The sequence below is a fragment of the Cupriavidus sp. SS-3 genome (assembly GCF_035818815.1).
In the GTDB taxonomy this organism is placed as follows: Bacteria; Pseudomonadota; Gammaproteobacteria; order Burkholderiales; family Burkholderiaceae; genus Cupriavidus; species Cupriavidus taiwanensis_C.
Map to the genome: position 1 here is coordinate 113496 of NZ_JAYLVT010000019.1, position 41387 is coordinate 154882.

Annotated in this window: 31 protein-coding genes and 1 pseudogene (1 of these 32 only partly in view); 8 read left to right on the forward strand and 24 right to left on the reverse strand. The window is 67.9% G+C overall.

The annotated features are described in order from the left end of the window. The 3 genes from ctaD to U9J39_RS24065 form a co-directional block, all read right to left on the reverse strand. On the reverse strand, positions 1 to 362 hold the 5' end (the start) of the coding sequence (gene ctaD, locus U9J39_RS24055) for a cytochrome c oxidase subunit I (protein ID WP_115713729.1). It extends 1396 nt beyond the left edge of the window; only the first 362 of its 1758 coding nucleotides appear in the window; its start codon is at positions 360 to 362; its stop codon lies off the left edge, out of view. A 10-nt stretch (positions 363 to 372) separates the two neighbouring features. After that, positions 373 to 1731, reverse strand: a complete 1359-nt coding sequence (locus tag U9J39_RS24060) for a cytochrome c oxidase subunit II (protein ID WP_115713730.1) — start codon at positions 1729 to 1731, stop codon at positions 373 to 375. A gap of 215 nt (positions 1732 to 1946) precedes the next feature. Continuing rightward, a complete protein-coding gene (locus tag U9J39_RS24065) occupies positions 1947 to 2450 on the reverse strand; it encodes a hypothetical protein (protein ID WP_111516864.1) in 504 nt (167 codons plus the stop codon). 281 nt (positions 2451 to 2731) lie between these two features. Here U9J39_RS24065 and U9J39_RS24070 point away from each other — a divergent pair, with 281 nt between their 5' ends. Next, positions 2732 to 2911 (forward strand): hypothetical protein, encoded by a 180-nt coding sequence (locus U9J39_RS24070; protein ID WP_041228702.1) that lies wholly within the window; start codon positions 2732 to 2734, stop codon positions 2909 to 2911. A 44-nt stretch (positions 2912 to 2955) separates the two neighbouring features. Continuing rightward, the gene (locus U9J39_RS24075; RefSeq protein WP_326348270.1) at positions 2956 to 3120 is read left to right on the forward strand and encodes a hypothetical protein; all 165 of its coding nucleotides are present in this window, start codon (positions 2956 to 2958) and stop codon (positions 3118 to 3120) included. A gap of 228 nt (positions 3121 to 3348) precedes the next feature. Here U9J39_RS24075 and U9J39_RS24080 read toward each other — a convergent pair whose 3' ends face one another. After that, a complete protein-coding gene (locus tag U9J39_RS24080) occupies positions 3349 to 3546 on the reverse strand; it encodes a rubredoxin (RefSeq protein WP_115713732.1) in 198 nt (65 codons plus the stop codon). A gap of 107 nt (positions 3547 to 3653) precedes the next feature. Next, positions 3654 to 7622 carry a DUF748 domain-containing protein gene (locus U9J39_RS24085; RefSeq protein ID WP_326348271.1) on the reverse strand — a complete coding sequence of 1323 codons (3969 nt, stop codon included), beginning with the start codon at positions 7620 to 7622 and terminating at the stop codon, positions 3654 to 3656. Positions 7623 to 7965: 343 nt separating this feature from the next. On the opposite strand from U9J39_RS24085, the gene U9J39_RS24090 reads away from it, so the two are divergent. Further along, the gene (locus U9J39_RS24090) at positions 7966 to 9276 is read left to right on the forward strand and encodes an MFS transporter (RefSeq protein ID WP_326348272.1); all 1311 of its coding nucleotides are present in this window, start codon (positions 7966 to 7968) and stop codon (positions 9274 to 9276) included. A gap of 58 nt (positions 9277 to 9334) precedes the next feature. Here U9J39_RS24090 and aac(3) read toward each other — a convergent pair whose 3' ends face one another. From aac(3) to U9J39_RS24120, 6 genes are all read right to left on the reverse strand, one after another. Then, a complete protein-coding gene (aac(3), locus tag U9J39_RS24095; RefSeq protein WP_326348273.1) occupies positions 9335 to 10189 on the reverse strand; it encodes an aminoglycoside 3-N-acetyltransferase in 855 nt (284 codons plus the stop codon). Between the two features lie 73 nt (positions 10190 to 10262). Then, positions 10263 to 11351 (reverse strand): extracellular catalytic domain type 1 short-chain-length polyhydroxyalkanoate depolymerase, encoded by a 1089-nt coding sequence (locus tag U9J39_RS24100; protein ID WP_115713736.1) that lies wholly within the window; start codon positions 11349 to 11351, stop codon positions 10263 to 10265. Between the two features lie 177 nt (positions 11352 to 11528). Next, complete coding sequence (locus tag U9J39_RS24105; protein WP_373429573.1) at positions 11529 to 12404, reverse strand: DUF2950 domain-containing protein; 876 nt, start codon at positions 12402 to 12404, stop codon at positions 11529 to 11531. A 5-nt stretch (positions 12405 to 12409) separates the two neighbouring features. Then, complete coding sequence (locus U9J39_RS24110; RefSeq protein ID WP_326348274.1) at positions 12410 to 13756, reverse strand: DUF3300 domain-containing protein; 1347 nt, start codon at positions 13754 to 13756, stop codon at positions 12410 to 12412. A gap of 50 nt (positions 13757 to 13806) precedes the next feature. Continuing rightward, the gene (locus U9J39_RS24115) at positions 13807 to 14199 is read right to left on the reverse strand and encodes a hypothetical protein (RefSeq protein WP_240987793.1); all 393 of its coding nucleotides are present in this window, start codon (positions 14197 to 14199) and stop codon (positions 13807 to 13809) included. Positions 14200 to 14266: 67 nt separating this feature from the next. Continuing rightward, positions 14267 to 14557, reverse strand: coding sequence for a transposase (locus U9J39_RS24120; RefSeq protein WP_172581848.1), 291 nt, complete (start codon positions 14555 to 14557; stop codon positions 14267 to 14269). A 780-nt stretch (positions 14558 to 15337) separates the two neighbouring features. On the opposite strand from U9J39_RS24120, the gene U9J39_RS24125 reads away from it, so the two are divergent. After that, positions 15338 to 16297, forward strand: coding sequence for a LysR family transcriptional regulator (locus U9J39_RS24125; RefSeq protein WP_115713739.1), 960 nt, complete (start codon positions 15338 to 15340; stop codon positions 16295 to 16297). Positions 16298 to 16713: 416 nt separating this feature from the next. Continuing rightward, positions 16714 to 17379, forward strand: a complete 666-nt coding sequence (locus U9J39_RS24130) for a response regulator (protein WP_115683468.1) — start codon at positions 16714 to 16716, stop codon at positions 17377 to 17379. Between the two features lie 35 nt (positions 17380 to 17414). Here U9J39_RS24130 and U9J39_RS24135 read toward each other — a convergent pair whose 3' ends face one another. Both U9J39_RS24135 and U9J39_RS24140 read right to left on the reverse strand, forming a co-directional pair. Next, positions 17415 to 17876: a MarR family winged helix-turn-helix transcriptional regulator gene (locus U9J39_RS24135; RefSeq protein WP_115713740.1), complete on the reverse strand. Its 462-nt coding sequence runs from the start codon at positions 17874 to 17876 to the stop codon at positions 17415 to 17417. A 32-nt stretch (positions 17877 to 17908) separates the two neighbouring features. After that, positions 17909 to 19504, reverse strand: a complete 1596-nt coding sequence (locus U9J39_RS24140; protein WP_115713741.1) for an MFS transporter — start codon at positions 19502 to 19504, stop codon at positions 17909 to 17911. Positions 19505 to 19754: 250 nt separating this feature from the next. Between U9J39_RS24140 and U9J39_RS24145 the strand changes: the two genes are divergently transcribed. Further along, the gene (locus tag U9J39_RS24145) at positions 19755 to 20045 is read left to right on the forward strand and encodes a hypothetical protein (protein WP_147299348.1); all 291 of its coding nucleotides are present in this window, start codon (positions 19755 to 19757) and stop codon (positions 20043 to 20045) included. 158 nt (positions 20046 to 20203) lie between these two features. On the opposite strand, the gene U9J39_RS24150 is transcribed toward U9J39_RS24145, so the two are convergent. Continuing rightward, positions 20204 to 21172 (reverse strand): tripartite tricarboxylate transporter substrate binding protein, encoded by a 969-nt coding sequence (locus tag U9J39_RS24150; protein ID WP_326348275.1) that lies wholly within the window; start codon positions 21170 to 21172, stop codon positions 20204 to 20206. 25 nt (positions 21173 to 21197) lie between these two features. Further along, the gene (locus tag U9J39_RS24155) at positions 21198 to 22364 is read right to left on the reverse strand and encodes a pyridoxal-phosphate dependent enzyme (RefSeq protein ID WP_326348276.1); all 1167 of its coding nucleotides are present in this window, start codon (positions 22362 to 22364) and stop codon (positions 21198 to 21200) included. 107 nt (positions 22365 to 22471) lie between these two features. Between U9J39_RS24155 and U9J39_RS24160 the strand changes: the two genes are divergently transcribed. Next, on the forward strand, positions 22472 to 23383 hold the full coding sequence (locus U9J39_RS24160) for a LysR family transcriptional regulator (protein ID WP_116314092.1): 912 nt from the start codon (positions 22472 to 22474) through the stop codon (positions 23381 to 23383). Positions 23384 to 23408: 25 nt separating this feature from the next. On the opposite strand, the gene U9J39_RS24165 is transcribed toward U9J39_RS24160, so the two are convergent. The 9 genes and pseudogenes from U9J39_RS24165 to U9J39_RS24205 all read right to left on the reverse strand — a co-directional run bounded on the left by U9J39_RS24165 (position 23409) and on the right by U9J39_RS24205 (position 38617). Continuing rightward, positions 23409 to 26717 (reverse strand): hybrid sensor histidine kinase/response regulator, encoded by a 3309-nt coding sequence (locus U9J39_RS24165; RefSeq protein ID WP_326348277.1) that lies wholly within the window; start codon positions 26715 to 26717, stop codon positions 23409 to 23411. Between the two features lie 53 nt (positions 26718 to 26770). Beyond that, on the reverse strand, positions 26771 to 27472 hold the full coding sequence (locus U9J39_RS24170; protein ID WP_326348278.1) for a response regulator transcription factor: 702 nt from the start codon (positions 27470 to 27472) through the stop codon (positions 26771 to 26773). A 196-nt stretch (positions 27473 to 27668) separates the two neighbouring features. Further along, entirely contained in the window at positions 27669 to 28313 is a 645-nt protein-coding gene (locus tag U9J39_RS24175; RefSeq protein ID WP_062803507.1) for a response regulator transcription factor, read from the reverse strand. 133 nt (positions 28314 to 28446) lie between these two features. Further along, positions 28447 to 31851, reverse strand: a complete 3405-nt coding sequence (locus U9J39_RS24180) for an ATP-binding protein (RefSeq protein WP_326348279.1) — start codon at positions 31849 to 31851, stop codon at positions 28447 to 28449. Positions 31852 to 32023: 172 nt separating this feature from the next. After that, entirely contained in the window at positions 32024 to 34609 is a 2586-nt protein-coding gene (locus U9J39_RS24185) for a fimbria/pilus outer membrane usher protein (RefSeq protein ID WP_326348280.1), read from the reverse strand. A gap of 145 nt (positions 34610 to 34754) precedes the next feature. After that, a complete protein-coding gene (locus tag U9J39_RS24190; protein WP_115713750.1) occupies positions 34755 to 35513 on the reverse strand; it encodes a fimbria/pilus periplasmic chaperone in 759 nt (252 codons plus the stop codon). A 135-nt stretch (positions 35514 to 35648) separates the two neighbouring features. Then, a complete protein-coding gene (locus U9J39_RS24195) occupies positions 35649 to 36197 on the reverse strand; it encodes a fimbrial protein (RefSeq protein WP_115713751.1) in 549 nt (182 codons plus the stop codon). A 295-nt stretch (positions 36198 to 36492) separates the two neighbouring features. Then, positions 36493 to 37901 (reverse strand): annotated as a pseudogene (locus U9J39_RS24200) (HAMP domain-containing sensor histidine kinase). Continuing rightward, positions 37898 to 38617 carry a response regulator transcription factor gene (locus U9J39_RS24205; RefSeq protein ID WP_326348281.1) on the reverse strand — a complete coding sequence of 240 codons (720 nt, stop codon included), beginning with the start codon at positions 38615 to 38617 and terminating at the stop codon, positions 37898 to 37900. The pseudogene U9J39_RS24200 and the gene U9J39_RS24205 overlap by 4 nt, the downstream one beginning before the upstream one ends. Before the next feature lie 245 nt (positions 38618 to 38862). Here U9J39_RS24205 and U9J39_RS24210 point away from each other — a divergent pair, with 245 nt between their 5' ends. Next, positions 38863 to 40851: a ligand-gated channel protein gene (locus U9J39_RS24210; protein WP_442784924.1), complete on the forward strand. Its 1989-nt coding sequence runs from the start codon at positions 38863 to 38865 to the stop codon at positions 40849 to 40851. The last annotated feature ends 536 nt before the right edge of the window (positions 40852 to 41387 follow it).

A 41387-nucleotide genomic window follows, 5' to 3' on the forward strand; every position in this document is an offset into this window, starting at 1 on the left:
AGCAGGTAGACCCAGAAGCTGAGCATGTTGAGGAAGGGGAACACCATGTCGCGCGCCCCCACCATCAGCGGGATCAGGTAGTTGCCGAAGCCGCCCAGGAACAGCGCGGTCAGCAGGTAGATCACCATGATCATGCCGTGCATGGTGACGAACTGGTAGTAGCGGTTGGCGTCGATGAACTCGAAGCGGCCGGGGAAGCCCAGCTGCATGCGCATCAGGTTGGACAGCGCCACGCCCACCAGGCCGACCACGATCGCCACGATGGTGTATTGCACGGCGATGACCTTGTGGTCCTGGCTCCAGACATAGCGCGTCCAGAAGCTCTGCGGCGCGTGATGGGCGGCGTCATCGGCGTAGGCCATGCAGGTCTCCTTACTGGCGCGGCGGCGCGGGCGCGGCCGTGGGCGGCACCGCGACGGCCGTCGAAGTCGTATAGCTGCCGGACGCTGCGCCGGCCGTGGCCGCGGGCGCTGCCGAACCGGCCGCCGCCGTGGTCGCGGCGCTGGTGGTGGCGGCCGCGCCGGGCGGGACGTCGGCCGGCGCCACCGGCGCCACCATGCCGGCGTCCGCCGCGCCGCTGCCGACCGACTTGATATACGCGGTCAGCGCCGCGACCTCGTCGTCGCTGACCGGCACCTTTGGCATCACCGGGCCATAGCCCTTGACCAGCCGCGCATGCGGGTCCGCAATCTCCTTGTGCAGGAAGGCATCGTCCACCCTGGCGCTGCTGCCGTCGGCAAAAGTCTCGGTCTTGCCGTACAGGCCCTTCCAGGTCGGCCCCACGCCCGGATTGCCATCGATGCTGTGGCAGCCGACGCAGCCCTTGCTCTGCGCCAGCGCGCGGCCCTTCTCGATGGTGCCGGCCGCACCCGCCGCACCGGGCGCGGCCGCGGCCATCGCAGCAGGCGGCGCCGCGGCCTTCGCCAGCGTCATGGCAAAGGTCTGCTGCTTCGCCAGCCACGCCTCGAACGCGGCCGGCTCTTCCACCACCACCGTGCCGCGCATGTTGTAATGCCCCACGCCGCACAGCTGCGCGCACAGGATGTCGAAGCGTCCCGCCTGCGTCGGCGTGAACCAGAACGATGTCACCATGCCCGGCACCATGTTCATGCGCGCGCGGAACGGCGGCACGTAGAAGTCATGCAGCACGTCCTTGGAACGCAGCAGCACCTTGACCGGCTGGTTCAGCGGCAGGTGCACCTCAGGGCCGACGATGACGACGTTGTCGAGCCCGCGCGGATCGTCCGGGTCCAGCCCGAGCGGATTGGCGCCGGTGACGAAGCGCGCGTCCGACGCGCCCAGCTGCCCGCTCTTGCCGGGAAAGCGGAACGCCCACGACCATTGCTGCCCGACCACTTCCATCACCATCGCCTCGCGCGGCGGGCGCACGTAGTCGGCGTAGACGAACAAACCCGGCGCCAGCAGCAGGATCACGCCCAGCGTGGTGCCGCCGATCAGCCACAGTTCAAGCCTGCTGTTTTCGGGGTGGTAGGACGCGCGGTGGCCGCTGCCGCCGTTGGGATGCGGCGCATCATGGCGAAAGCGCCAGACGATGTAGCCAACGAACAGGTTGATGCCGATAAAGAAGATGCCGGTGATGACCAGGGTAATGGTCAGCGTGTCGTCCATCTGTTTCCAGTTGGACGCCAGCGGCGTTGCCCACCACGGGCTCAGGAAATGAAAGAGCACCGATGCGGCAACCATGACGACGAGTGCGATGGCCATCGCCATATCCACCCTCCTCCTCGCGCGCGGCGAGGGATGCGCAAGTCACGCAGGTAGAGATAAGACTAGTGCATGCCGTCAGGTCACTGCAAGGCGACACGCCGGGGCATTGGTGTCGCAATGCACAAGTGCGCCGCACAAGGAAAAAGCGGCGGCGGGAACCCGTGGCTCCCGCCGCCGCAGCTGCTGTGTGCCGGTCCAGCGTGCTGGCCGGCTCGCGCTCAGTGCGAGACGTCCTTGCTTTCCAGCTTCCAGTAGCACGCCGCCGCCGCGATGCCGAAGATCAGGTGCCCGACGAAGGTGTGCCAGCCGCGCACCTCGACAAACCACGGGAACGCCCGCGTCATCACATAGAAGTTGAAGACGTAGACCAGCACCCCGAACACCGCGCCCGCCAGCATGGCCAGGCCCAGGCTGGAATCGAGCGTGAACGGTGCCAGGATCGCCGCGAGGATCATGCCCAGCACCGCGCCCAGCACGAAGTGGATCACCAGTGCCGCGGCCACCGTACCGACGCTGAACAGCGAGGTCTGCAGCACCTCCGGCCCCATCACGATCGCCGCGATCATGCGCGTGGCCACCCAGGGGTTGACGCCCGACACCATCGACGACCAGAACAGTTCCAGCACCAGCAGCAACGCGCCCGCCGCCAGCCCGGACACCGCTGCCGCGGTCCAGTCCGGCAGTCGTCGCACGTAGTGGTGCGATTGCATGTGAAGTTCCATAGCCACCTCCGTCTCTCTCGTCGGCGGGGCATCGCACGAAAGGGGAAACACGCCCCGCGTCTCTGCTCAGCATAGGACAAGCGTTCAGCGCTTCGAGAGCGGCCAGCCGAAAAAAGGCTCGGATTGCGTACGTCGCGCAACGACCGCCTAAGGCAAGTGCGGCCGCCGATACCTGCGCGCGCCGGCACAAGCGCCGCATCGGGGACAATCCCGATGCGCACACCGTCCATACGGCACACACTGCCTATACTGGAATCACAAAAGAGAGACAGGAGACCGCCATGCACTTCACCGCGCATGATCTTGTATTCCTGATTCCGATGGCGCTGGTAGGCGTGATCGCCATGGGCTCGATCCCGGTAACCGCGAAGTTCCTGCGCATCAGTTGCCGCACCATGGGCGCGCTGATCGGCGCACTGGTCGCGGTGCTGGTGCTCGAGGCATTACCGCTGCTGATCTGACTCCCGCGGGAGTCGGTTCACACGTAGTGGGAGGAGGTCCCGCTATGTCGATCGGCCTGCTTGCCGCCATCATGGTGGCGCTGCTGTGCATTACCGTGTGGCGGGCGCTGTGGCGCTGCAGTCATCCGTACCGGATGCGGTACCGGAGGTGCGCGGTGCAGCGGCAGCGCGCGGGGCTGTGCCGGCACGCGCCGCGCAGGCAGGGTTGACTGCCACGCACGTATCCCTTGAATCGCTTGGTTGACATAACTGCGCCATATTTGGCGCAGTTTGTGGCGCAGTTCATTAAAACTGCGCCACAATCCCGCCACCGTTCGGAGCTCCGGCGGTTGCATGAGGGCGTGCTGGCCCGCTATGGATTGCGCCCCTCGGAACTCGCAGCGTGGAAGGCAAACCAGGTGGCTGCGCCTTCCAGCTCTTGAGAAGTGCCTGCAGCGTTACAGCTCGATCATCGCGAATTCGCCCTTGCCGACGTCGCATTCCGGGCAGCGCCAGTCATCGGGGATATCCTCCCAGCGCGTGCCGGCGGCAATGCCGTCTTCCGGCCAGCCCTGCTCTTCGTCGTACACCCAGCCGCAGATCACGCACACCCACGTCTTGTAGGCGACGGCGGCTTCCATTGGCTCCTGCTGCAAAATTCACTCCTGATTCGGCGATGGAACGGATTGTCCGGGCCGAATCATACCGGTTTTCGAAGCAGGGCTTATGGCGGCGCCGCGCGGTGCCGGCGCCGCCACCCGCGCTAGCCGCGGATGGAAAAGTCCACGCGGTTGGGGGTGCCCTTGTCCTTGATGCCCTCGGCGCTGAGCTTGGGCGCGGTCAGGAACAGCCGGCTCTCGGGCACCTTGCCTTCGCGTTCGAGCGACTGCTTGACCACCAGCGCGCGCTGCTCGGCCAGGCGCTTGAGGTCGGCCTCGGTCACGGTGGCGTTGGCCATCAGCAGTTTTTCCATCTCCTCGGGCGGCAGGGTCTTGGCAAAGCCGACGAAGTTGCGCGGCTTCTTCATCGAGGTGCGCTTGTAGACCTGCTCCAGGTACTTCGGGTACTCGGCTTTCGACACCTTGACGTCGGCGCCCTGCTCGCCGGCCTCGTCGTCACCCGCTGCGACACCGGCCTGCGCGTTGTCGCGCAGGTCGCGCCGCTTCTGCTCGGCCACGCGCGCATCCAGCCAGGCGCGGCGCGCGCCGGCTTCATCGGTGGCGGGATCGATGCGGCCGCTGATTTCCAGCCGCAGCGAGGGCCGGTCATTGAGCGCCTGGCCCAGCTTGGCGATCTTGTCCCTGGCCGCCGGGGTCAGCGTGGCGGTGCCGGGCGCGAACTCGACATAGCCCAGTTCCTCGCCGCTGCCGCCGAAGGCCGAGGCGATCAGCGAGAACGGCGAGGTGATCGCCTTGGTCAGCAGGTTGACGATCACGCGCACGATCACGCCGCCGATGCTGAACTCCGGATCCGACAGCGAGCCCGACACCGGCAGGTTCACATCGATCACGCCATTGCGGTCCTTGAGCAGCGACACCGCCAGCAGCACCGGCAGCTTGGTCGCATCGGGGCTATCGACGCGCTCGCCGAAGGTGAGCTGGTCGAGGAACAGGTGGTTGCGCGCATCGAGCCTGCCGTTCTCGATCTTGTAGGCCACGTCCACGGTCAGCTTGCCCTTGGTGATGGGATAGCCCGCGTACTTGGCGGCATACGGCGTGAGCCGCGTCAGCTCGACGCCCGCGGCCTTGGCGGCAATGTCGAGGAACAGCTGCTCGCCCAGCGGATTGAGCTTGCCGCTGATATTGACCGGCGCGTCGTCGTCGATGCGGCCGTCCAGCACCAGGTCGGCCGGGGTGGGATCGCCCGACGACACCTTCGACACCGAGCCCTTCATGCCGGTCAGGTTGGCGGTGTAGTTGGGCTTGACGAAGAAGTCCGAGAAATTGATGTTGCCCTTGTCGACCGAGACCCCGCCGATGCGGATCTGCGGCTTGGGCCCGCCCGGCTTCTGCTCGACCTGTGCGGTGCGCGTGTCGCCGGCCTGCACCGGCGGCGCGGCCGGCGCCGAGGCCGGGTTGGCTTGCGTCAGGCTGGTGGATGGCGCCGCCTCGCCCTTCTCCGCGCCGCCGGCCAGCACGTCCTGCAGGTTCAGGCGGCCGTTGGCGTTCAGGATCACGCGGGCGTAGAAATCGGACAGCGCGATATTGCCCAGGCTGACGCGCATCGGTCCCTTGCTCTCGTCCATCGCGAAGTCGATGCCGGACACCGCCAGCGAGCGCCAGCGCAGGAAATCGTCGCCGCTGACGCGGTCGACCGTGCGCACGTTGCCGGTCTGCACATTGCCGTTGAAATGCGCGGCAAGCGGCTTTCCGGCCGGCGCGTCGACATTGAGCCGGCCCTTGACCGTGAGCGTGCCGCTGCGCAGCGCGGCGTTGAAGCGGTCAGCCAGGTAAGGCTGCAACGGGCTCACGTCGACCTGGCGCAGGTCCAGCTGCAGGCGGCTGGCCGGTAGCGCCGGCAACACCGTGCCATCGATGCCGATCACGCCACGGCGGCCGGATTCGGCATGCAGCTTGACCGGCACCGCCGCCGGCGTCAGCGGCCAGGCCACCGCGCCGGTGCTCAGGCCGATATTGCGGAACTGGTGGATCACCGGGCGGCCGCGGTTGGCCTGCGCCGGCTGGTAGTCCGCGAGGCGGGCGCTGCCGCCTTCCACCACGACCTTGCCGATATTCGCCCTCCAGCCACCACCGGCAGCAGCGCCGTTGGCACCATTGGCACTGGCCTGCGGCGTGCGCCGCGGTGCGGCGCGTGCCTGCTGCGCGGATGCGCTCGCCCACAGCCGCGCCATCTCGAGCAATTCGCCGCGATGATCGCGCGTGGCGGCGATTTGCGGCTGCGCCAGCGTCACCTGGCTGGTGGCAAAGGTCTGTTTGGCGAGGTCGAACTGGATATCGTCCAGCACCAGCTTCTGCGCCTGCAGCAGCGGCAGCGCAGCACCATCCCGGTCGCTGCCGCGGTCGCCGGCGCGATCGCGCGGGCGGCGGCCGACGCCCTGCGGCCGGTCCGCGGCATGCGCATCGGCTGCGCTGGCACGCGGTGCGGCGGCCGCCGGCATCACCACCGGGTCGCGCGTGGCGACGTACAGCGGCGCCAGTTCCAGCCGCGATTTTTCCAGCACGAACTGGAACTGCGGCGCGCCCCAGGCCATGCGGTAGTGCAGCTCCGCATTGACCGCGGTGGTGCCGAACTGGCTGCGCAGCTCGCGCGGCCACCAGGCGGCAAAGCCCTGCGGGCGCAGCCCGGTGGTTTCCAGCGTGCCGGCCATCGAGCCGTCGCGCAGCAGCAGGTCGCCGGTATGGTGCAGGGTCTGGCCATCGGCCACGGTCAGCGTGGCCTCGACGCGCACGGGCTTGTCGCCGTCGGTGCCGGCAAAGCCCTTGACCTCGGCATCGAGCGGCCCGAGCGCGAGCTTGCCCGGGCCCGATGGCGCCAGCGCATCTTCGAATCCGACCCGGGCCTGCCTGACGACGATGCGGTCGACCGCATAGCGCCACGGCACTTCCTTGGCCGCGGCCGTCGCCGGGGCTGCCGGAGCAGCCGAAGCGGCGACGGGGGCCGAGGCCGGCGCCGGTGCCGGCGCCACGCCATCGGTGGACCGGCTCACCGCCTGCGGCAGGAATGCCGTGGCCAGGTTCAGCGAGCCGTCCGCGCGCCGCGCCGCCTCCACCGCCAGCCCGTCGATCTCGACGCTGCGCAGCTGCGCGCGGTGCGCCAGCGGCTCCAGCCTGGCGATATCGACCGCCAGCTTGCCGCTGCGGATCAGCGGCTGGCCGGCGCGCGTGCGCACGTCGGCTTCGCGCAGCGCGGCGGTGCCCAGCACCACCATCTCCTGCGTGTCCTGCTGCTGGCGGAACGCCACCGTCAGCCGCGTATCGAGCTTGCCGGACTTGACTTCGGCATCGCGCAACGGCGGCGCGAACGCCATCATCCGCGCCACCTCGAGCCCGTCGAGGTTGATGTTGAGCCGGGTCTGGCGTGAATCGGCAAAGGGCAGCACCTCGCCGTCCAGCGCCAGCGGCGTGCCGTTGACCTGCGCGCTCAGCGTGGGCCGGGTCACGATCTCGACGTCGTGCGGCAGGTTGGACAGGAACGGCAGCGTCAGCGTCAGGTTGTCGACGCGCAGGGTGGTGTCGAGCAGCTTGTCGTCATAGCGCACGCTGCTGCCGGTCACCGCGATGTTGTTCACCGAGAAGCGCGCCGGCTTGGCATCGGCCGGCTTGGGCGGCAGCGCCGCGAACCTTTCCTGCACATCGGCAAAGCTCATGCGGCCGTCGGCGCCTCGCACCACGTGCACGGCCAGGCGGTCGACATGCAGGTTGTCCACCACGGGCGCCAGGTGCCAGACCGAGGCCAGCGAGGTATTGGCCTGCGCCTCGCCCAGCGTCAGCGCCGGCGTCTTGCCGTCGCGCTCGTAGATGGTCAGGTCGGTCAGCGTGGCCGCCAGCTCGAACGGCCGCACATGAGCCTGCCCCAGCGTGACCTTGCGCCCCAGCGCCGCGGTCGCGTTCTGTTCGACCAGGTACTTGATCAGCGGCGGGCCACCGAAATAACCCGCCAGCCCGAACACCGCCAGCGCCGCCGCCAGGCCGCCCGCAATGCGCATGGCCAGCCGGCCGCGCGGCGTGGCAGCCACCGTGGCTGCCACCTGGATGGATTGCTTGAATGCCATGACGTTCCAGAAATTCCGACCCCGCAATCCGGCGCTGCACGCTTCTTTGTGCCCCGGATTTCACATTTTTCGACATTATGGCAACGGTTTCGGACAAAGCAAAGAAATAGACCCGGCCAGACCCGCCCGCGGACCGGCGCTGGTCCACTTCCGGTTTTGACCGCTCAACGGCTCGTGCGCCGATCTGGTATCTTTACGTCCTTTGCGAAGCGTTCCGTCGCAAGCCTGTGGCTTACCCGCCGCGCCGTGCCTGCCTCTCCCGCGCTGTACCCTCCGGCCACACCCATCACGTTATTCCGTGCTGCGCGCTTCGCATGCGTTCTCTTCCATGCGAGTCCATTCCATGTCTACCACCAGCAGTACCGCCGCGGGTGTCGGCACGCCGCGCGCCAGCGCGCGCGCCCTCACCGGCCAGGATTACAAGACGCTTTCCCTTGCCGCCCTCGGCGGCGCGCTCGAATTCTACGACTTCATCATCTTCGTGTTCTTCGCGACGGTGATCGGCCAGTTGTTCTTCCCGCCGTCCGTGCCCGACTGGCTGCGCCAGTTGCAGACCTTCGGCATCTTCGCGGCGGGCTACCTGGCGCGGCCGCTGGGCGGCATCATCATGGCGCACTTCGGCGACCTGCTCGGCCGCAAGAAGATGTTCACACTGTCGATCCTGCTGATGTCCGTGCCCACGCTGCTGATGGGCCTGATGCCGACTTACCAGTCGATCGGACTGGCCGCGCCGGTGCTGCTGCTGGTGCTGCGCATCCTGCAAGGCGCGGCCGTCGGCGGCGAAGTGCCTGGGGCCTGGGTCTTCGTTTCCGAGCACGTGCCCGCGCGCCATGTCGGCTACGCGTGCGGCACGCTGACCGCGGGGCTGACCGCCGGCATCCTGCTCGGCTCGCTGGTGGCCACCGGCATCAACACCGTCTTCACCCCGGCCGAACTGGCCGACTACGGCTGGCGCGTACCCTTCCTGATCGGCGGCGTGTTCGGCATCGCGTCGATGTACCTGCGCCGCTGGCTGCACGAGACCCCGGTGTTCGCCGAACTGCAGCAGCGCAAGGCGCTGGCCGCCGAGATGCCGCTGAAGTCGGTGATGCGCGACCACGGCGGCAGCGTCGCGGTGTCGATGCTGCTGACCTGGATGCTGTCGGCCGGCATCGTGGTGGTGATCCTGATGACCCCCACCTTCCTGCAGAAGCTGTATGGCTTCGACGCGCGCACGGCGCTGGTCGCAAACAGCGTCGCCACGCTGTGCCTGACGGTCGGCTGCATCGTGTCGGGCGCGCTGGCCGACCGCATCGGCGCGCGCCGCACGCTGTTCTTCGGTGGCCTGCTGCTGGCGGTCTGCGCCTACGCGTTCTACACCACCATCTTCACCCGCCCCGACCTGCTGCTGCCGCTGTACGCGCTGGCGGGCTTCCTGGTCGGCACCATCGGCGCGGTGCCGTTCGTGCTGGTCAATGCGTTCCCGGCGCAGGTGCGGTTCTCGGGGCTATCGTTCTCGTACAACGTGTCCTATGCGATCTTCGGCGGCCTGACGCCGATGGTGGTGACGCTGATGCTGAAGAACGACCCGCTGGCGCCGGCGCATTATGTGGTGGCGTTGTGTATGGTGGGGATGGTGACGGCGCTATTTGTGAAGGAGCGGTCGCCGGGGTGATAGGGCCATCGCGGCAGATAAAGCGGGACGGGTGGTGAAATGCCGTTCTGTTAAGGGATCAATCACTACCGTCATTCCCGCGCACGCGGGAACGACGGTTCGCGGACAGCCCGAAATAGTGCTGTTCCAGGTAGCCGACGCCGAACGCCACGATATCCCGGGCGTCGATCAGATAGCAGTGTGCACAGCCCACCTGGCCTTCGGTGTGCCGGCCTAAGGGAACATAGGCTCTGGCGATGGTTTCTACACCGTCCGGCTGGCCTTCGATGGCAAAGCAATCCAGAATCCCGTTCGAGTCAAAGTCCTCTGCGGCCTTCCACACGGTCTGCCCGTCCGCGCCTTGCAGAGGCATCTCATAGGTGACGCGGCGCTTGCCGGGGATCTCGGCAATGGCCTCGGCGTAGTGCAGGACGGTCAGAGCATCGAGACCAGCGCCAAGCAGCAGCACTTTGCCGCCCTCGTTAACAAAGCGCTCGATCGGAGAGCCTTTGCCAAAGGCTTCACCAAGCCGATGTGGCTCGATCAGGAATCTTGCGCGTGGTCCGAGCGCGACCATGGAAGCGTCCGGATGGCCGCTTCGCAAGGCACCCGGGAATGTGGCGAGATAATGGTTGAGCAAGCCGAAGCCGCGATACGTGCCTGCCGTTGCAGGATCGAAAGGCGGCCAGTTGCGCCGCTGCTGTTCGTCCATCTTCGCACCGTGCAGTGTCTCTTCATAGGGAGACCGATCCCATGAGGCATAACCTAGCAGCGTGCCTTCGGGGCCAACGGCGTCGCGAAGTGCTGCCACAAGGGCAACAGCGCCTCCGTCGATAGGGCCGATGGCCTTTAGCGAGGCATGTACCATCACAAGGTCGCCGGCATGGACTCCGAGCGAGCGAAGTTCGCAGGTGATTGTGGCTTGGCTTCGCATTGTCCGCTTTCCCATGTGCCGATCGGTGCGACGCCGGGCGACACAAACTCAGGCGCCTGCCACGCACTGCGGCTCAGCGCCGATACTGCCGAAAAAACCCCCACATCATCGCGCTCGCATCCGGCCCGATATCGCTGTGGTAACTGTAGCGGTCGTCGCCGCCGCTCCAGGCATGCCCCAGGCCTTCCACCTCGACCAGCGTCACCAGGTCGCGCTGCCAGCGGCCGAAGCGGTATTCATGCGAGCGGCCCGGCATGTCGCCTTCCGGATCGAAGCGAGCGGGGCGGCCGGCGAGGCGGTCTTCCAGGCCGTTGTAGGCCAGGAACTGCCGCGCCAGCAGGCGCCCGTTGACCGGATGCACCGCTTCATCGGCCAGACCATGGATCACCAGTGCGGGCATCTCGGAGCCGCCCGGTGTTACGCCGGCGGCATCGAGCAGCCAGGCGGGCTCGGCCTCGGAGCCTTCCTGCATCGCGCGCAGGCCAGCGCGGGGGTTGCCGGCCGCGCCGATGACCACGCCGGAATGGAGCGCCACGGCGGCCACCTTGTCCGGGTAGCGCAGCGCCACCACCGCGGCCATGGCCGCGCCGGCGGACATGCCCGCCAGGTAGATCTCGCGCTCGCGTACGTCATGGCGCGCCGCCAGCGCGTCGACCAGCGCGGCCACGGCCTGCGCCTCGCGTCCGCCGTCGGCCGCGCCGAGGTCGAACCATTGCCAGCAGCGCTGCACCTGGCGGCGCAATGGCTGTTGCGGGTAGGCGACGATAAAGCCTTCGCGTTCGGCCAGTGCATTTAGGCGCGTACCCGCGGCCAGCTCGTCCGGCGTCTGGCGACAGCCATGCAGCGCCACCACCACCGGCAGCGGGCCGCGATGGGCCTTCGACGGGATGTAGAGGTGATAAGACAGTTGCGGCACCAGTTCGCCCGGCATGGGTGCCAGGCGCAGCCGGTGCGCCTGCCAGCTGCCGGGCAGGATGCCGGGATCGGCAACCGGGCGCGCGGGCCGGGCAGGCCTGGGCGGGTCGGGCAGGCGCGTCGGTGTGAGCGGATTGAGCGAATCCATGCGCCGGAGCCAGGATTTCACCTGGGCTTCCGTGCGGTTCTGCACGCGGCTCAAACGCCGCATGCGAGCATGCCAGTCTGCTGCAAGGCTCTTCGTCATGAGGACTCCTTTGTGACGGAATCTCCCCCTATGCCTTTATTGTTGCGTTGCAGCATACCATAGACGTGAGTCGTCCACCCCCAATGGGGACTGTGAGTGGGGAAAACGAAACGGAGCCTTGACGATGCCGGTGGGCGCCGGCCGCCCATGATTTCCGGGCGGCGCAAGCGGAAGATGTCAGCGATCGGCCACCCGCTTCCAGCCTTCGGGCGAGAAGCTGCGCATGGCCCGGGCGCGCGATGCCGTGCCGGACCCCAGGTCCCGTTCGTAGAACACACGGTCGCTTCCAAGCAGGAAGGTATGGACGCCGGTATCGCCGTAGCGCGCCGGCCATGCGACCAGACCGTAGCCGCCGTCGCTACCCGGGGTGGCCGGCAGGATGCGGTAGTGGTAACCGTAGAACGCGTCGGCGGCAGGCGTTTCCGGCCCCATCGCCAGTGCATCGGGCCCGAGCGGGCTGGCGTCCTGCTCGCTGTCGGCCGGCCAGTAGAGTCCGTCGGTCTTGCCGGGCGTGCTGATCAGCCGCCTGGCGTAGCGGCCCTGGCCCACCTGCTCGGCATAGCGCTGCTGGGCGTCCGCCAGTTGCAGCAGGGTTTCCATGGTGACCAGTTCGTTGCGACCAAGCCGGCGGCGGCGCACTTCCTGCTGGCCGGCAGGCAGGTCGAACTGCCAGCCGCCCTTCTGCCGGGCAAGGGGCACCGGGAAAGTCCATCCGCTCTCGCCCACCGCAATGCGCACGCGGTTGTCGCCTTCGGGCTGCACGGCATGGTGGCGCGCCCATGCGCCCAGGAAGTCATAGACGTCGTCCTGATCGATCGAGCCTTGCGGCACCAGCAACTGGTATTGCTTGCCAAGCACACGCTGCAGTGCGTCGGCATCGCTGCGTGCGATGGCGTCGCCGAGCGCGTCGGCTGCCGCTTGCGGACTCGGAAAGACCTGTTGCGCCGCCGCGGGGACGGCCAGCGACAGGGCCAGGGTCGCAGCCACCAGCGACAGCATGCGCGCACCGCGAAGGAAGGCGACGGCGGGAATCAGGTTACCGGTCTTGCGCATCTGCATTACCTCCGGCCATGGCCAAAATGTTCACCGCCGCCAAGCCGGCCTCCGCCCGCCGGCCCATCGCCGTGGCGCATGCCGCCCTGGTTGAACCCGGCCGGACGCACCGGTGCCGCCTGGTGCTGGGAAAACCCGGCGCGCTGCGTCTGCTGGCGCATGCGATCGCCGTTGCCGGCGTCGCGCAGTGCGCTGTCACGATTGGCATTGCGCGCACGGTCACGTGCCGCGGCCTGATCGGCGCGCTGGTGCTCGGCACCGGCGGGACGCGGATTGCGCGTGCCGGCACTGGCCGCGCCCTGCCGCGCGCCCTCGGTGCGGCCGGCCACGCCGCCGGCATGGCCGGGAATCGCCTGGCCGGTACGGCCTTCGAACGAGCGGGCGGCGCGATCGCGAGCCTGGTCACGCGCCGACGGTTCACGCTGCACGGCGCCGGCGCCGCCGACGCGCTGGCCCGGCTGCGCGCCCGCCTGGCGGTTGGCCAGGCCGGCCTGGCGCTGCTGGTCATAGCGGCCGCGCACCGCCGCGTTGTTGTAGGGGACGTTGCCGCGCCGGGCCGGATCGTGCTGCCAGTTCACGTTGGCACGGTTCACGTCCAGGCGCTGGTTGACATTGATGTTGTTGTAGCGATTCACGTTGATATTGACATCGTGGTCGTGCCAGTTGAATCCGCCCCACATCGCATCGACCGCTGCCACACCCAACCCGAAGCCGATGCCCGACACCAGCGCCGTGGCGAACACCGAGCCCGGCGGCGGCGGGTAATACGCCGGCGGATAGGCCGGATACGGCCAGGTGCCGTAAACCGTGGTCGGGTTATAGGCAGGCACATAGACCACTTGCGGATTGGCCGGCTCGATTTGCACGATGGTGGTGCCGCCGGTACTCTGGGTCACCACCTTCTGCTGTTCGGTGGTCTTGAGCGTGCCCGCTTTCTGCGCCTGCAAGCGCAAGCGCTGCACCGAGTCCATCACGTCATTGGGCTGCGCCAGGAAGGCATCGCCGATCGACTGCACCCATTGCGGCTGGCGGCCCATCATGTCCAGCACCGACGGGAAGGCGGCGAGCGATTGCACGCTGGGGTCCCAGGTCTGGCTGGCCACCGCCTTGGTGGCGGCGTCGCCCGACAGGCTGGGATTGGCCTTGGACCATTGCGCCGCCGCGGCCACGTCGGCCGGATAGGTGGCGGCCATCAGCACCTGGGACAACAGCGCATCGGGATACAGCGCCACCGGCGCAGTGAGCTGGTCCAGTTGCGCCTGGCTCAGCGTGGTTTGCGCCAGCGCGGGCTGCAGCGGAGCCATTAGCACAAGTGCCAGGCACCATGCGAAAAGCTGTTGAAGACGATGCATGTTGACTCCACAAGTTCGCAGGTGACAGCCCGCCCCCGCCAGGCCACCGCTCAGCGGCGCTCCTGCGCGCACTGCTGGCGATACGCTTCTTCCAGGCGCTTCCGATCCGCCTGCCGTTCCAGTGTCGGGTAGGTGCGCCCGTCAGCCGTGGTGACCGAACCTTTGCCGGTGGACCATTGCGGTCCGCCGGGCAGTGCGTTGATCTGGTCGAGCAAGCCCTGGCAGTGCTGCCGCTGCGATGCCGACAGCGTGCCGCCAGGCCCTTCCACCACCGCGGTGGCCTCATCCAGCATCCGCGGCGGTGGCGGCGCCACCATCGGCGTAGCGGCCGCCGAAGCGGCGGCTGCGGCCGCAGCCGCACTGGCATTGCCAGCCGCCCACAACGGGGCGGCCGCCATGGCGGTGCATGCCAGCATGCCCGCCTTGATCAGAAACTTCATCAAACCCATGACTCCAGAGCCGCCCACGGCGAGCCGTCTGCCGTGGGCATGTTGCGGGAACCGTCCGTCGCTAGCGGTCCTTGCTATTGCCGCCGCGGCGGCCGGTGCGGTTGCGCATCAGCTCAAGCTTGAGCAGCGCGTCCGCAAGCATACTCTTCAGCTTGGCATTCTCTTCCTGCAGTTCGCGCAGCTTGCGCCCGTCCCGCGCTTCGCCGGTGCCGGGCTGGCCGTAGCGGCTGCGCCACCCGTAGAACGATGCATCGCTGAAGCCATAGCGCGCGCACAGCTCGCGCACCGGCACGCCGCTGGCTGCCTCGGCGAGATAACCGCGGATCTGTTCTTCCGAATACCGTCTGTTCACGAATCTCTCCGCTTCGCAACGGCGGGGCCCAGGCGTCGCACAGCCGCGACGCCAACCGTGCCGACTCTCGCCGTAAGTTAGCCCAGAGCCGCCGCAAAAGGCAATTCAGTGTCTTCGCAGTGCGAGTTAAGAAAATTATCGCGGCGCAGGGGTGCCAGCCATTGGCACGCGTCACCAAAATTCGTTATTCCAATTTGGAAATTGCATGGACTGATTGCGTGCAAAGGTCACCCAAGCGGGGGATGAAATACCGTTACCGGAACTGGTATTTGACGCCAGACCGGCCCGCAAACGCTTATGGCAAGCCATGTCTTCAGAGCGATACAAGAGCGTCAAAAAAGAATGTACAGGTCTGTCATCAATTCAAGTTTCTAGGACTTTCTCTAAGCATGTATTAAGATTCCTCGGCATAACTAAATTTCACACGCCTTCGCACGGCGCCCTTGCGGTGCCGGCAGAAGCGCGGCCCGGCAGCGCACCACCCAGAAGTCGCCCCGCATGCCGGCACCCATCCCGGCCGTCGGCATGCGCCGGATTTTGATGGATCAAAGCATCGCCAAGTTGTGGGTCTGAGCTACGTGGACACTGGCGTGTCACGCGTGTAGTGAAACATCCTGCGGAACCCTTGCGTGCGGGATTTCAAGCTTGACCCACTTGGCTCGCGCGGCGTGGCAAACGCGCGGTGCGCCCTGGTTTCATGCGTGCCATCACTGGCGCATCGCTGTTTGCATCGGACCGACAAGAACAAGAAAGCGAAGTCATGTGTCAGGAGAAGTCGGAATGCGTCATGTCAGCACGAAGTTGTTGCATGTCTTTGTTCTGGTCATGGAGTACCGTGACCTGAGCGCCGTTGCGGCCTGCACCCAGGGACGCGTGCCCACGGTGGCCTACAGCCTTGCGCGCTTGCGCGAGATCACCGGCGACCCGTTGTTCGTCAAGCGCAACGGCATGCTCGAGCCCACCCCGCATGCACTGCGGCTGGAACAGACGGCGCGCCAGATCCTGGCCAAGTGGAACCACCTGGTGCGGCCCGGCGAACCGGGCCTGAGCAAACGCCGCGAAGGCGGCAGGCGCGTTTCCATCGGCTTTTCCTCATCGATCGGCGATCCCGTCATCACCGAGATCCTGACCGCGCTGTGCGAGCAGTTTCCGCAAGACAGCTTTGTCACGCGCCCGGTGATTGCCGACGCCGCCCTCGCGGGCCAGCTGAGCGAGGGCGAGCTCGACTGCGCCTTCGTCGTCGATAGCGGCCATGATCCCGAGCGCGTGCGCCAGCACAACATCATGGCCACGCCGCGCCGACTGGTCAGCGCCACGCGCGGCGGCAGCCAGGATGAGAGCGAAAGCGCGTGGATCCTGCTGCAGGAAGACAGCGAGGCCGGCAGCCCGCTGCGTGCCTTCCTGAGCCGGCAGGCCAGCACGCCGGGTCATCGCGAGACGGTGGTGCCCTCGTGGCATACGCAGATCACGCTGCTGCACTCCGCCGGCGGCATCTGCTCCGTGCTGGATTTCAACGTGCCGCTGGTCACGCGCGAGCGCAAGACCCGGCTGCTGGCACCACCAAGCAGCTTCCCCGAATGGGCCGCGCTGCACTTCTGGGGGCCTGAGCGCAGCCGCGACCAGGGCGTGCTGCGCGATGTCATGGAAGTCGGCAGCGCCGTGCTGCGCGACCCGCTCAAGGCCATCGACGGGCGCCGTAACGGGCGTCCCGCAGTCGCGTCCGAGGTCGCAACGACCTGACGCCAGGCGCGACACCAACGTGCAAACGGGCGCTGTCCGCCGCAAGGCGGCAGCGCCTTTCTTGTCACAGACCGCTGTCACGGATCGGCGACAGCCGCACCGTTCATCACCCCCCGAGATGGATTTTCGAACTGCCGGCCCGCGCGGCACTCGCGCGCGCTGGATGGCGCAAGGATCGTTTCGGGCCGTGATTTACGAATCCTCCTAGTTCCGCCGCACTGGCTCGCCGCTATGCTGCCATGGCATTGCCGCAGTCCGGCCGTCTCCCGTTTGGCCCGGACCGGCGGTCATGCGAGCAGTTGTCCGGCGCCTCCATGTCTGGCGTCATTTTTGCGCCGCACGTCGCCATGGCGTGCGGCGTTTTCTTGACGTTTGCCGAAGGCTGCGCCGCCTGAACATGAATCGAGGAGCACCCGATGGCATTGAGGATCCTGCTTGCCGATGACCACCCGCTGGTCTCGGCGGCCGTCGCCGATCGCCTGCACACCCAGACCGGCTGGGAAGTCTGCGGCAGCGTGACCAGCGCGACGGCGCTGCTCAACAGCATCGACAGCCTGCGCCCCGATGTCGTCATCACGGACTACCACATGCCCGCGCAGGGCGAACGCAACAGCGACGGACTGCGGCTGCTGGCAAGCCTGCGGCGGCGGCATCCGTCAATGGCGGTGATCGTGCTGACCATGATCACCAACCCGCTGGTGCTGCGCTCGATCCTCGACACCCAGGTGCACGGACTGGTGCTGAAGGACGCCCCGCTGACCGAACTGGTCACGGTCGTGTACCGCATCCAGCGCGGCTTTCATTACATCGGCAAGTCGGCCATGGAGGTGCTGTCGCAGGCCGACCCGGGCAGTCTGGCAGGTGCTGGCCGGGCCGGCGCGGAACGCCTGTCGCGGCGTGAAATGGAAGTACTGCGGCTATACCTGACCGGGCGCTCGGTCAGCGAGATCGCGATCCAGCTGTGCCGCAGCGTCAAGACCATCAGCCGGCAGAAGAACTGCGCCATGCAGAAGCTCGGCGTCACCAACGACCGCGAGCTGTTCGAGTTTGCCGCGCTCAACGGCCTGCTGCTTAGCGGTTGAGCGCATGCAGCCGCTCGGCGTACGCTGCCGCGGCTTCAGGCCGCGTCGGCCTGCTCCGCCGCGCGGGCCTGTGCGTGGGCAATGCCCGCCTCCAGGCGCGCCAGGCCGCGCGACAGTTCGCGCATGGTCGTGGGCGAGACCTCGGACAGCACATCCTCGAGAAAGGCCGAGCGCAGCGGCATGGCGCGCGCCACCACCTCGCGCCCGGCCGGCGACAGCGTGACATGGGTCACGCGGTTGTCGCGCTCGGACGTGGTGCGATCGACCCAGCCCAGTTCCTGCATGGCCTTGAGCTGGCGCGTCAGCGCACCGGGATCCATGACGACGAGGTCGGCCAGCGCCTTCTGGCCGATGGCGCCCTCCTGGTGATGCAGCGCATGCAGGATGCGCCAGCGCGGCAAGGGCAGTCCCATGCGCTGCTCGAACGCCCCCGCATAGGCGCGGTAGGTTCGGCCGAACTGCTGCAATACGGCCACGCTCTGTCGCTCCAGTTCCATCCGTTCTCCTCAGGTTAAGTTGCCGCCGGACTTCACTCCGCCGCCATCGCCGGCGCCGGACCGCGGGTCAGCTTGATCGATGGCACCTGGCGCGCGCACCACACGCCCAGCGCGGCCGCTGCACCCGCCACTACCAGGCCGAGGTGGATGGACCCCACCAGCGACACGCGCGCCTGCTCCAGCAGCAATGCGCCATTGTGCCCGGCCTGCTCCAGCTGGCCGAGCAGCGCCAGCTGCGACGCCTTGTCGATCAGCACCTGCGGGTCGGCCATGCGCGATGCCCACTGGATCGCATTGGCACCGGACAGCGCCTGCTCGACGCCGCCGGTATAGCTGCGCGTCACCAGCGTGCCCACAATCGCCGTGCCGACCATGCCGCCCACCATGCGCAGCGACTGCAGCATGGCCGTGGCGATGCCGAGGTGCTCGCGGCCCGCGGTCTGCTGCGCGAACACCGTCAGGTTGGGCATGATAAAGCCCAGGCCCAGCCCGCCGACCAGCATGATGACCATCAGCACGCCATGCGGCATGCCGCGCGTGGCCTGCGACAGCCCCAGGCACGACAGCGCCAGCATGCCGAAGCCGGCATAGAGCATGGTATTGGGCCGGCGGATGCGCGTGACGATGCGGCCGTTCAGGATGCTGCCGACGGTGATGCAGACCACCAGCGGCGTGATCAATACCCCCGCCTCCTTCGGCGAGTAGCCGAAGCCGCCCTGGAACAACAGCGGCGCATACAGCAGCAGCGCGAACATGGTGAAACCGGCGAACACCGAGAGCTTGAACAGCGGCGCCAGCCCCGGGTCGCGGAACATCTCGACCGGCAGGATCGGATTGGCGCAGCGCCGCTCCCACTGCCACAGCGCCACCAGTGCCACCGCCGCCAGCACGAGCAGGCCCGCGGTATAGGCGTCGAGGCCGCGCGCCGGCAGCAATTCCACGCTCATCTGCAAGCTGCCGAGCCCGGCCGCGATCAGCAGCGCCCCCAGCCAGTCGACCCGGATCGGCCCGCGATGCGCCTGCTGGCGCAGATGCGGCAGGTAGCGCCAGGCAAACCACAGCCCCAGCACGCCCACCGGCAGGTTGACGTAGAACACCGCGCGCCAGCCATACCACTCCGTCAGCAGCCCGCCCAGCGACGGACCGATCGCATTGGCAATGCCGAACGCCGCGCTCAGCATCACCTGCCAGCGTAGACGCACGTGCGAATCCGGAAACAGGTCGGCGATGCAGGCAAAGGCCGTACCGACCAGCATGCCGCCGCCGATGCCCTGCAGCGCGCGCGCCGCCACCAGGAACGGCATGTTCGGCGCCATGCCGCACAACGCCGAGGCCACCGAGAACACCACGATCGATGCCAGCACGAACGGCTTGCGTCCGTAGTAGTCGCCCAGCCGGCCGAACACCGGCACGGTAATCACCGAGGTCAGTAGGTAGGCCGTGGCGACCCACGCGTAGTATTCGAACCCCTGCAGCTCCGCCACCACCGTGGGCAGCGCCGTCCCGACCACGGTCTGGTCCAGCGCCACCAGCATCACCACGAAGGCCACGCCCAGCATGGCCAGCAGCGACTCGCGAAACGGCAGGACCTGGCCGGCAGGCTGAGGACTTTGTGGTTCGGGGGTCATTTTATTGCTCGATCAATCGTTGCATTGTCAAGAATTATAGGTCAACTTTTGCGGCCGTGCCTTCCATCTCAGGCGCGGTTGTGATGCCCGCGCCCGGGGACATGAGCGGGCGGAAGCCCCGCTACAACAACAAGGTGGCGCCGGCCCAGGCGATCAACAGGATTCCAGAGTCAAGACGGCATCCGCGCCAGCATGTGCGTCGGGCTACCCACAGCTTGGTGATGTACCATCGCCGGAAACGGAGGTCGCCATGCCCGCAGAGATGCGGAAGTGCCTGTGGTGGTACAAGTTGTGCTGGGTCCTGGTATGGCTGTGCGCCAGCACCTTGCTGGTCGGGGCGCCGGGCCTCCTGATGGCCGCCCTCTTTGTAGCCGCCGCGCTCGCGGGCGGCGCTTCGGCGGCGTACCTGGAACAAGTCAAGCCAACCATCGTCGCCGATTTCGTCTGGTTCGCTGCCTCGGCGGCGGTACTCCTGTTCCCGCTGGCGCTGGCGATCCACAGCGTGCGCGTCTATCGCCTGAGCCGGACGGACTGGACGTAACGCCCGTCTCAAGCGCCATGCTTGCCTTACGCGGCTACACGGTCTGGTCGGTGCCGGAGAACGACCGATAGCAGCGACTGGCCGCCAATGCGAGTCTGCGACACGATCAGCCGGTCGGCCGCGGCGCGGCAGTCGAGGGGCCCGCAGGCCCCCGCGGATTATTCAGGTTGAATACCCGATTGCTTCACCAGACTCCCCCAGCGGTCCACCTCCGCGCGCAACCGGTCGCCGAGTTGGGCGGGCGTCGACGCTTTCAGGTCGATGCCCTGGCTGTCTAGCCGGGCCCTGGTCTGCGGGCTCGCCAGCGCCGCGCGGACTTCGTCGGCAAGCCGGTTCACCACCGTCGTCGGTGTCCGCGCCGGCGCGACCAGGGCCCACCACTGGCTGACCTGCATGCCGGGCAGTCTGGCTTCGGCGGCGGTCGGCACGCCGGGCAGCGCGGCCACGCGCACCGGGCCGGTCACCATCAGCGCCGAGATCTTGTTGCCGCCCAGCAGGCTGCTGCCGCTTGCCAGCGTGGCGAAATGCCCCTTGACCAGTTGCGCGGAGACATCGGTCAGCGCCGGCGCCGAACCGCGGTACGGCACGGCGTCGACCGGGATCCCCACCTGGCTTTCCAGCATCTTGGCGGCCAGATGGCTGATCGAGCCGTTGCCGCTGGTGGCCAGCTGCAGCGGCGTTCCCGCCTTGCGCGAGTCCGCCAGGAAGCGCTGGATCTCTCCGGCACGATATTGCGCGCTGTCCGCGAACAGGATCAGCGGCGCCTCGCCCAGCAGTGACACCGGCGTGAAGTCGCGCAACACATCGTAGGGCATCTGGCGGAACACCGACGGTGCAACGGTGTGCGCCAGTTCGATCACGCCCAGCGTGTAGCCATCCGGCGCGGACTTGGCCAGCGTGTCGGCGCCGATGCGGCCGGAGGCCCCGGCGCGGTTGTCGACCACCACCGGCTGGCCCAGCGATTCGCTCAAGCGCTGCGCGACCGCGCGCGCCAGCGCATCGGTACTGCCGCCGGCGGCCCAGGGCACGATCAGCCGGATCGATTTTTCCGGATAGGCAGCCAGCGCCGCCGGCATATGGGCCGCGAGGCAGCAAGTGATGGCGGTCAGCAGGTAACGCAGCTTCATGAAGGTCTCCCCAAGGTGTTTGAAATCATGCCTGGCCCGGATCGCGGTCGCCGCGCGCGGTCAGCATCAGCATCACGGCTTCGGTCCGGTCGATGCGCCCGTCGGCGCGTAGTGACTGCGCCGCGGCAAGGCCGGCGCCGGCGCACAGTTCGACCCAGAATCCCGCGGCCGCAAGATGGCGGGTGCCATCGCGTGCCGCCGCATCGTCGACCACCACCGCGCCGCCGCCCGAGCGCCTGACCGCAAGGACCTGTTGGGCGGTCACGGTGGAGCCGGCGGTGGAGAACTGAATCGTCGTGCCGGCGAAGTCGGACTGCTGCGACGCTCCTGCCAGCACGCGCGACAGCCGTGGAAACGGCTCGACCGCCCAGAGGCGCGGCAGCTTCGGCAGGTGCCCCAGCGCAACCAGGTCCCGCAGCGCGCTATAGATGCCCCACAGCAGGTCTCCGCGCGCGGTCGGCACGATCACATGGTCGGGCCGGCACCCTTGCGCCACCCATTCCAGCGCAACGGCCCGGTAGCCTTCCACGCCGAATACCGGGCTGCCCACCGCCGGCACGCTGTAGTTGGTCAGCGCGAAGGCACCGTCGTCCCGGACGCGCCGGCGCACATGCGCCCAGCGCGCATGGCCGTTATCGCAGATGACGCGCCGTGCGCCGTAATGGCGTAACGCGGCGTCGAATACGGCGGGCAGCGCCTGGTAAGTCGCAACTTCGCAGTCCAGCCCCGCGGCAGCGCAATAGGCCGCCGCTGACACCGCGGCATTGCCGCTGGATGCCAGCACCACCTCGCGCGCGCCGATATCGAGGGCCCGGCTGACGGCCTGCGCCGACATGCGGTCCTTGTGCGATCCGGTCGGGTTCGCCCCTTCGTTCTTGATCCAGACCGACGCCACGCCGGCCAGCGACGCCAAGGCTCGCACCGGGAGGCAAGGCGTCGCGCCCTCCCCAAGGGATACACCGTCCAGGTAGGGCTGCCAGCGCCCCCATGTATAACTTCCGCTTTTCGGTGCAAAATTCAGTGCCTGGGCGTCGTAGACCGCTTCGAGGCTGCTTGGATGACCGGCGGCGGCGCAGGCCGGGCAGCCTTCCGGCATGTCGCCGAGCGCATAGCGGGCGTGGCAGGAGATGCATCGCAGCGCCTGCATGGCCGGGTTGATAAGCGGTTGGGTCGGATTGCCGCGGGCGCGCATGGTATAGGCTGATGGCCGGAGTGGAAGTGGCTCGAGTCTATGCCAGGCCACGATCCCGTGGCGCAGGCGCGCCGATGATCGACTTAAGTAAAACTTATAGGGTAGAGATGGAGACAGCCGCCGATTCAGGCATCAGCGCCCGCCAGGTCGAGGTGTTCCGCATGGTCATGCGCCTGGGCTCGGCGCGGCGCGCCGCAGAAGCCTTGCATATCAGCCAGCCCGCCGTGACGCAGATCGTGCTGCAGCTTGAAAAGGCCGCGCGGCTGAGGCTGTTCGACCGCAGCAAGGGGCGCATGGTGCCGACACCCGAGGCGGCATCCTTGATGGATGAAGTCGAACGCGTCTATGTCGGCCTCGACGCCGTGCAACGCCGGATCGATCAATTGCGCGCGCATGAGGATACGGTGCTGCGCGTGGGGGTGTTGCACGCCATGGCGTCCAGCGTGATGCCGGCGGCGGTGGCGGACTTCGTCCATAGCTATCCGCGCGTTCGTTGCCAGCTTGAGGTCGACAGCTCCCGCGGCCTGCGCGAGCGCTTGCTGCAGCGCGAACTCGATATCGCCTTCATGGGCGACGAAGCGGACACCAGCGGCCTGACCGCTTCCGAGTTCTACGCGGTGCAGGCCGTCTGCGTCGCGCCGGCAACGCATCCGTTCGCCGCGCGCGCGAAAGTGGGAATCGAAGACCTGGTCGACGTGCCGCTGATCGGCCTGGACGCCGCCGATCCCGCGCAACGCCGGCTGCAGGCGTGCTTTGCCGAACTTGGCATCGCGCCGCGCTTCGTGGCGACGACCCCGTACAGCCATACGCAATGCTCGCTGGCCCTGGCCGGTGCCGGCCTGGCGATCACCAATCCCCTCGTCGCCCGTACCTATGTGGCGCTCGGGCTGCGCAGCGTACCCCTGAGCGCGCCGATTCGATTCCGCGCCATCCTGGCCTTCCATCCGGGCCTGGGACAATCGACTGCTGCACAGCAGTTTGTCAGCCTGTGCCGCCAGCGCCTGGCCGATCTGCAGTGATGCACGCACGGCCGCCGCGTCTTTGTCAGGCGGCGTGGCTGCCGCACTGCGCCTCCAGTCGCTCCGCCAGCTGCTCCAGTTCGGCGTGGATGGCTTGCCAGTCGGCGCCGACGGCGCCCAGCCCGGCGCGCCGCACGGTCTGTTCCAGCCAGCGGCAGGCCTGGCTCTGCACCGGATGGCCCATCACCGACAGTGCGCCGGCCAGCCCATGCAGGCGCTGGGCGAAGGTGTCGGCATCGCCGGCGCGCAGCGCTTCGGCCAGCGCGCGCTGGTCGCTGCGCAGCGCATCCGCATGCAGCACGGCGCCGCCGGCTTGCAGGTCGGGCACCGTGCGTGCGGACACGCGGGTGCCGGAAATCTCTTCGAGCAGCTCGCGCAGCGTCGCCAGGCCGACCGGCTTGGTCAGGCAGCGGTCGATGCCGGCGTGCCGGCAGCGCTCGGCCACATCGGGTCCCACGCTCGCCGTGATGGCGACGATGGGCATGGCATGTCCCGCCTCGCGCAGGCGCCGCGCCAGCGTGAAGCCGTCCATGCCCGGCATCTGCAGGTCGGTCAGGATCAGGTCGTAGTGCCGGCCCGACGCCAGCGACAGCGCTTCGGGACCGTCGTGGGCCAGGTCGACCGATTGGCCCAGGCTTTCCAGCTGCTCGCGCATGACCACCTGGTTGATGGGATGGTCCTCCACCAGCAGCAGGGCCAGCTGCGCAGCGGGCGCCTCGGCACGCGCCGGCGCGCTGGCGGGCCCCTCGTCCACCTCCGCACCCGCCGCGGCCGCGATGGCCGCGACCAGGCCCTGCCAGGCATAAGGCGAGGCCACCACCGGGGTCTGGGTCAGGTCCGGCGCGATCGGTGCCAGCGCGGAAATCACCACATCGGCATCGGGGCAGGCCGACAGCGCCTCTTCGTCGCAGACCAGCACGTCGACCGGCGTCACCGGCGGCGCGCCGGGATCGTACCGGACCGCGCGTGCGCCGTAGTACCGCAGCAGCTGCTCGACGCCCTGGTAGAGCTCCTGCAAGGTCACGTTCAGGCCGACGGTCAAGCCGCGCAGCCCGGCCTGCAGCCAGGGCTCCGCGGGCGCCGGAATGCCGGCGCTCGCCAGCGGCAGGCTGACGATGAAGCAGCTGCCCAGGCCCGGCTCGCTGACCACGCGGATCTCGCCGCGCATCAGCTCGACCAGCCGCCTGCAGATCGACAAGCCTAGCCCCGTGCCGCCGTAGTGGCGCGTATCGGGCTGCTCGGCCTGCACGAACGGCTCGAACAGGCGGCGCTGGTCGTGCGCCGCAATGCCGATGCCAGTATCGACCACACGGATTTCGACGCCTTCGGCGCCGCCGCCCTGCGCAAGCCGCATGCGCCTGGCCGTGACGATCACCTTGCCCTGTTCGGTGAACTTGACCGCGTTGCTGACCAGGTTGTTCAGGATCTGTTCCAGCTTGACCACGTCGGCCATCACCGGCTCGGACAGCGACGGATCGTTGATGCACAGCAGGCGCAGGTGCTTGCGCGCGGCTTCGGCGGCAAAGCCCCGGGTCACTTCCTCGACCACCTCGTCGAGCCGGCACGGCCGCGGCTGCAGCGACATTTGCCCGGCCTCGATCTTGCTGAAGTCGAGCACGTCGTTGATGATGTCGATCAGCGATTGCGAGGCGTGCTGCATCACGGCAAGCTGGTCGCGCTGGCGAGGCTCGAGCCGGGTCAGGCTCAGCAGTTCGATGCTGCCCAGCATGCCGTTGAGGGGGGTGCGGATTTCGTGGCTCATGGTTGCCAGGAACGCGGACTTGGCCCGGTTGGCGGCATCCGCCGCGCGGATGGCCTCTCGCAGGCGCGCCTCGCCGCGCCGCACCTCGGTGACGTCGTTGAGCGCGCACAGCAGCGCCGAGCGCACCTCGTAGGTGATCTGCACCAAGCGGACCTCCAGATAGCGCGTCTCGCCATTGCTGCAGGCCATGTCGACGTCGAAGCAAGGCAGCACCTGCGGCGGGCCCTCGGCACTGGCATCGCAGCTCGCCAGGCGCGCTTCGCAGGCGCCCTGCAGTTGCGCCAGGCCGGCAGGCGTGGCCTGGTCGATGAGCACCTGGGCCGCGGCATTGGCCAACAGCACCTGGCGCGTGTTGCGTTCGACGATCATCAGGCCCACGCCCGCCACCTCGATCACGAAGCGACCCAGCGCATCGCTCTCCTGCAAGCGCCGGGACTGGCGCTGCGCCGGCCGCATGATGCGCCGGTCGATCAGCCAGATCCACGCGAAGATCAGAAGCGACAGCGAACCGGTCAGCCCGACCATCCACAGCGTGTTCTCCCGGAACTGCCGCCACACGCGGCCAAGATCGACCACGCTCACGGTGCGCCAGCCCCAGGCGTCGAGCGGATAGTCCAGCACCACCACGTGCCGCAGCAGCTCGTACCGCACCAGCGATGAACGCACCGTGCCCGGCCGCGCGCCGCCGGCCGCCAGCGCCGCGGCGACGGGCGCCGCGAGCGGGCCGGCCGGCATGCCGTCGGCGCCCAGCACCATGCCGGCATCGGTCAGCAGCATGAAGTCGCCATCCTCGGCCGGGTCGTCGGGGAGCATCGGGGACAGCGGGAACTCCATCGCCAGCACCGCGGCCGGCTCGCCGCCGTCCTGCACCAGCGTGGCAAAGGTGACCGTGCGGATGCCGCTGATCCAGTCCTGCGCCGGCGGCAGCATCACCGCCTGGCCCGGACGGGCACGCAGGCGCGCCAGCAGCGCATCGTTGCGCAGCCGCTGCAGGGTGTCGCGCAGGAAGACCTGGCGCGCGTCGTCGCGCTGCAGCAGCATGCGCGCCGGATTCAGCCGGCGCGGAATGACGTACAGCTGGTCGGCGTGCAGGTCGATCAGGTAAGCGCTCTGCACATCGCGGTATTGCAGGTTGTTGACGCGGAAGGTGAACGTCATGACGTGAGCCAGGTCCTTCAGCCGCTTGCCAGGCTGACTGGCGGTCGCGGGCGGCACCAGCAACGCGATGTAGGGCCGGTCGCCGCGGCGCTGCAGGCGCTCGGACCATTGCGCGTCGCTGACCGCCGCGACATCGTCGGCGAGGCCGATATCGGACAGCCGCGCCAGCGATCCCTGCGCGCGCACGGTCAGCGCCTCGGCAAGGTGCAGCGTGGACTGCAGCTGTTCGGACTGCGCGTGCAGCACCATGCCCTGCCGGTCGATCGCCTCGCGCAGGCGGTAATGGAGCAGCACGCCCCAGGACAATACGGTCAGGCCCACCACGCAGGCCGAGAACAGATAGACCAGATAGCGGATCTGGCGAATGCTCAACGGCAATGCGGCGCTGGTGTCGGCCGGCATCAGCCTTTTCATTGCTTACCTCGTAATCACGTCGACCGGCCCGGGCGCTTGCTGCGCCGGGCTTCTCACAACATGCCGCGCTGGATGGCGAAGGCGGCGAGCTCGACATCGTTGTCGGCACCGACCTTGCGCATGACGCTCTGCTTCTGCGTACTGATGGTCTTGACGGTGCGCCCGGTCCGGACCGCGATTTCGGTCACGGACAGGCCTGACAGATAGAGCCGCAGCACTTCGCTTTCGCGGGTAGTGAGCAGTTCGGCCCAGTCGTCGAAGTCGCCGAGGCCGCGGCAGCGCCGGCCCCAGATCAGGTCACAGGCGATGTCCGACACCGAAGCCAGATCCAGGTGTGCCATCCGCACCGCCTTCACGACCTCGTCGGCGTGGTCGCGGGCGGTCACGACATTGCGGCAGCCATCCTTGATCAGTTGCAGCACGCCGGCGCGGTCCGCGATATTGGCAATGGCGACCACGCGTTGCCGGCCCAGCGCGGCCAGCCGCGCACCCAGGCGGGCGTAGCTGCCGCAACGCGCATCGTTGCCGGTGCCGAGCGGGAACCGCAGCGCCACCACATCGCAGACGCCATGCCCCAGCGCCTGCACCAGGCCGCGCTCGTCGCCGACCATGCCTGACACCTCGATGCAGGCGCTGGCCGCGAGCCGCCGGCCCAACAGCCGCCGCGCCACAGGTTGCGAGTCCGCGACGATCACCCGGATTTTTTCCATGACCGCTTTACGCTCCAGCGTTGTCCCGGTCTCAGGATGGGCCATGCGCCTGGCTTTCGAAATCAGCCAAGCCTGAAATGTCCGCGGTATTTTCTGATCAGCTGCTGCCGAGGGGCCGCGCGGCCGAGCGCAGGCCGGCAATAACGCGAGTCAGCGCCCGCGCGCAAATCGGCAGTGAAAAAGAGAAAGGGAGGAAGAGAGAAAGAAGGGAAGCCTGACCTGGGTGTTCACGCGGCTGCGATTATCCCGCGCCGCCAAGCAGGCCGTTGGTGCGGGCATATTCGTAAAGCTCATAATCGTTTGCCAGACCCAGCTTTTTCATGGCAATGCTTTTTTGCGCGCTGATGGTCTTGCTGCTGCGATTGGCCTGACGCGCAATCTCGATGACCGGCACGCCGGCCGCGCATTGGCGGATCACTTCGAGTTCCCGGCGCGTCAGGATCGGCCGACGCGACAGTTCATCGAGCCCGCCCGAGGCGAGAATGGCGCGCACCGAGGCCGGCTGGTAGCTCAGTCCGCTGAACGCGGCGCGCACCGCGGGAATCAGTTCCTGGACCGGATCGGTCTTGTTGAGGATCACCGAAATGCCGACCTTCTGGATATTGCGGATCAGCGCCGGATTATCGAGCATGGTCATCACCACGATGCGCGTGGTGGGATAGCGGCGCCGCAACATCTGCAGCATCGGCAGGCCGTCGCCAAACTGCCCGCCGGGCATGGAGTAATCGGTGACGATGACGTCGCAGTCGGTGCTTTCGAGCAACGCCACCAGTTGCGTCGAATTGGTGGCGCTGCCCACGACCTGCATGCCCACTTCAAGCGCCAGCACACGACTCATGCCGTCCAGGACGACGGGGTGGTCATCGGCGATGATTATCTTGATCATTGTTACCCCCTGATTATTCGGTTCCGTGGCCACGCAGCGGTGGCCCGCGGAACTGAGCCGGTATTGCAATACCGGTCATCTTGGCTGACTTGAATATTAGGAGTTCTCCGAAAAACCCGAATTAAGGCATTCCTTAAATAGTACTCCGCCAATCGCCAGGATGGCCGTTCCGGCTGCCGCTGTTGCTGCCGCCGTTGCTACCGTTCTGGCTGCCCTTCTGTTCGCTTGCCGGATCGTCGGACCCCTCGAAGTACGCTGCAAGATACAAGGCCAGGTTGTCGACATGGGCCTGCACGGCCTGCTGCGCCTGCGCCACATCCAGTTCCAGTTCCCGGCACAACGCGACGATCTCTTCGCCGTCCTCGGCCAGCGCCATGGCGCCGCGCATGCGGTGGGCGTGGTGGCGGAGCGCCTTCCATTCCCCGCGGCGCGCGGCGGCGGACAGCGCCGCGAAATCTTCGCGCATGGTATGCGCCAGCAGCGCCAGGCTGGCGGCGCTGTCAGGGATTCGTGGCAAGCCGGCTTCGTCGTCGGCGGGTCGCATCGGTGCGGCGGCATGCTCGGGCAGCACCGCTCGCAGGCACTCGGCCAGGGGACCGAGCAAGACGGGCTTGGACAGGTAACGGGCCATGCCGGCTTCCAGGCAGCGCTCCGCCTCGCCCTGCGCGATGCTTGCGGTCAGCCCGACGATCGGCACGGTCGACCCTTGCGCGCGCAGCCTGCGGCAAAGTTCGTTGCCGTCCATGCCCGGCATGTGGACGTCGGTGAGCACCAGGTCGAACTTGCGCTGCTGCCACAGCGCCAGCGCTTCCTCGCCACCGCTCGCCAGCGTGGCGCAGCAGCCCAGGCGGTCGAGCTGCTGCTGCATCAGCAGCCGGTTGTAGGGATGGTCGTCCACCACCAGGATCTCCATGCCCAGCTGCGGCACGGGCTCGGCGGCCGTCGCCGCTGGCGGTGCGCTCGCCGGCGTCATGCCGGCGGCCAGGCACAGTGCGCGCAGGATGCCGGCCTGGTGGTAGGCGCTGACGAGCCAGCTGCCGCCGACGAGCTGTGGTTCGACCGGGCCATCGGCACGTCCGAACACCACGCCGGCATAGCCTTGCGGAATCGCCGCGATACGACGGGTGGCGACGAAAAGCACCATGCCGGGTTGCGGCGCCGGCCCGTCGCAGGCGGTCGCCGCGCACCCCGTCGCGCGCAGGGTCTCGATGGCATGGTTGCGGATCTCGTCGTCCTCGGTCAGCACGGCCACCGGCGGCAGCACCGGCTCCAGCGCCGTGCGCGGCCCCGCTTGCGGCAGCCGCAGCAAGACCCGGAACACGCTGCCCTTGCCGGGCTCGCTGTGCACGGAAACGCTGCCATCCATCAGCGCGGCCAGCCGCCGGCAGATCGACAAGCCCAGGCCCGTGCCGCCATAGCGCCTGGCGGTGGACGGGTCGGCCTGCACGAACGGCTCGAACAGTTTCTCCTGAACCTCGGGCGCGATGCCCGGCCCGGTATCCGCGACCTCGAGTTGGATCGTGATCCTGCCAGCGGCATCGGCGGTCTCCGGCACGGCGGCCACCTCGCCTTGAGGCGCTCGTCCCAGGCGTACGATGACATGGCCTGTGGCGGTGAACTTCAGCGCATTGCCGATCAGGTTGCCGATGATCTGGCGCACGCGCACGGGGTCGCCGGCCAGGCACGGCAGGCCCGGCTCCGGATAGCACGACAGCGCAATCCCCTTTTGCAGTGCGATCGGCGCGTGCGCCCGCACCGTCGATTCGAGCAGGTCGACCGGGTCGAACGGCACGCTGTCCAGCTGCATCTGGCCCGCTTCCGCGCGCGAGTAATCAAGCAGGTCGTCCAGGATCTGCAGCAGCACCTGCGACGAAGACTGGATGGTCGACAGCATCTCGCGCTGGCTATGCGCAAGGCTGGTCAGCGACAGCAGTTCCAGCGTGCCCAGCATGCCGTACAACGGCGTGCGGATCTCATGGCTCATGGTGGCAAGGAAGCGCAGCTTGGCGGCGCTGGCCTCGTCCGCAAGCTGGCGGGCGCGGGCCAGCTTGCGATTCGCCTCGCGTTCTTCCGTGACATCATGGATCGCGCACAGCAACACGTCCTCCCCTTCGAAGCGGGTACGGCGGCCGACCACCAGCACGTCGCGTGCACCGCCGGCGCCCGCCGGTACCCGCACCTCGAGCCGCACGGGGGTTTCGCCGCGCCGCGCCAGGATGGCGTCGAGCCAGGGCCGGCCTTGCGTGCGCGCATCGAGCGGCAGCCATTGCGCGGCCAGCGCGTTCTCGGCGCGCACATGCGCATCGGCGGTGCGCACCACCCGCAGGCCTACCGGCGCGGCCTGCATCACGGTGCGGTTGAAGCGCTCGCTGTCTTCAATGCGCTCGGCGTTGCGCTGCATCGGCACCAGCACCCGGCGCCGGACCATGCGCGCGCCTTGCAGCACCGCGGCGACGCCGAGCCCATAGAGCAGCAGCGCCACGCCCAGCGCCAGCCCGTGGTCGGCCAGGCCTCGCGACAGCGGATAGGCATAGGCCGCGCGCCAGCCGTGGTCGCGCGCCATGCTGCCGATCATCAGGCTGCCTTGCTCGAACCAGTAGGCCACGCCCTGCTCGCCGGCGGCCAGCTCGCGCGCGACGCGGTCGCCCATGGCCTGCGTGTGCAGCCAGCCGGCATCGCGGCCCTGGAACAGCAGCTTGCCGCGCTCATCGAAGAACACGGCGCGCTTGCCCGATACCTGCTGCACCGCTTGGGTGGCCCCCGGCAGGCTGACATCGCCCATCAGGGCGCGGATCGGAATGGCGGTCGCGGTATAGCCGAGCAGCGTTCCGGTGGCGTTGCGAACGGGCAGGAAGCAGCTCAGCATGGTTTCCTGCCCGATCAGGCCCGGATAAGGACCGGCCCACAGCGGCGTGCCCGCCGGAGTCGAGGCCCGCGCCTCGCGCGACCGGCGCGCCAGCGCCTTGGCCCAGTTGCTGACGGCATCGGCAACCAGTGGCCCGCTCAGCGGCAGCGCCGCCGGCAGCGCGGGGGTCACCAGCGCCTCGCTGCCGTCAGCCATCAGAAACACCGAGCGCACGCCTTGCGACGCCGTGCCCCAGTACGCGCGCTCGAAGATGGCAAAGCGGATGATGTGCGACACCGCCGCGGACCGGTCCGCGCCCGGCACCGGCGCCCCGCGCATCAGGGTGGCGGGATTGATCAGTCCGGGCAAGTCGACGGCTCTCGCACTGCCCGCGGGAACCGCCATCAGCGCGGCTTCCAGCTGGGTCGCGGGCCGGTCGCTGCGCACCAGCCGGTACTCGGGCCCTGTGATCTCGGCCATGCGCCGGATAAAGTACTCATGGGTGGCCTTGGCGGCCAGCACCGCGCCAAAGTGCTGGCGCGCGGCCCACGCCTGCTCCCATACGACGCGCTGGAACCGGCTATGCAGAAACAAGGCGAGGCACCCGCTGATGACCACGATCAGCAGGGCGGCAACGACGGTGAGAAGGCGACCGGGAAACTGCTTGTTTGCGCGAGACAGCCAATTGGGCATTGGCGAAACTCCTTCTCAGCAACCTGCCTGACGCGGCTCGGGAACCGGGCCGTCTTCCGGCGCCCGATGGCCGGGGAATTGCCTATGGATTATGCATCAACATCCCGGCTCTTCCTGGCACGCCGCCGTGTCGCGATGGCTGAGGCGCCATGGACGACGTCATGGTCGCGGGTCAGCGCGCCGCCGATGCCACGCAGGCCGCGTCAAGCACTGCCAACGGGTTGGCAAGGCGCGCCGTTTCCGGCGGCAGCGCATAGCGCAGCGCGCAAGAGGATTTCGCATCGCTGCCCCATTTGACCTGCAGTTCGCCGCTGTCCTGCTTCAGCCCGCGCACGATGATGCGCCCGCCCTGGCCGACGGTGCCCGCCGCCTGGCCATGCGCGTCGGTGACCTCGGCCCCGAACGGCAGCGGTGCCCCATCCGGGCCCATGACCCGCAGGATCGCGGCGCGCCCGGGGTTCTCGGTCTCGAACTTCATCTTCACGATGGCGCCCGCGGTGGGTGCGGTGTTCTGCTGCGTAGTCTTCAGCGCCACGCTGAGCGGCAGCCCCTTGGGATCGATCTCGATCTGGTTGCGCGAGAACGGCGTCAGGCTCGGCACGAGGGCGTGGCCCCACGGGTCCACGCGCAGGCCGCTGCCATTGGTCACGCGCGCGCCGGCTGCGTCCGCGGCCTCGATGATGGCCATGGTGTCGCCCGGCATCGGCGTGAACGCCACGCCGCCGGCATAGGCAACGATGCCGCCGCTGATGCCGAAGCCGGCCTGCGAGTAGTTGCGGCCCTTGCTGGCGCTGGCGGTGACGGTGGCAAATGGCGACACATAGCCGGCGTTGGCGCCCACGGTGGCGGTGTCGGTGCTGTTGCCGCCGCCGGTGTAGCCGGCATTGATGCCGTAGGTGAAGGCGTTGTCGTCGCCGAGCGTGCCGGTAACCGATTCCTGCAGCGAGGTGCCGCCACTGGAGTCGTGCGACAGGCTGGTCATCGAATACGGCGCATGCTGGCCGCTGCCCAGCGGGATGCCCACCGTGAGCATCACCCGGTTATCCCATTTGCCGGCGTTGACGTTGAACTGGCGCGATGCCGAGATGCCGTAGTTGATGCGCTTGTAGCTGTTGTTGTGGCCGGCCTGGAACTGGGTGTCGCTGCCGCTGCGGTTCCAGTAGTTCTGCGTGGATCCGGTCAGGTAAAAGGAGCCGTAGCCTTGCGGCAGCATCTGGTTGATGGTCACCTGCAGCCGGCCGCGCTGGATCCCGCCCATGAACATGCCCGCGGCCATGCCGCGCTGTTCCAGGTCGCGCAGCGCCATGGCATCGGACACGCTGAGGTAGCCGCTGCTGGAGTAGCGGTAGGCGGCCAGGGTCAGGTTGGTGTTGGTCGGCGCCACCAGCTTGCTGTAAGACAGCCGCAGGCTCTGGCCGTCGCGGCCGCCCGCGTGCTGCAGCGTGGTCCAGGCTTGCGTGATGTCGGCACCGAAGGCGCCCAGGTCCGTGTTCAGCGCGCCGCCGCCCATCACCGCGGTGTAGTCCTGCGCCACGATAAAGCCGCCGTAGCCCGTCACCATATTGCTGATGCCATGCTGGACCGTGGCCTGCATCATCATCGGCCGGCTGTGGAGCGAGACATTGCGGTATTGCCCCACGGTAATGCTGTAGCGCGTGATGCCCGGGCGCAGCGCATTGACGGCCGCGGCAAAGGGGAGGCGCGAGATGCGCACGTTGCCGTCGGCTTCGGTGATCACCAGTTCGAGGTCGCCCCCATATCCGGTCGGATACAGGTCGGTAATCTCGAACGCACCGGGCGCGACCGTGGTTTCGTAAATGATGTTGCCGCTCTGGCGCACCTGCACCCGGGCATTGCTGTTGGCAATGCCGCGCACGACCGGCGCGTAGCCGCGTTGCGATTCCGGGTACATGCGGTCGTCGCTGGCAATCTGCACGCCGCGAAAGCCGAAGCTGTCGAACAGGGCCCCGTCGGTATAGGCCTCGCCGATCACCAGCTGGCTGCGGATCGGCGCCAGTGAGCGCTGCAGGCTGGTCTGCACGCTCTGGTAGCGGCTGCCCTCGAAATCGCCATGAGTCAGGTTGCCGACATGGCGGAAGCGCCAGCCGCCGAAATTGAAGCCGGCGTTCAGCCCGACGTAGCTCTGCGTGGTCGAGAACCCGGCCGCATCCGAGTGGTAGACGTTGGCGTTGTACTGCAGCCGCGCCGCGGTGACGCCCTCGTCCCAGTACTTGGGATCGACATAGCCGCGCGCCGTGCGCGACATGGCAATCTGCGGCACGGACACGTCCAGCCGCTGCTCGCCGTTGTCGAAGCTGGCGGTGGCATCGGGCACCAGCTCGGGCAGCGCCACGCAGCCCGCCACCAGTTTTGCCGAGGCCTCGGGCGAGAGTTTCGACAGGTCGATGCCGATGCGCTCGACCGCGGTGCGGTCGAAGCAGGGCTGCACGTTGCGCGTATCGTCGCCGACCTGTCGCAGCGTCGCCTCGGTCCGGCCCAGCCAGGCATCGTTCACGTAGAGCTCTGCGCGATAGCTTCCTGGCAAGGCCACGTTGCCCTTGTTGAAGCGGCTCACGTCGATGCGGACGCCGCCCGGCTGCTGCAGGAAGGTGTCGTTGAACTCCACTTCGGCGAGCATGGTCGAAGCGCCGGGGCCGCCGGCCGCTCCCCATGCATTCACGCTGGCAAACAAGGACAACACCACCGCGCTGGCCGGACGCAGCCGCGACGGGAACGACGAGGTCTTCTGGGTTTTCATGGTCTATGCCGGATAACTGGCACTGCGCGGGCAACACTTGCCCCTGCCGCCTGCGCGGCATCGTCAATCGAAGGCATTCAGCCTGGAGGTTCGCCGGGCGGCGCCCGGCGCTAGGTCAGCGCGAAATTCAGTGCGAAGTTCAGCGCTAAAGGGCCGGGGCGGTGCGGCTGTCGAGCGCGGCTTCGCCGCGGGCGGAGCCGCCGTAGTCATTGATGGTGTTGAAGCGGACCGTGGCGTCCGGGCCTTGCGCCACCTCGCCGGTCAGCGGAAAGCTCTTGGTTTCGCCCGGCCCGATCATGCCGCCTTCTTCAAAGCGGGCGGTCCTGCCGCCGCCGACCAGTTCGATCCGGGAGAAGGAAACGTGATACGCGCTCGGGTTGCGGCCTTCCAGGGCAGGCTTGCCGCCGGCCTGGACCACGCGCCAGCGGATCATGGCCGGGGCTTCCTCGGCCGTTCCTTTCAGGCCGGCAGGACGAAAGAACAGCTTGATGCGTGAACGGAACGCCAGTTGCAGCTTGTTGGCATCGGCCTGGTCCGCGCCCGGCTTGGGGGGGATCTCCAGCACATTGAGCCAGAACACGGATTCGCGGTCCTGCGCCAGCGGCTCGCCGGTGTAGAGGATGCGCAGCGTCTGGCCCTTGCCGGGGTCGATGCGCGACACCGGCGGCGTCACGGTGAACGGCACCTCGATGGCGGCGGGCGCGGCCTTGGGATCGCCCTTGTCGATCCACGCCTGCGTCAATGCGGGTGTCTTGCCTTCGTTGGTCAGCTTGATGGTGGTCTCGCTCTCCTGCGCGCGATAGATGACCCGGGTGCCGGCGATGACCACGGAGGCCTGCGCTTGCACTGCACTCAGGAGCCCCAGCGCAACAACGCCGGCGGAAATCAGGGACTTGATCGTCATGTTCTTGCTGGCAGCGGGCGACGGCTCGGGTGAACCGGCTGCCGGATGGGCCGCCAAAATGGTTTACCGGCGCGACGTCAGTTGGTGAAGGCGCGGAGCGCGCCGGTATCACGCTCCGCACCTGCGGCGCTGGGTTTACTCGTAGGAGATCGAGTACATCACGCTGGAGTTGGCGGCACCGGCCGTGGCCTGCCCAGTGGCGTAGTACTGCGCGTAGTACCACAGCGTGGCCGCGCCGTTGACGAGCGCCACCGCGTTCGAGTTTTGCGACAGATTGGTGTAGCCGGCCTTGATCGGAGTGTTGGCGGTGCCGCCATTCAGCAGCCGGATCTGCACGTTCGTGGCGCCGCCCGCATCCACGATCAGGTTGCCGGTGGTGGCATCGGTAGTCGGGCCGGCCTCGAAGAACGTATGGACGTTGCCGGTATCCGGAGTGCAATCGGTCAGCGCGATGTTGAACGGCGTCTGGCCGGCAACGTCGCCGAGCTGCTTCAGGGTCGAGGCGGAGACCGTCGGCAGCCGCACAGTAAAGTCGCTGAAGGTGGTGCCGTTGCCGTTGATCTTGCAGGTCTGGGCGGTGATGTTGCCATTGAAAGTAATGGTGCCATCGACGGCATGGGCAGACTGCGCGCCCATGGCGGTACCGGCAACGATCAGAGCGGCGAGAAGCTTGTTATTGGTCATGATGGGTGATTCAGAGGTTGGTAGGTCAATGGCTTGCGGATCCGGCGGATCCCGCCCTGCCCCGTGCCGCGTGCAACTGCCGATCAGCTTGTGCAGTGGCCGGCCGCCCCGGGGACAAGTGGAATATAGGGATGGGGCTTAATGCCACCAATCAGGCAAGCCTTAGATCTTGTTCGGAATTTTCCCTTTGACATGGGCAGGGTCAACCCATGATGCGTCGGCACCACCAGCGGCTGGCGTGGCGGCCAGCCAGCTCCCTGCAGGCCGCCCTGTTGCAGGGCCGGCGCCGCGCGCGTCAGGCCAGGCGCGGCAGGTGCACCGATACCGCCAGTCCGCGCGGCTGCGCATTGCGCGCGGATACCGTGCCGCCATGCGCGGCGATACCCGCCTGCGCGATACTGAGCCCGAGCCCTGCGCCGGCCGGATGGCCCGGGCCGCTGCGCACGCGATAGAACGGTTCGAACAGGCTTGCCAGCGCATCGGCCGGCACGCCGGGACCACCATCGAGATGTCGAGCCGGATCGCGTCCGCGTCAGCCCGCAGCGTCACGCTCACCGGCGCGGCCGGATCGGTGTACCGGATGGCATTGCGCAGGATATTCTCGATCGCGCTGCCCAGCGCCGCGGCATCGGCATCGAAGACCAGCTCGTCCGGCGCGGTCCAGTGGATCGCCACACCCCGGGCCGCGGCCTCGAAGCGGGCATCGGCGACGATCACGTCGACCAGATCGGCGAGGTCGACGGGGCTGCGCACCGGCGCCATCGCATGCAGCCGCGCCAGCTGCAGCGTGCGTTCGACCAGGGCATCGAGCCGCTCGGTCTCGCGCTCGATGCGATCGAACTGCAGCGCGAGCGTGGCATCGCGGCGGCGCGCCAGCTCCAGCGACAGGCGCAGCCGCCCCAGCGGCGAGCGCAGCTCATGCGCAATATTGCGCAGCAGCTGCTCGCGCCAGTCCACCAGGCGCTGCAGCTGATCGGCCATGGCGTCGAAATCTCGCGCGAGCTGGCCAAGCTCGTCGGCGCGGCGGGCCAGCACCGGCGGCGTGCGCGTGGCCAGCTCGCCGTCGGCGAGCGCCTGCGTGGCTTCGCGCAGGCGCCGCACCGGGCCGGCCACGTGCCGCGTCAGGGCCCAGCACAGCGGCGCCGACACCGCCAGCGCGAACAGGCCCAGCGCCAGCGCCACCGGCGACAGGTGCAGCACCTCCCAGCGCGACGAGTCGAACGGCAGGAACAGCAGCAGTACCTCGCTGCCGTCCGGCAGCGCGATCGGTTGCGGGTCCCACCACGACACGCGCGCGCCGGGCCGCGGCACGTGCTCGACCGGATGGCCGATCATGCCCGCGCGCCACATCGGCACGATGCGGTCGGCCACATGGTTACGCAGCCGCGTCGGCAGTTGCCGGCCCAGCATGTCCCGCAGCGCGTCGTCGACGATATAGACGTCCAGCGCCGAGTCATGCGAATCCATCGCCCGCAGCCAGCGCCGCAGGCCTGGACGCCCCTGGGTCCGCGCCACCTCGAGCGCGTCTTCGGTGAGCGCGGCGGGGCTCAGGCCGTCAAGCGCCTCGAAGCGGTACCAGGCCACCGCGGCCGTCAGCGCCATGCCAATGCCGACGATCGCGGCCATGCCCAGCCAGAACGCCAGGAAGTTGCGCCAGAACAGCGGCAGCGGGAACAGCGCCCGCATGCGGCGCCAGCCGTTCACGGCGCCTGCACCAGCAGGTAGCCCTGGCCGCGCAGGTTGCGGATCCGCAGCGCCGACGAGGTGGCGTCGAGCGCCAGCTTGCGGCGCAGCGCGCTGACGTGGGTGTCGAGGCTGCGGTCGTAGCGCTCCGGAGCGCGTCCCAGCGCGAAGCGCCCGATTTCTTCACGCGTCACTACCCGGCCGGCCGAGCGCATCAGGATTTCCAGCACGCGCTGCTCGGCGCCGGTCAGCGTGGCCAGCGCCGGTCCGTGCATGGCTTCACCGGAGGCCAGGTTCAGGCGCAGCGCGCCGGCCTCCAGCCACGGGCTGGCGCCGGTGGCCGGCGTGGCGCGCTGGAACCGGCGCAGCACCGCGTGCATGCGCGCGCGCAGTTCGCGCGGGCTGAAGGGCTTGCTCAGGTAGTCGTCGGCACCGAGCTCCAGCCCGAGCACGCGGTCGGTCTCGTCGCCATGCGCGGTAAACATGATCACCGGGCGCTGCGAGCGCGCGCGGTGCAGTCGCAGCAGCTCCAGGCCATTGCCGTCGGGCAGCATCAGGTCCAGCAGCGCGACATCGAAGTCATTGCGGGCCAGCAGGGTCTCGCCCTGCTCGCGGGTGTGCGCCAGCGTGACGGTGCAGTGGTCGGGCTCCAGGTATTCGCGCAGCATCTGCGCCAGTTCCAGGTCGTCGTCGATCAGCAGCACGCGCGCGGGCGGCGTGTGAGAGCACATCAGCATGCAGCTTGCCGGGGCCCTGGCGGGCGAGGAGTAGTCCGCCGGCCTCCGGTTCCGTCAAGAAACGTCAAGAAAACAAAAGCTTTCCAAAGTGACTGGTTAGCAATTTGCATCCCCGATTCTAATATGAGAATGATTGTTATTTACATACAGCGGGGAAAATAATGAAGGACAGGCAGGCCGCCGGAAGCGGGTGGGCATTGAAGGCGGCAGCACGGGCAGTGGTTGGGACGGCAGCATCGGGGGGCATGCCGCGGGGTCAATGGATGACCGGGCTGGCGGCAATATGCGCGGCGTCGGGCATGACCGGGGCGTGGGCCCAGGCGCAGGAGGCCAAGACGGAAGCCACCCTCGCCACCGTGGTGGTGACCGCGGCGGGCAGCGCGCAGGATATCCGCGATGCACCCGCGTCGATCAGCGTGGTCACGCGTTCGGACCTGGAAAACAAGGCTTACCGCGACCTCAACGACGCGTTGGTGGAAGTGCCGGGCGTGATCGTCAGCGGCGGCGGCGACCGCACCGATATCAGCCTGCGCGGCATGGGCGCCAAGTACACCCAGGTGCTGATCGACGGCAAGCGCCAGAGTTCGCGCGAGACCCGCACCAACTCCGACTCGTCCGGCGTCGAGAGCAGCTGGACCCCGCCGCTCGCCGCGATCGAGCGGATCGAGGTGGTGCGCGGCCCGATGTCGTCGCTGTATGGCTCCGATGCCATGGGCGGCGTGGTCAACATCATCACGCGCAAGGTGCCGAAGCAATGGACCGGCGAGCTGCGCGGCGATGCCACGCTGCAGCAGCACAGCGACTCGGGCAACCAGTACCAGGGCAACTTCTACCTGGCCGGCCCGCTCAAGAGCGACCTGCTCGGACTGCAGCTGTACGGCCAGAGCACGCACCGCGTCGAGGACGACATCGATTACGGCTTCCGCGGCCGCCGCGCCGAGAGCCTGACCGCCAAGCTGGCGCTGACACCCACGCGCCAGCACGACATCGTGTTCGAGGCCACCGGCATGCGCCAGCAGCGCAGCGAGACCGTGGGCAAGACCGTGCCGCCGCTGCCGCCCGGCACGCCGTGCCCGCGCACCGGCTGCCCCACCTCGTCCGAGACCGACTACCGCAGCGAGAAGTACGCGTTGTCGCATACCGGCCGCTGGGGCTTTGGCGTCTCCGACAGCTATATCCAGCAAGAGGAGTTCGACAACCGCAGCCGCCGGATGAAAATCAAGAACCTGGATGCGCGCACCAGCTGGGCCATGCCGCTGGGCAACCACATGCTGTCGGTCGGCGCCGAATACCTGAACCAGCGCCTGAACGACCAGACCGGCAACCAGATCGCGGGCGGCCCGAACCGGGTCGAGCGTTACCAGTGGGCCCTGTTTGCCGAGGACGAATGGCGCCTGGCGCAGAGCTTTGCACTGACCGGCGGCGTGCGCATGGACCATGACCAGAACTTCGGCCAACACTACAGCCCGCGCCTGTACGGCGTCTGGCACGCGGCCGAGCGCTGGACCGTGAAGGGCGGCGTGTCCACCGGCTTCCGCGCGCCGGACCTGCGCCAGACCGTCGCCGGTTGGGGGCAGACCAGCCGCGGCGGCAACATGTACGGCAACCCGGACCTGAAGCCCGAGACCATGGTGTCGCAGGAACTGGGCCTGCTCTACGACAAGGGCAACGGCCTGCAGGCCGGCGTGACGCTGTTCAACAATGACTTCAAGGACAAGATCACGCGCGTGGCCTGCCCGCTCACGCAATGCACTGATGGCCCGAACCAGTTCGGCGCCGCCCCGACCACGTACATGAACGTGGACCGCGCCTACTCGCGCGGCGTGGAAGCCAGCCTGCGCTGGCCCATCGCGCAAGCGTGGTCGCTGACCGGCAGCTACACCTACACCCGCTCGGAACAGAAAAGCGGCCAATACCAGGGCCAGCCACTTAACCAGTTGCCGATGCACCTGCTGGTGGCCACGCTGAACTGGCGCCCGTCGGAAAAGCTCAACGCGTGGGCTCGCGTCAACTACCGCGGCAAGGAAAGCCAGCCGATCACCGGGCCGTCGTCCAGCACCGTAGTAGCGCCGTCATACACCTTCGTCGACCTGGGCGCGACCTACGCGGTGACCAAGAACGTGTCGGTGTTCGCCGGCATCTACAACCTGTTCGACAAGCAGGTGAACTACACCGACTACGGCTATGTCGAGGACGGCCGGCGCTACTGGATGAGCGTGGCGGTGAAGTTCTGAAGGATGGGTTTAGGGGTTGTGGCACGGTACGCGTCGCCGCTCGCTTGGCGCTGACATGTCTCGGCCTCCGAGGGGGTTGAAGTCTCGACTTCGTTGAGGCTCCCGCCCTCTCCCCCGCCCCTCTCCCGCAAGCGGGAGAGGGGAGCAAACAAGCGGGAGGGAGACATCCTTTGGTCTCGCCCGCGTCGGCGCCGTGCGAGCGCAGCGACGCACTCCGTGCCAGAGCAGTAGACCTAAGATTGGGAGCGCGCGCAGCGCAGCCGAAGGCGTCCCACCAATAGCGCCCGCAGCAGGCTGCCTACACCCTGTTGGGATCGTTCAATAGTCAGTGATCGTAGGCACCGCCCCTGCCTCACATAGCGTAGCAGGGTCGAACGGGCAACCACGCCCAAACGGAAACCACCACCGCCCGAACCACCCACGCCGTGGAATTCATTGCCAGCCGCTTAGGCGACGCGCTTTTTGGTTACTTATATGAACGCGCCCCGGTTTGCAAGGTAACGCCAACATCAGGCGGGACAGGATTGGCTGCAGAC

Excerpts from the sequence above, each read along its gene's own strand:
- U9J39_RS24060 (WP_115713730.1), bottom strand. The coding sequence starts at position 1,731 with ATGGCGATGGCCATCGCACTCGTCGTCATGGTTGCCGCATCGGTGCTC.
- U9J39_RS24065 (WP_111516864.1), bottom strand. The coding sequence starts at position 2,450 with ATGGAACTTCACATGCAATCGCACCACTACGTGCGACGACTGCCGGAC.
- U9J39_RS24070 (WP_041228702.1), top strand. The coding sequence starts at position 2,732 with ATGCACTTCACCGCGCATGATCTTGTATTCCTGATTCCGATGGCGCTG.
- U9J39_RS24075 (WP_326348270.1), top strand. The coding sequence starts at position 2,956 with ATGTCGATCGGCCTGCTTGCCGCCATCATGGTGGCGCTGCTGTGCATT.
- U9J39_RS24085 (WP_326348271.1), bottom strand. The coding sequence starts at position 7,622 with ATGGCATTCAAGCAATCCATCCAGGTGGCAGCCACGGTGGCTGCCACG.
- U9J39_RS24090 (WP_326348272.1), top strand. The coding sequence starts at position 7,966 with ATGTCTACCACCAGCAGTACCGCCGCGGGTGTCGGCACGCCGCGCGCC.
- U9J39_RS24100 (WP_115713736.1), bottom strand. The coding sequence starts at position 11,351 with ATGACGAAGAGCCTTGCAGCAGACTGGCATGCTCGCATGCGGCGTTTG.
- U9J39_RS24105 (WP_373429573.1), bottom strand. The coding sequence starts at position 12,404 with ATGCGCAAGACCGGTAACCTGATTCCCGCCGTCGCCTTCCTTCGCGGT.
- U9J39_RS24110 (WP_326348274.1), bottom strand. The coding sequence starts at position 13,756 with ATGCATCGTCTTCAACAGCTTTTCGCATGGTGCCTGGCACTTGTGCTA.
- U9J39_RS24125 (WP_115713739.1), top strand. The coding sequence starts at position 15,338 with ATGCGTCATGTCAGCACGAAGTTGTTGCATGTCTTTGTTCTGGTCATG.
- U9J39_RS24130 (WP_115683468.1), top strand. The coding sequence starts at position 16,714 with ATGGCATTGAGGATCCTGCTTGCCGATGACCACCCGCTGGTCTCGGCG.
- U9J39_RS24135 (WP_115713740.1), bottom strand. The coding sequence starts at position 17,876 with ATGGAACTGGAGCGACAGAGCGTGGCCGTATTGCAGCAGTTCGGCCGA.
- U9J39_RS24140 (WP_115713741.1), bottom strand. The coding sequence starts at position 19,504 with ATGACCCCCGAACCACAAAGTCCTCAGCCTGCCGGCCAGGTCCTGCCG.
- U9J39_RS24145 (WP_147299348.1), top strand. The coding sequence starts at position 19,755 with ATGCCCGCAGAGATGCGGAAGTGCCTGTGGTGGTACAAGTTGTGCTGG.
- U9J39_RS24150 (WP_326348275.1), bottom strand. The coding sequence starts at position 21,172 with ATGAAGCTGCGTTACCTGCTGACCGCCATCACTTGCTGCCTCGCGGCC.
- U9J39_RS24155 (WP_326348276.1), bottom strand. The coding sequence starts at position 22,364 with ATGCGCGCCCGCGGCAATCCGACCCAACCGCTTATCAACCCGGCCATG.
- U9J39_RS24160 (WP_116314092.1), top strand. The coding sequence starts at position 22,472 with ATGGAGACAGCCGCCGATTCAGGCATCAGCGCCCGCCAGGTCGAGGTG.
- U9J39_RS24165 (WP_326348277.1), bottom strand. The coding sequence starts at position 26,717 with ATGAAAAGGCTGATGCCGGCCGACACCAGCGCCGCATTGCCGTTGAGC.
- U9J39_RS24170 (WP_326348278.1), bottom strand. The coding sequence starts at position 27,472 with ATGGCCCATCCTGAGACCGGGACAACGCTGGAGCGTAAAGCGGTCATG.
- U9J39_RS24175 (WP_062803507.1), bottom strand. The coding sequence starts at position 28,313 with ATGATCAAGATAATCATCGCCGATGACCACCCCGTCGTCCTGGACGGC.
- U9J39_RS24180 (WP_326348279.1), bottom strand. The coding sequence starts at position 31,851 with ATGCCCAATTGGCTGTCTCGCGCAAACAAGCAGTTTCCCGGTCGCCTT.
- U9J39_RS24185 (WP_326348280.1), bottom strand. The coding sequence starts at position 34,609 with ATGAAAACCCAGAAGACCTCGTCGTTCCCGTCGCGGCTGCGTCCGGCC.
- U9J39_RS24190 (WP_115713750.1), bottom strand. The coding sequence starts at position 35,513 with ATGACGATCAAGTCCCTGATTTCCGCCGGCGTTGTTGCGCTGGGGCTC.
- U9J39_RS24195 (WP_115713751.1), bottom strand. The coding sequence starts at position 36,197 with ATGACCAATAACAAGCTTCTCGCCGCTCTGATCGTTGCCGGTACCGCC.
- U9J39_RS24205 (WP_326348281.1), bottom strand. The coding sequence starts at position 38,617 with ATGCTGATGTGCTCTCACACGCCGCCCGCGCGCGTGCTGCTGATCGAC.
- U9J39_RS24210 (WP_442784924.1), top strand. The coding sequence starts at position 38,863 with ATGCCGCGGGGTCAATGGATGACCGGGCTGGCGGCAATATGCGCGGCG.